The sequence below is a fragment of the Anoxybacillus sp. PDR2 genome (assembly GCF_009834045.1).
Classification (GTDB): domain Bacteria; phylum Bacillota; class Bacilli; order Bacillales; family Anoxybacillaceae; genus Anoxybacteroides; species Anoxybacteroides rupiense.
In genome coordinates this window covers 3,696,542-3,754,212 of record NZ_CP047158.1, presented here as the reverse complement: position 1 = coordinate 3,754,212, position 57,671 = coordinate 3,696,542, and the positions used below count along the sequence as shown (strand labels likewise).

Annotated in this window: 53 protein-coding genes (2 of these 53 running past the window's edge); 39 read left to right on the top strand and 14 right to left on the bottom strand. The window is 43.3% G+C overall.

Annotated features, from left to right (window positions below; translation table 11 throughout):
- The 6 genes from GRQ40_RS18065 to GRQ40_RS18040 form a co-directional block, all read left to right on the top strand.
- On the top strand, positions 1-241 hold the final stretch of the coding sequence (locus GRQ40_RS18065; protein WP_066150775.1) for an ATP-binding cassette domain-containing protein. Its footprint begins 782 nt before the window's first position; 241 of the gene's 1,023 nt are visible here — the last part of the coding sequence; the start codon falls outside the window, past its left edge; the stop codon is at positions 239-241.
- A complete protein-coding gene (locus tag GRQ40_RS18060; protein ID WP_066150771.1) occupies positions 238-1,053 on the top strand; it encodes an ABC transporter permease in 816 nt (271 codons plus the stop codon). Before GRQ40_RS18065 ends, GRQ40_RS18060 begins: the two co-directional genes overlap by 4 nt.
- Positions 1,054-1,426: 373 nt before the next feature.
- Positions 1,427-2,515, top strand: a complete 1,089-nt coding sequence (locus GRQ40_RS18055) for an N-acetyltransferase DgcN family protein (RefSeq protein ID WP_066150768.1) — start codon at positions 1,427-1,429, stop codon at positions 2,513-2,515.
- Positions 2,512-3,624: an alanine/ornithine racemase family PLP-dependent enzyme gene (locus tag GRQ40_RS18050; RefSeq protein ID WP_201295966.1), complete on the top strand. Its 1,113-nt coding sequence runs from the start codon at positions 2,512-2,514 to the stop codon at positions 3,622-3,624. The genes GRQ40_RS18055 and GRQ40_RS18050 overlap by 4 nt, the downstream gene beginning before the upstream one ends.
- A gap of 460 nt (positions 3,625-4,084) precedes the next feature.
- Positions 4,085-5,227: a glycerate kinase gene (locus GRQ40_RS18045; RefSeq protein ID WP_159720667.1), complete on the top strand. Its 1,143-nt coding sequence runs from the start codon at positions 4,085-4,087 to the stop codon at positions 5,225-5,227.
- A gap of 146 nt (positions 5,228-5,373) precedes the next feature.
- Positions 5,374-6,825, top strand: coding sequence for an alanine/glycine:cation symporter family protein (locus GRQ40_RS18040; protein ID WP_066150763.1), 1,452 nt, complete (start codon positions 5,374-5,376; stop codon positions 6,823-6,825).
- A 163-nt stretch (positions 6,826-6,988) separates the two neighbouring features.
- Here GRQ40_RS18040 and GRQ40_RS18035 read toward each other — a convergent pair whose 3' ends face one another.
- Positions 6,989-8,518 (bottom strand): FAD-dependent oxidoreductase, encoded by a 1,530-nt coding sequence (locus tag GRQ40_RS18035; RefSeq protein ID WP_066150760.1) that lies wholly within the window; start codon positions 8,516-8,518, stop codon positions 6,989-6,991.
- 177 nt (positions 8,519-8,695) lie between these two features.
- Here GRQ40_RS18035 and GRQ40_RS18030 point away from each other — a divergent pair, with 177 nt between their 5' ends.
- The 11 genes from GRQ40_RS18030 to qoxD all read left to right on the top strand — a co-directional run bounded on the left by GRQ40_RS18030 (position 8,696) and on the right by qoxD (position 20,965).
- Positions 8,696-10,081, top strand: coding sequence for an ATP-binding protein (locus tag GRQ40_RS18030; protein ID WP_159720665.1), 1,386 nt, complete (start codon positions 8,696-8,698; stop codon positions 10,079-10,081).
- Between the two features lie 612 nt (positions 10,082-10,693).
- On the top strand, positions 10,694-11,908 hold the full coding sequence (locus GRQ40_RS18025) for a branched-chain amino acid ABC transporter substrate-binding protein (RefSeq protein ID WP_066150753.1): 1,215 nt from the start codon (positions 10,694-10,696) through the stop codon (positions 11,906-11,908).
- 183 nt (positions 11,909-12,091) lie between these two features.
- Entirely contained in the window at positions 12,092-13,078 is a 987-nt protein-coding gene (locus GRQ40_RS18020) for a branched-chain amino acid ABC transporter permease (RefSeq protein WP_044745180.1), read from the top strand.
- 9 nt (positions 13,079-13,087) lie between these two features.
- Positions 13,088-14,386 (top strand): branched-chain amino acid ABC transporter permease, encoded by a 1,299-nt coding sequence (locus GRQ40_RS18015; RefSeq protein ID WP_066150750.1) that lies wholly within the window; start codon positions 13,088-13,090, stop codon positions 14,384-14,386.
- Positions 14,367-15,146, top strand: a complete 780-nt coding sequence (locus tag GRQ40_RS18010) for an ABC transporter ATP-binding protein (protein WP_066150748.1) — start codon at positions 14,367-14,369, stop codon at positions 15,144-15,146. The genes GRQ40_RS18015 and GRQ40_RS18010 overlap by 20 nt, the downstream gene beginning before the upstream one ends.
- A gap of 16 nt (positions 15,147-15,162) precedes the next feature.
- A complete protein-coding gene (locus GRQ40_RS18005) occupies positions 15,163-15,870 on the top strand; it encodes an ABC transporter ATP-binding protein (RefSeq protein WP_066150745.1) in 708 nt (235 codons plus the stop codon).
- Between the two features lie 108 nt (positions 15,871-15,978).
- Positions 15,979-16,686, top strand: coding sequence for a TrmH family RNA methyltransferase (locus tag GRQ40_RS18000; RefSeq protein WP_066150742.1), 708 nt, complete (start codon positions 15,979-15,981; stop codon positions 16,684-16,686).
- A 236-nt stretch (positions 16,687-16,922) separates the two neighbouring features.
- Positions 16,923-17,825 (top strand): cytochrome aa3 quinol oxidase subunit II, encoded by a 903-nt coding sequence (gene qoxA, locus GRQ40_RS17995; protein WP_080862688.1) that lies wholly within the window; start codon positions 16,923-16,925, stop codon positions 17,823-17,825.
- 274 nt (positions 17,826-18,099) lie between these two features.
- Positions 18,100-20,046, top strand: coding sequence for a cytochrome aa3 quinol oxidase subunit I (gene qoxB, locus GRQ40_RS17990; protein ID WP_066150736.1), 1,947 nt, complete (start codon positions 18,100-18,102; stop codon positions 20,044-20,046).
- Between the two features lie 3 nt (positions 20,047-20,049).
- Entirely contained in the window at positions 20,050-20,664 is a 615-nt protein-coding gene (qoxC, locus tag GRQ40_RS17985; protein WP_159720663.1) for a cytochrome aa3 quinol oxidase subunit III, read from the top strand.
- A gap of 1 nt (position 20,665) precedes the next feature.
- A complete protein-coding gene (gene qoxD, locus GRQ40_RS17980) occupies positions 20,666-20,965 on the top strand; it encodes a cytochrome aa3 quinol oxidase subunit IV (protein WP_044745187.1) in 300 nt (99 codons plus the stop codon).
- 184 nt (positions 20,966-21,149) lie between these two features.
- Here qoxD and GRQ40_RS17975 read toward each other — a convergent pair whose 3' ends face one another.
- The 3 genes from GRQ40_RS17975 to GRQ40_RS17965 form a co-directional block, all read right to left on the bottom strand.
- The gene (locus GRQ40_RS17975) at positions 21,150-21,872 is read right to left on the bottom strand and encodes an amino acid ABC transporter ATP-binding protein (protein ID WP_044745188.1); all 723 of its coding nucleotides are present in this window, start codon (positions 21,870-21,872) and stop codon (positions 21,150-21,152) included.
- Complete coding sequence (locus GRQ40_RS17970) at positions 21,869-22,525, bottom strand: amino acid ABC transporter permease (RefSeq protein WP_044745189.1); 657 nt, start codon at positions 22,523-22,525, stop codon at positions 21,869-21,871. Before GRQ40_RS17970 ends, GRQ40_RS17975 begins: the two co-directional genes overlap by 4 nt.
- A 64-nt stretch (positions 22,526-22,589) precedes the next feature.
- Positions 22,590-23,408, bottom strand: a complete 819-nt coding sequence (locus tag GRQ40_RS17965) for a basic amino acid ABC transporter substrate-binding protein (RefSeq protein WP_159720661.1) — start codon at positions 23,406-23,408, stop codon at positions 22,590-22,592.
- Positions 23,409-23,968: 560 nt separating this feature from the next.
- On the opposite strand from GRQ40_RS17965, the gene putP reads away from it, so the two are divergent.
- Positions 23,969-25,423: a sodium/proline symporter PutP gene (putP, locus tag GRQ40_RS17960; RefSeq protein WP_159720659.1), complete on the top strand. Its 1,455-nt coding sequence runs from the start codon at positions 23,969-23,971 to the stop codon at positions 25,421-25,423.
- 489 nt (positions 25,424-25,912) lie between these two features.
- Here putP and ald read toward each other — a convergent pair whose 3' ends face one another.
- Together ald and GRQ40_RS17950 are read right to left on the bottom strand one after the other, a co-directional pair.
- Entirely contained in the window at positions 25,913-27,049 is a 1,137-nt protein-coding gene (gene ald, locus GRQ40_RS17955) for an alanine dehydrogenase (RefSeq protein ID WP_066150725.1), read from the bottom strand.
- Between the two features lie 112 nt (positions 27,050-27,161).
- Positions 27,162-28,400 (bottom strand): PucR family transcriptional regulator, encoded by a 1,239-nt coding sequence (locus GRQ40_RS17950; RefSeq protein WP_159720657.1) that lies wholly within the window; start codon positions 28,398-28,400, stop codon positions 27,162-27,164.
- Positions 28,401-28,993: 593 nt separating this feature from the next.
- Here GRQ40_RS17950 and GRQ40_RS17945 point away from each other — a divergent pair.
- From GRQ40_RS17945 to GRQ40_RS17920, 6 genes are all read left to right on the top strand, one after another.
- Entirely contained in the window at positions 28,994-30,625 is a 1,632-nt protein-coding gene (locus GRQ40_RS17945) for a M20/M25/M40 family metallo-hydrolase (protein ID WP_159720655.1), read from the top strand.
- 89 nt (positions 30,626-30,714) lie between these two features.
- The gene (locus tag GRQ40_RS17940; RefSeq protein WP_080862186.1) at positions 30,715-31,911 is read left to right on the top strand and encodes an MFS transporter; all 1,197 of its coding nucleotides are present in this window, start codon (positions 30,715-30,717) and stop codon (positions 31,909-31,911) included.
- A 77-nt stretch (positions 31,912-31,988) separates the two neighbouring features.
- On the top strand, positions 31,989-32,906 hold the full coding sequence (locus GRQ40_RS17935; protein ID WP_159720653.1) for a DMT family transporter: 918 nt from the start codon (positions 31,989-31,991) through the stop codon (positions 32,904-32,906).
- Between the two features lie 16 nt (positions 32,907-32,922).
- Positions 32,923-33,738: a glycosyltransferase family 2 protein gene (locus GRQ40_RS17930; protein ID WP_080862188.1), complete on the top strand. Its 816-nt coding sequence runs from the start codon at positions 32,923-32,925 to the stop codon at positions 33,736-33,738.
- A gap of 296 nt (positions 33,739-34,034) precedes the next feature.
- Positions 34,035-35,417: a glycine--tRNA ligase gene (locus GRQ40_RS17925; protein ID WP_066150713.1), complete on the top strand. Its 1,383-nt coding sequence runs from the start codon at positions 34,035-34,037 to the stop codon at positions 35,415-35,417.
- Between the two features lie 254 nt (positions 35,418-35,671).
- Complete coding sequence (locus GRQ40_RS17920; protein ID WP_066150707.1) at positions 35,672-36,349, top strand: uracil-DNA glycosylase; 678 nt, start codon at positions 35,672-35,674, stop codon at positions 36,347-36,349.
- Positions 36,350-36,474: 125 nt separating this feature from the next.
- Here the strand turns inward: GRQ40_RS17920 and GRQ40_RS17915 are convergent, their stop codons facing one another.
- On the bottom strand, positions 36,475-38,091 hold the full coding sequence (locus GRQ40_RS17915) for a glycoside hydrolase family 13 protein (RefSeq protein WP_159720651.1): 1,617 nt from the start codon (positions 38,089-38,091) through the stop codon (positions 36,475-36,477).
- Between the two features lie 96 nt (positions 38,092-38,187).
- Here GRQ40_RS17915 and GRQ40_RS17910 point away from each other — a divergent pair, with 96 nt between their 5' ends.
- Positions 38,188-38,439 (top strand): YwdI family protein, encoded by a 252-nt coding sequence (locus GRQ40_RS17910; RefSeq protein ID WP_236546369.1) that lies wholly within the window; start codon positions 38,188-38,190, stop codon positions 38,437-38,439.
- Positions 38,440-38,555: 116 nt separating this feature from the next.
- Entirely contained in the window at positions 38,556-38,924 is a 369-nt protein-coding gene (locus tag GRQ40_RS17905) for a DUF423 domain-containing protein (protein WP_066150701.1), read from the top strand.
- Between the two features lie 135 nt (positions 38,925-39,059).
- On the opposite strand, the gene gerQ is transcribed toward GRQ40_RS17905, so the two are convergent.
- The 3 genes from gerQ to hemQ form a co-directional block, all read right to left on the bottom strand.
- Entirely contained in the window at positions 39,060-39,563 is a 504-nt protein-coding gene (gene gerQ, locus GRQ40_RS17900) for a spore coat protein GerQ (protein WP_066150698.1), read from the bottom strand.
- Between the two features lie 26 nt (positions 39,564-39,589).
- On the bottom strand, positions 39,590-40,012 hold the full coding sequence (locus GRQ40_RS17895; RefSeq protein ID WP_044741496.1) for a cell wall hydrolase: 423 nt from the start codon (positions 40,010-40,012) through the stop codon (positions 39,590-39,592).
- A gap of 237 nt (positions 40,013-40,249) precedes the next feature.
- Positions 40,250-40,996, bottom strand: a complete 747-nt coding sequence (hemQ, locus tag GRQ40_RS17890) for a hydrogen peroxide-dependent heme synthase (protein ID WP_044741497.1) — start codon at positions 40,994-40,996, stop codon at positions 40,250-40,252.
- A 209-nt stretch (positions 40,997-41,205) separates the two neighbouring features.
- Between hemQ and pta the strand changes: the two genes are divergently transcribed.
- Both pta and GRQ40_RS17880 read left to right on the top strand, forming a co-directional pair.
- Entirely contained in the window at positions 41,206-42,180 is a 975-nt protein-coding gene (gene pta / locus GRQ40_RS17885) for a phosphate acetyltransferase (protein WP_080862190.1), read from the top strand.
- An 82-nt stretch (positions 42,181-42,262) separates the two neighbouring features.
- Positions 42,263-43,096 carry an octanoyl-[GcvH]:protein N-octanoyltransferase gene (locus tag GRQ40_RS17880; protein WP_159720650.1) on the top strand — a complete coding sequence of 278 codons (834 nt, stop codon included), beginning with the start codon at positions 42,263-42,265 and terminating at the stop codon, positions 43,094-43,096.
- A 350-nt stretch (positions 43,097-43,446) separates the two neighbouring features.
- Here GRQ40_RS17880 and GRQ40_RS17875 read toward each other — a convergent pair whose 3' ends face one another.
- Entirely contained in the window at positions 43,447-44,094 is a 648-nt protein-coding gene (locus GRQ40_RS17875) for an RsfA family transcriptional regulator (protein ID WP_044741500.1), read from the bottom strand.
- 582 nt (positions 44,095-44,676) lie between these two features.
- Here GRQ40_RS17875 and GRQ40_RS17870 point away from each other — a divergent pair.
- The 4 genes from GRQ40_RS17870 (at position 44,677) to GRQ40_RS17855 (ending at position 47,032) form a co-directional block, all read left to right on the top strand.
- Complete coding sequence (locus GRQ40_RS17870; RefSeq protein ID WP_044741501.1) at positions 44,677-44,904, top strand: YuzB family protein; 228 nt, start codon at positions 44,677-44,679, stop codon at positions 44,902-44,904.
- Between the two features lie 137 nt (positions 44,905-45,041).
- Positions 45,042-46,343, top strand: a complete 1,302-nt coding sequence (locus tag GRQ40_RS17865; protein WP_159720648.1) for an HD domain-containing protein — start codon at positions 45,042-45,044, stop codon at positions 46,341-46,343.
- Between the two features lie 13 nt (positions 46,344-46,356).
- Positions 46,357-46,869, top strand: a complete 513-nt coding sequence (locus GRQ40_RS17860) for a YwgA family protein (protein ID WP_044741503.1) — start codon at positions 46,357-46,359, stop codon at positions 46,867-46,869.
- Between the two features lie 10 nt (positions 46,870-46,879).
- On the top strand, positions 46,880-47,032 hold the full coding sequence (locus tag GRQ40_RS17855) for a hypothetical protein (RefSeq protein ID WP_156487537.1): 153 nt from the start codon (positions 46,880-46,882) through the stop codon (positions 47,030-47,032).
- Positions 47,033-47,082: 50 nt separating this feature from the next.
- Here GRQ40_RS17855 and GRQ40_RS17850 read toward each other — a convergent pair whose 3' ends face one another.
- Positions 47,083-48,384: an NCS2 family permease gene (locus tag GRQ40_RS17850; RefSeq protein ID WP_159720646.1), complete on the bottom strand. Its 1,302-nt coding sequence runs from the start codon at positions 48,382-48,384 to the stop codon at positions 47,083-47,085.
- A 121-nt stretch (positions 48,385-48,505) separates the two neighbouring features.
- Positions 48,506-48,757: a 2-hydroxymuconate tautomerase gene (locus GRQ40_RS17845; RefSeq protein ID WP_255357518.1), complete on the bottom strand. Its 252-nt coding sequence runs from the start codon at positions 48,755-48,757 to the stop codon at positions 48,506-48,508.
- A gap of 110 nt (positions 48,758-48,867) precedes the next feature.
- Here GRQ40_RS17845 and GRQ40_RS17840 point away from each other — a divergent pair, with 110 nt between their 5' ends.
- Together GRQ40_RS17840 and GRQ40_RS17835 are read left to right on the top strand one after the other, a co-directional pair.
- Entirely contained in the window at positions 48,868-49,488 is a 621-nt protein-coding gene (locus tag GRQ40_RS17840) for a site-2 protease family protein (RefSeq protein ID WP_082741721.1), read from the top strand.
- Between the two features lie 12 nt (positions 49,489-49,500).
- Positions 49,501-50,010 carry a YwhD family protein gene (locus GRQ40_RS17835; protein ID WP_044741507.1) on the top strand — a complete coding sequence of 170 codons (510 nt, stop codon included), beginning with the start codon at positions 49,501-49,503 and terminating at the stop codon, positions 50,008-50,010.
- Between the two features lie 154 nt (positions 50,011-50,164).
- On the opposite strand, the gene GRQ40_RS17830 is transcribed toward GRQ40_RS17835, so the two are convergent.
- Positions 50,165-52,228 (bottom strand): transglycosylase domain-containing protein, encoded by a 2,064-nt coding sequence (locus tag GRQ40_RS17830; RefSeq protein ID WP_044741508.1) that lies wholly within the window; start codon positions 52,226-52,228, stop codon positions 50,165-50,167.
- 181 nt (positions 52,229-52,409) lie between these two features.
- On the opposite strand from GRQ40_RS17830, the gene speE reads away from it, so the two are divergent.
- The 5 genes from speE to argS form a co-directional block, all read left to right on the top strand.
- Positions 52,410-53,237: a polyamine aminopropyltransferase gene (speE, locus tag GRQ40_RS17825; RefSeq protein ID WP_044741509.1), complete on the top strand. Its 828-nt coding sequence runs from the start codon at positions 52,410-52,412 to the stop codon at positions 53,235-53,237.
- Positions 53,238-53,250: 13 nt separating this feature from the next.
- Complete coding sequence (speB, locus tag GRQ40_RS17820; protein ID WP_159720644.1) at positions 53,251-54,132, top strand: agmatinase; 882 nt, start codon at positions 53,251-53,253, stop codon at positions 54,130-54,132.
- 185 nt (positions 54,133-54,317) lie between these two features.
- Positions 54,318-56,162 (top strand): IS1182 family transposase, encoded by a 1,845-nt coding sequence (locus GRQ40_RS17815; protein ID WP_370514209.1) that lies wholly within the window; start codon positions 54,318-54,320, stop codon positions 56,160-56,162.
- A gap of 116 nt (positions 56,163-56,278) precedes the next feature.
- Positions 56,279-56,713, top strand: a complete 435-nt coding sequence (locus GRQ40_RS17810) for a YwiB family protein (RefSeq protein ID WP_066150680.1) — start codon at positions 56,279-56,281, stop codon at positions 56,711-56,713.
- On the top strand, positions 56,713-57,671 hold the 5' portion of the coding sequence (gene argS, locus GRQ40_RS17805) for an arginine--tRNA ligase (RefSeq protein ID WP_080862197.1). Its footprint extends 712 nt past the window's final position; the window shows 959 of its 1,671 coding nt (coding positions 1-959); its start codon is at positions 56,713-56,715; its stop codon lies off the right edge, out of view. Before GRQ40_RS17810 ends, argS begins: the two co-directional genes overlap by 1 nt.

Here is a 57,671-nt window from a genome sequence, read left to right as displayed (position 1 = left end):
GGTGCTGAAGGTCCGAGCCAATGTGTCATTGGAAACGGGAAAAATTACGGCGCCGATGGCAGACGCCGACCGAGTGACGGATTTGCTGATCGCTCTTCGCGAGGCCGGAATCCATTTAGCTGAGTTAAGTGTTCAGAAACCAACGCTTGATGAGGTCTTTCTCACCATTACTGGACATGGGGTGAAGGAAGACGGGGACATTTTTGCGACATCTAACGAAACAACGGAGGTGGGGATATGAGACATTCTGCTAGCGAGCTCATGGCTAAGCGTCAACTAAAAAGCAGATTAAGCTTTGGCCAGACGGTACGCAACTCGTTGACGATGGCCTATCGGGGTGTCTTGAAGATCCGGCGCACACCGGAGCAATTATTTGATGTCACGCTCCAGCCCATCATCTTTACGTTAATGTTTACCTACATTTTTGGCGGAGCGATTGCGGGAAATGTGCAAAGCTATTTGCCGATTATCATTCCAGGTATTCTTGTGCAGACCGTGATCGGGACATCGATTGTGACGGGGGTTCAATTGCGCGAAGATATGGACAAGGGCGTGTTTGACCGTTTTAAATCACTGCCTATTGCCCGTATTGCTCCACTTGCGGGCGCTCTTTTAGCCGACACCATCCGCTATACCATTGCGACCGTTCTTACCTTTGTGATGGGGTATATCATGGGCTATCGTCCAGAAGGGGGACTAGGTTCTGTCGTCATCGCCGCGGTTTTTGTCATTGTGTGTTCTTGGGCAATCAGCTGGATCTTCGCTTTTTTTGGCGTTATTGCCCGTACGGCTTCAAGCGTACAAGGAATCTCGATGCTTGTGCTGTTTCCTCTTACTTTTCTTTCTAATGCTTTTGTGCCAGTCAAGACAATGCCTGATTGGCTCCAATGGTTTGCGAAGATCAATCCGATCTCACATATTATTACCGCTGTTCGCAATTTAATTAACGCTGGAACCATTGGCTGGGATTTCGCCGTTTCCCTCATCGGCGCCGCAGTCATCGTAGCCATCTTTGCACCTATCACGGTCCGTGTATATATGCGTCAGGCATAAACAGGATATCGTGCGCCCATTCGTGCACGGTATCCTAATAAATCACACTCAACATCATGATCTTGTTTTCCGTGATCATAGAATTCGCTTGGTTATATCAAGCAATGAAATACCAAGCGAAACGGGTACATGCGAGTCAGCGACGAAACAGCTAGAAAAGAGCAAAATAGTTCACATTTTTCATTGAAATGATTTATAATCTTAATTAAGAAACTTCTTCCACGCGAAAATACCTCACCAGCCATAAGACCGTTTTGATGAAGGACATCTTTCTTCCTAAAGGAATGGATGATTACATGACTTCAGGAAGCTGGTAAGGTGTTCTTTTTTATGGAAAAAATTGATTTCACATGAGAAGATGGAGGGATTCTGTATGAAGAAGTACGCCATTGTTTATTGTGAAAATCAATTTGGCTCCATGGATGGAAAAACGGCCAATGGATTAATCCGCAGCTCAGGCTTGTATGACATTACAGCGGTGATTGACAGCACAAAAACAGGAAGGGATTCAGGAGAGTTTTTGGATGGCAAAAGGAATGGGATTCCGATTTGCAAAAACCTTCAAGAGGCCATCGCGGTGTCTAAGCAAAAGCCAAGCTACTTCATCCTCGGTATTGCCCCTGCTGATGCTTTCCTAAAAGAAGGAGAACGAAGAGTCATTATTCAAGCGATGGAAGCCGGAATGAATATCATCAACCCGCTTCAGGAGTTTCTTACAGAAGATGAAGAAATGATGCGTATCGCCAGCCGATGCGGCGTGGAAATCCGTGACATTCGCAAGCCGAAACCAAAAAAAGAGTGGACACTATTTACAGGACAAATATTGCAAATACCGACACCGATTATTGCCGTGTTGGGAACGGATGGGGCATGTGGAAAACGAACCACGGCCATGATCCTTGACAGGGCATTGCAGAAACGCGGCTACCGAACCGCTTTTATCGCAACCGGACAAACAGGGCTGATTCAAGGAGCTTCCTATGGGTTTGCTATGGATGCGTTTCCATTGCAATATATGATTGGCGAACTGGAGCGCGAGATTGTGAGAGCCTATGAAAATGAAAAACCCGATATAATGATTGTCGAAGGACAGGGAGCATTAAGCCATCCTGCCTATGTCAGTTCAGCGGGAGTTTTAAAGGGAGCAAGACCTAAAGCTGTGATTTTGCAGCATCCTCCCAAACGAAAAACGCTAGGGGATTTTCCGTTTATGAAAATGCCGACTGTCCAAAGTGAAATAGATTTAATCGAACATTTCGGCCAAACAAAGGTCATTGCCATCACTTTGAACCACGAAGGAATGTCGGATCAAGAATTGACAAGGACGATAAGAGAGTATGAGCAGAAGTTCCATCTGCCCGTGACAGATGTTTTAAAAATAGGTCCTGATAAAGTAGTCGATCGAATCATTGAATATTTCCCATCATTGCAAAATAAGGCTCAATCTGGGGTGGCGATATGATGAAGGAAATCGCCCCAAGAGTGGAAATCGATCTTAGAAAAATCAAACACAATGCTCAAGTTTTAAAAAAGCTATATGGAGAAAAAGGAATTCAAATTACCGGAGTGGTCAAAGGAGTCGGAGCCAGTCTGGAGATTGCCAAGACGCTTATTGAAAGCGGAATAACCAGCTTGGCGGATACGAAAATCGTCAATCTCAAAAGAATGAGAATGGCTCAATTGAACGCGACATTCATGCTGATCCGAACTCCTGCGTTGAGTGAGATCGAACAAGTGGTTCAATTTGCCGATATGAGCATGAATACCGAGATTGAGGTCATTCGGGCCCTTTCAGCAGAAGCGGTAAAGCAGCATAAGGTGCATTCTGTGATTCTAATGGTAGAAATGGGAGATTTACGTGAAGGAATTATGCCTGAGGATGTCCCAGACTTTATTCGTCAAGTTTTACCGCTTCCGGGAATCCGAATGGCTGGTCTTGGCACTAATTTTGCTTGTTTTGGCGGAATCATTCCAACGGAACAGAAAATGAAGGAATTTTCGGATTTGGTGAAAACCATCCAAAAACAATTTTCATTATTGCTTCCATATGTTTCGGGAGGAAATTCTGCTAACTACCAGTGGTTTAAGAATACGAAAGATGTCGGCATGATGAATCACATTCGGCTTGGAGAATCTATTTTTTTAGGACGAGAAACGGTTCATGGGTCGCCTATTCCAGGGTTATATCAAGATGCCTTTTGCTTAGTGGCAGAGGTCATTGAGTCGAAATGGAAACCGTCGGTACCGTTTGGAGACAGAGGAAGAAACGCGTTTGGAGAAACCGTATCATTTAAGGACAGGGGCATGATCCGCCGCGCGATTGTAGGAATCGGGCGGCAAGATGTACTAGTAAGCGGACTGACTCCTGTAACGCCTGTTGAGATACTCGGTTCCAGCAGCGATCATATCATTCTCGATGCCAAAAGCAGCTCTTTACGTCCAGGAGATGAGGTCAGATTTTCCTTGAATTATGGAGCGATGCTTTCTGTTATGATGTCTCCTTATGTTTATAAAAAGTATTTGCACGCTAGCGAAAAAGATGATAGCTCTGTTAACAGGACATCAGCTTAAGCGTAAGCAAATAAGAGAATCCTTTCTCCCCCCTGCACGCAGGAGATGGAACAGCGTACCATGAAAAAGAAGGCGCGCTTCCATTTTTGCGTGCAGGGGAAATTTTATGGCGAAAGTCTATCCATCTAATTGGATGTCTCAACATTTTCTCCTCAAAATAAGTAGGGATGGAGGTCGCGTGATTGGTTATTCGGTTCTCGGTCACGCTGAGGAGTGATCGAGACAAGTCTTTGTGCTTTTGAATGGGGATATATAGCGTCCAACTAGATATTGTTTCTCTTTTCTAAAGATCCGTTATAAGCTTATAGAGAGAGGTATATGAAACAACGGCAAACTGCAACAGCGGTGATGGATGCTGGGAAACTAAGTTGTATATACATAATAGACGTATCCAAAGTGGATGGGGCTGTCATAAGACACTTACATTTTACTCAATGAAAAAAGATGGGGGAGAAAATGGATGAAAATTGTCATTGCGCCTGATTCATTTAAGGAAAGTTTAGCCGCTATCGAGGTCGCTCGTGCGATTGAGAAAGGGTTTCGTGAGGTATTTCCCGAGGCGGAGTATGTATGCATGCCAATGGCTGATGGAGGAGAAGGAACGGTTCAAGCGTTGGTTGCGGCTACGAAAGGCCGGATTGTGGAACGAGAAGTCACAGGACCTTTAGGAGAACCTGTTCAGGCGTGTTTTGGGCTGCTTGGTGATGGAAAAACAGCGGTCATCGAAATGGCAGCCGCCTCAGGCTTGCATTTAGTCCCTAATAACAAACGAAATCCATTGATAACGACAACAAAAGGGACAGGAGAGTTGATCCGGGCCGCTCTTGATGAAGGAGCGAACCACTTGATCATCGGGATCGGCGGAAGCGCGACAAATGACGGAGGAGCAGGAATGGTGCAAGCATTGGGAGGCCGTTTGTTAGATAAACATGGAAAAGACATTGACCCTGGCGGAGGAAATCTTGCTAAGCTTGCATCGATTGACCTTTCCTCATTAGACCCGAGACTGAGCCGGGTTAAAATAGAAGCGGCTTGCGACGTAGTAAATCCGTTAATCGGCCGGCAAGGGGCGGCAGCCGTCTTTGGTCCGCAAAAAGGAGCGACACCGGAAATGGTGCTGCAACTTGAGCAAAATTTGCGTCATTATGCGGATATGATTGAACGAACCGTCGGAAAACGAGTACATGATGTTCCCGGAGCTGGTGCGGCGGGAGGATTAGGAGCGGGCTTACTTGCTTTTTTGAATGCGGAACTAAAACGAGGGATCGACATCGTGCTGAACGCTGTGCAATTCGAGCGACGCATCCGTGGAGCCTCGCTTATTATTACGGGAGAAGGACGCATCGATGGACAGACGATCTACGGAAAGGTGCCAATCGGTGTAGCAAAAGCCGCCAAGTCATATCACATTCCGGTTTTAGCTATAGCGGGTTCGCTGGGAGACGATTGCAGCGCTGTACTATGTCAAGGCATTGATGCCATTTATAGTATTGTTCCTGGCATTATTTCGCTGACGAAAGCAATCGAACAGGCAGAATATTATATAACACAAACAGCGAAAAATATCGCAGTAGCATGCAAAATAGGCATGAATATGAAGTAAAACATCCTGTTTTAAGGATGTTTTTTATTTTGGAGTAAAAATACAGTTAAAAAAATAGTAAATTTATTTTATAATATTTAATGATTCTGTTATTTAACAATATAATTGTTTTTTTTCTGTTATTAAACAAAAAGGGAGGAATTTTCTTGGAGCAGTTTATTGAACGGTTAAATCAGCTGATTTGGAGCCCTGCTCTTATTTATCTTTGCATCGCGGCAGGTTTATTCTACTCGGTGGCCACTCGTTTTTTGCAGTTGAGATACTTAAAGGATATGATAAAGCAAATGTTTGAAGGCCGCAGTTCAGAAGCCGGCATTTCTTCATTTCAGGCGCTGTCGCTTGCGTTATCTGGGCGCGTCGGTACCGGAAACATTGCAGGTGTCGCGACAGCCATTGCTTACGGCGGACCAGGTGCTGTTTTTTGGATGTGGCTAATTGCTTTTTTAGGTGCAGGTTCAGCCTTTGTGGAAGCTGCTTTGGCACAAGTATATAAAGTCAAGCAGGATGGGCAATTTCGCGGCGGGCCCGCCTATTACATTGAAAAAGGCTTAAAAATGAAATGGTATGCGGTCTTGTTTGCAGTTGTTACTGTTTTGGCTACAGGTGTGCTGTTGCCGGGAGTACAAGCGAATAGTATTGCCGCGGGAATGAAAAATGCGTTTGGAGTGAGTCCAATCATAACTGGTATTGGATTGGTGCTGATTTTAGCAACGATTATTTTTGGCGGAGTCAAACGCATTGCACGTGTTGCAGAGTTTGTCGTTCCATTTATGGCACTAGGCTATATTGTCGTTGCTTTGTTTATTGTTTTCTCGAATATGGCTCAGATTCCAAGTGTGCTTGCTTTAATTTTTCGAAGCGCTTTTGGCGCGGATGCCGTATTTGGCGGGATTTTCGGTTCTGCCGTTGCTTGGGGAGTGAAGCGAGGCATTTATTCCAATGAGGCAGGACAAGGTACAGCGCCGCATGCAGCAGCAGCGGCTGAAGTGTCGCATCCGGCCAAACAAGGATTGGTGCAAGCTTTTTCTGTATATATTGATACATGGTTTGTATGTTCTGCCACGGCATTTATGATTTTAATTACTGGGATGTATAATGTGACGCCAGAAGATGCGGCGCCGATTGTTCAAACGCTTGGCAATGTGGAGCCAGGTCCGATTTATACGCAAAAAGCGGTGGAAACCGTCTTCCCTAGCTTGGGTGCCCCATTTGTGGCGATTGCGCTTTTTTTCTTTGCCTTCACCACAATTATGGCTTACTATTATATGGCTGAGACGAATGTTACGTATATTATGAGGAAAATCAACATAAAGTGGCTGCCAATTGCATTAAAGGTGCTTATTTTGTTGATGGTTTTTTATGGAAGTGTTAAAACAGCGGAAATGGCGTGGGCGCTCGGCGATATCGGCGTTGGAAGTATGGCATGGCTCAATATTGTTGCGATTCTTCTTTTATCGAAGACAGCTTTACGAGTGTTTAAAGACTATGAGAATCAGAAAAAAGCTGGGAGGGACCCTGTATTTGATCCAGTCAAATTAGGAATTAAAGACGCGGAGTTTTGGGAAAAAGAGTATCAGTCCTCTGAAAAATCAGCATAAGAAAAGCTGTCCGATCGGACAGCTTTTCTTATGCAATCCAATAATAAGGCTTCTAGCATGGGCGATCCTTTACCTATAAGAGAGAAGTGAGCTCTTAGAAAAGCCGGGTAAAACAATGATGGAATGATATGAGAAAATCATCATGTTTATATACTAGAATCTTTTAATCCAGAGCCTCTTCGCTTATTTTCGTAAGCGGCTGTTGGGCAGGGCCTTCTACGACATCGCCGCAAACCGAAAATCGAGAGCCGTGGCAAGGACAGTCCCATGTGCGATCTCCGCTGTTCCATTCCAGTTCGCAACCCATATGTGTACATGTTGTATCAACGAGAAATAATGAACCGTTCTCATCTTTATACGCCCCTGCCCTCTTCCCGTTTACGAGCACGACAGATCCTTCTCCGTTAGCCAGATCTTGCGGCGTCCGAATGACAGGCTCTATTTTTCCCTCGATAAGGTGTTTTGCGACATCTAAATTTTGTGTAATAAAATGCTTGACGCTTGGATCAGCATAAAAGCGTGACGGTGTGTAAAGGTGATGATAGCGGTTTTCTCGCCCTGTAATGAGATCGGTCAGAAGCAAACCAGCGACCGTTCCATTGGTCATCCCCCATTTTCGGTATCCTGTCGCGACATAAATATTAGGGGTATGGGCTGTCATCGCGCCGATGTATGGAACTTTATCTAATGTCGTTAAGTCTTGGGCAGACCAGCGATAGGGAATCGACGTCACTGGAAACATATCTGAGGCGAAGGATTGAAGAGCCTCATAATGCTGAATGGTAGGGACTCCCTGCCCGGTTTTATGGTTTTCTCCACTCACTAAAAGCAATTTTTCTCCGTTGATTGTGGTGACATAGCGAATCGAACGTTTCGGCTCATCTGCGCTTAAATACATGCCGCCAGGGTAATCTCCCTCTATTTGTACACCGAGAACATAGGAGCGCTCCGCATACATTCGCGAAAAATAAAAGCCACCGTCATAAAAAGGAAAATGGGAACAAACAGCGAGATGCTGGCATGTAATTCGTTTGTTATTGCGTGTAATGACCGTTAATGTATTTCCTTTTTCGACATCTTTTGCAGGAGTCTGCTCATAAATGAGCCCGCCCGACTGTGTGATCTCTTCAATGAGATGCGTTAAATATTTTAAAGGGTGAAATTGTGCTTGCTGTTTCATGACAAGAGCAGCTTTGCTGGGAAGCGGCAGCGGAAGATCTTCCACCAATCCCCCTTTGATTCCAAGCTTTTCATATGCTTTACATTCGTTAATGAGCTTTTGAATAGAGGATGAGGAGTGAGTGTATATGTACGCATCCTCTTCTTTCCAGTCACAGTCAATGTTTTGCTCATGTATGATGGTTTGGATCCATCGCATAGCTTCTGTACAAGCTTCATAATAAAGCTGAGCTTTTTCGGTACCAAGGTGATGAATCAATTCATCGTAAATAAGATCGTGCTGGGCTGTAACTTTTGCGGTTGTATGTCCCGTTGTTCCATTTAGCAATTGGTCGGCCTCGATTAGAGCCACTTTGCTCCCTGCTTTTGTAAGCAAATAAGCAGTCGTAATGCCGGAAATACCGCCTCCGATAATGGCGACATCGACATGGATATCTTCATTTAACGAAGGGAATTCGGGAAGTTTGACAGATGAACGCCAATAAGGCTCAACAGATAATGGAAGAGACTGCACGATTTGTTACCTCCTTCAGTATTTTTGTCCATATACATAAATTTCCTTGAATTTTAAAAATTATCCCTGCCATTTTCTTTTTTTACCATTATCCGCAATACACAAGAAAGGTGATAAAATAAAAAGCATAGGATGCCGGTTTTATTTTTATAAAATAGCATAAGAGGGAGATTGGAAGTGAATAAATATACAAATAATCCGGATGGACATTCACTGGTTATGTCAGACAATTTAATTTTAGAACACTACGGATTGAATGAGTTGAACTTTGAATCAGTGAATCATTATCGCGAAAAATTTGCAGCTGTAAAGCCGCAGCACCCATGGAATGGACTTGAGACAAAAGAATTTTTATACAAAATTGGTGCATGGGGAAAGCTGAGAAACAGCAGTAAAGAAGGCGTCACGGTTGCCGGACTCATCATGTTCAGTGAAGAAAGAATTATTACAGAAGTATTGCCGCAATATTTTCTGGAATATCGCGAAAGCACGGGGGAAATGGAAGCGGCTAACTGGGAAAAACGATTTACTTCTCAAGACGGAACATGGTCTGGCAATGTATACGATTTTTATTTTAAAGTCATGAATCATATGGACAGTAGTCATTCATTTGTACAATCGGCGCTCCATGAAGCGGTTATCAATGCTTTAGTTCATGCTGATTACTCTGGAGAGGGAGGGATTGTCATTGAAAAAGAACGAAATATCGTTCGCCTCTCCAATCCCGGTTTGCTCCGTATTCCAGCTGACTCGGCGTTTTCAAGCGGCATGAGCAATTTACGCAACCCTAATTTATTTAAAATGTTTATTCTAATCGGCCTTTGTAAACGGGCAGGATCTGGATTAAAGCATATTCAATCGATATGGGATGCCCATCAATGGAAGCAGCCTGAATTTATTCAACAGAATCATCCAGAACGCACGGTTTTTACCATGATGTTTTTTCCAGTTGATATTGCGGCAACATATGAAACAGATCACCAAAAAACGATAGAACAGGAACAAGATGAAGGACTAGACGATTGGATCCATGCAGATATAGATAACTCCGTAAATAAAGTTGATAACTTAGTAAATAAGGACTTAAACTTACTAAATAACGACCATAACTCCATAAATAAATCTGGTTACTCTATAGATAAACGCGACTACTACGTAAATAAACCGGACAATTCTTTAAATAATGTGTCGAACTCCATAAATAAATCTTCGAACTCCGTAAATAAACGGTCAAACTCCGTAAATAAAATGGAGTATATGGATTCGGATATCCATCATGAGGAAATAGATGAACAGCTATGGAAAATAGCTGAACTGGCACGTAAGAAAAAAAGGCTTCATCCAAGCGTCATGGAGCAAATGATTTTACAGCTTTGTGCGCAACGGCCACTGATGTTAAAAGAATTAGCCTATTTATTAGAAAGAACATCTGATGGATTGCGTAATAATTACTTGGCTAAGCTGCTAGAGGAAGGGAAGATTCAATTAAAGTACCCAAATCAGCCAAACCATCCGAGACAAGCCTATATGACGAAACAGCACTCCCGTATAGATGAGATGTAACATCATCCGCCGAGAAATCTCCCACCTCTAACCGAAGTGGAGGTGGGAGAGGTTCATTCTTCTCATCTTTGGATCTTTATTGGAGGTTACTTTTCGTTTCATTACATGTGACCAAGAAGAAACTTTGTTACTTTTCTTTACAAACTCGCTTCGTTTGCTATTCAGCTGTATTATAATCGAAGAAGATCATCGAAATAGTAAAAAACGAGCCTTTCGCTTCCTTTCAGAAAGGTTCGTTTTTTATTTAGAGGTTAACGTGCTGGCACATTATAAATACAAGATGATTTTCACAGACATCGTTTGCTCAATCTTTCGCTGTGCTTATAAATAAAAAAGAAATCTAGTTGCTCCATGAGTGGAACCTCTCCATAATATTTCATTCTATGTTTATATTGTTGAAAATATTTAGTAAATTTTGTAAGAATAATATTTCGTGATTCGAAATATTGAGTAAAAAAGCCCTAGAAATGAGTATTAGATAGCATTATCCAAAGTATTTTGTGAAAAAAAGTTTTTTCTAGGAAAAAAATAAAGCTTGTTAATTTTGAAAATTCATATTATATTTTTCTTAAAATATAAAAAATTTTTAAAAGTCCAAAAAGGGGGATACGAATGGTCTTCAAGAAAACCTTCTCAATTTTAGCAACAGCGACACTAGCAGTCGGCTTGTTAGCGGGATGTTCTGGAGGGAACAAGGATCAAAACGCTAGCAATGGAGGAAGTGGAGGCAGCAGTGGAAGCAATGTCATTAAGATTGCGACGCAAACGCCGCTTTCCGGTGGAAGTGCGACATTGGGCGAGTCGATTAAATTGGGTGCCCAGCTGGCATTAGAAGAACAGCAAGCAAATTTTGAAAAGCTTGGATTTAAATTGGAGCTTGTTCCTTATGATGACCAAGGTGACCCGAAAAAAGGGGTAGCAAACGCTCAGCTTATTGGAGCCGATAAGCAAATTTTTGGTGTAGTAGGACATCTTAACTCAGGCGTAGCCATTCCTTCGTCAGAAATTTATGAAAAATACAGCATTCCGATGGTTTCCCCAGCAAACACAGCAACTGACGTGACAGACCGCGGCTTAAAAACAGTTAACCGCATTTGTGCCCGCGATGATTTCCAAGGACCTGCAGGAGCGAAATTCGCAATCGAAAAGCTTGGAGCGAAAAAAATCTTCATTATCCAAGACAAAACCGCATATGGTAGCGGCTTGGCAGAAGCATTTAAAAAGGGCGCTGAAGATCTAGGCGCTCAAGTGGTCGGCTTTGAAGGAATTACAGTCGGCGAAAAAGACTTTAACGGCGTGCTAAACCAAGTGCTAGCGAAAAAGCCGGACCTTGTATACTTTGGTGGCTTGTATACGGAAGGTGGCCAGTTGATTAAGCAAGCGCGCGATAAAGGGATTACGGTACCGATCATGGGCGGTGACGGTTTAGACTCATCGACGCTTGTGCAAATCGCTGGAGACGCAGTAAAAAATGTATATATGACATCTGCGGCTGGTCTTACGACAGCGACAGATGCTGGAAAGCAATTTGCCGAAAAGTATAAGCAAAAATTTGGAAAAGATATCGAATCTTATTCTGCTTATGGTTATGACTCCATGGGAGTATTGCTAAAAGGAATTGAAAATGCCATTAAAGAAAACGGAAACAAGCTTCCTTCTCGCCAGCAAGTGGCTGAGGGCGTTCGCAAAGTTCAAGAATATGAAGGAGTGGTTACAAAGGTAAGCTTTGATGAAAAAGGCGACAATAAATATGCGAAAATCTACATTTATAAATTTGACGAAGCAAAATATCCAGCTAAATTGGAGGATGAAGTAAGTAAGCAGTAATCATAGTTGGAAAAGGTGGGGAAGATCATTGCTCCTTTTCCTTCAATTTAAAGTTTAGAGTGTTACTGGGCGCCTAGCTTAGTTCATTGATGACAAACAAAGAACATTTGTTGTCTGTAGCCATAAAGCTAGGCGCCTTTCTGATGGAAAAGTAAAAGTAGCAAAAACAGGCAGGTGAACAGAATGATTGAACAAGTATTGCACACATTGCCTCAAGTGCTGATTGACGGTTTAGCACTGGGAGCTGTATATGCGATTGTTGCACTAGGATATACGATGGTTTATGGAATTTTAGAATTAATTAACTTTGCTCACGGCGAGATTTTTATGACAGGGGCGTTTGTAGGAACGGCGATTTTATTGACGTTTTCTGGATTGGGTTGGATTACCTCTATGCCAGCCATTATTACTTTAGTGTTGGTGTTAATCGTTACGTCGGTACTTACCGGTTTGCTTGGAATGGGTATTGAGAGGGTTGCTTATCGCCCGTTGCGTAATGCGCCGAAGCTTATTACATTAATCACGGCGATCGGCATTTCGTTTTTGCTTCAAGATCTTGTCCGTTTTATTACAGAATTGAAAAATGGCAACTATATTTTAACAGGACCAAATTTATTCAATAAGCAAATTGGAATTGAAGCCTCTTCAATCTTGTCCGTATTTAATGATGCATCGGTAAAATCCTCGTTTTTCATTGTATTAGGTGTCGCTATCGTGATGATGATCACATTGGACTTTTTCGTGAATAGAACCAAATGGGGAATGGCGATGCGCGCTGTTGCACAAGACCGGGAAACAGCGGCGTTGATGACGGTAAACGTGAATAAAGTCATCGCTCTTACATTTTTTATTGGCTCAGCATTAGGAGGAGCCACGGGAGTATTGTTTGCAGTTCAATACGGAACGATCGATCCGTACATTGGCTTTATTCTAGGGCTAAAGGCTTTTACGGCAGCGGTTTTAGGCGGTATTGGCAATATCCGCGGTGCGATGTTTGGCGGGATTCTCATCGGTTTGCTTGAGATGTTTGCCGCGGCGAATTTGCCGATCGTTTCCCACGGAGTTCTCGGCGCAGAATATAAGGATGTATTTGCTTTTGCTATTTTAATTATCGTATTAATTTTTAAGCCGGAAGGTTTATTCGGAAAAGTGACAGTAGAGAAAGTGTAGGTGATCGACATGAAAAATTGGCTGAGTACGATTCAAGCGAACAAGCGCCTTCAGGCAATCATGATCGGATTGTATATTGTTGTGACATTTCTGAGCTTATATTTGGCTCAAAAATCTGTTATCGCTTTTTTATTGCTCCTTGCTTCCTTATTATTATTGTATTTTACCACATTTTCCAATCGCATCAAATGGTTGGTGGCCGGCTTAGTGATGGTGGTACTGCTCCCCTTTGCCGCTAGCCAAGGGGAAGCGTATCAATCTTATATGGAAGTGGCAACGTTAGTCGGCATTTATATTGCGATGGCACTCGGATTGAATATTGTTGTAGGGATGGCAGGGCTTTTAGACTTAGGATTTGTCGCCTTTTTTGCCATCGGGGCCTACACATATGGCATTTTTGCCACATCTCAGGCAAATAATTTTATGCCGTTTGGACATTATCCTCTTTCTGGAGGGAGCTTTTGGGTATTTATTTTTATCGGATGTCTCGCTGCGGCGTTATTCGGAATATTGCTAGGGATTCCTGTTTTACGGGTTAAAGGAGACTATTTAGCGATTGTTACGTTAGGTTTTGGAGAGATTATCCGCATTATTTTCAATAACTTGGATAAGCCTGTGAATATTACGAATGGAGCCATGGGGCTCGCATCGGTTCAGCCGCCTAAATTATTCGGACTGGACTTTATGTATCCAAGCCAATTTTATTACATCGTATTAGTTATTTTACTGGTAGTTATTTTCGCCGTTCGCCGTTTGGAATACTCAAAAATCGGCCGTGCATGGAAAGCGGTGCGGGAAAATGAGATTGCCGCCCAATCGATGGGGATTCATCTTGTGCGGACGAAGCTGATGGCGTTTGCCGTCGGGGCATCGTTTTCCGGAATGATGGGGGTCGTATTTGCTGCCAAGCAAACGTTTGTTGACCCGACAAGTTTTACGCTGCTTGAATCCATTACGATTTTAGTCATGGTGATTTTAGGAGGAATGGGCAGTGTGCCAGGCGTCATCCTTGGTGCCGCTCTTGTGACGATTCTAAATCTCCAAGTGTTAACAGAGCTGACAAACTGGCTCAATCAGCTTAGCTTAAACGGTGTGATCAGTATTCCTGACGCTCTTTCGCCAGCGAAAATGCAACGGTTTATTTTCGGAGCTATTTTGATTTTATTTGCACTTTACCGCCCGCAGGGATTATTGCCGGCGAAAAATCCGGTATTTAAAAAAGAGGATTTAACAGACACATCAGGACATCCGCCAATGAATGCCGGCGTACAAAAGGAGGGGGCACAGCATGTCCATCTTGACAGTTAAAAATTTAACGAAGCAATTCGGCGGACTTGTCGCTAACAGCAACATCGACATGGACGTGGAAAAGGGTTCGATTACAGCTGTGATTGGTCCGAACGGTGCCGGAAAAACGACGTTTTTTAACATGGTGACAGGCGTTTACCAGCCGACAAGCGGTGATATCTTATTAAATGGCGAATCGATTGTAGGGTTAAAGCCGCACCAAGTCACGAGAAAAGGCATTGCTCGTACCTTTCAAAATATTCGGTTGTTTGGGGCGATCACTGTTTTAGAGAATGTGATGGTTGGTATGCATACGCATCTTCATGGCGGACTGTTCAGTACAATTTTTAATTTACCTCATGTAAGAAAAGAAGAGAAGGAAGCAAGAAAAGAGGCTTATCGCTTACTAGAATATGTCGGGCTCGAATCACTATTTAATGAAGAAGCGCAAAATCTGCCATACGGAGCGCAGCGTAAGCTAGAAATCGCCCGCGCATTGGCGACGCAACCGAAAGTGCTGCTGCTGGATGAGCCGGCGGCCGGGATGAACCCGAAGGAGACGAGTGAGCTAACAAAGCTTATTTATAATATGAGAGAAGAGCTTGATTTAACGATTATTTTGATTGAACACGACATGAAGCTTGTCATGGAAATTTCCGAGCATATTGTGGTGTTGGATCATGGGGAAAAAATTGCCGAAGGTACACCTGATGAAATACGTAACAATCAAAAAGTCATCGAAGCTTATTTAGGAAAAGGCGCGGCTGCAACAGCTTCATAAAGGGAGGACCTCGCAGATGAGTTTATTACGTTTAGAGAATATTAATACGTTTTATGGCGGTATTCACGCTTTAAAAGGAGTTACGCTTGAGGTGAATGAAGGGGAAATCGTTACGCTGATCGGCAGCAATGGTGCCGGAAAATCGACGACGCTGAAGACGATCAGCGGGCAAGTCAAACCGAAAAGCGGCACGATTTTGTACAATGGAAAGGATATTACGAATACGCCTCCGCATGTCACAGCTTTTGATGGAATTGCCCATGTGCCGGAAGGACGACGCATTTTCCCGCGTTTAACGGTAAAGGAAAATTTAGAAATGGGGGCATTTTCTGTAAAGGATCGAAAAGTCATTGAGGAGCGTATGGAACGCGTGTTTCACTACTTTCCTAAAATTAAAGAGCGGCTTCATCAAAAAGGCGGCACGATGAGTGGTGGAGAGCAGCAAATGCTAGCCATCGGCAGAGCGCTGATGATGCAGCCAAAGCTCTTAATGCTAGATGAGCCATCGATGGGACTTGCGCCGATTATCGTTGAACAAATTTTTGAAATTATCCATGAGCTCAACGAAGAAGGGATGACAATTTTGCTTGTCGAGCAAAACGCGTTCCAAGCGTTGCAAATTGCTCACCGTGGTTATGTGATTCAGACAGGGGAAATCGTCATGACCGGACCTGGACAAGAACTGCTTGTCAATGAGCAGGTGCGCGAGGCTTATTTAGCGTAGACGGAAAGGGCTCTATATAAAGAGCCCTTTTTCATTTGCTGGATACCTTGAAATTTTGTACAATGAAATTCGTTCTTAGAAATTTTGATAGGAACGAAGGTGAAGCCGATGAACGATCAAGAAGCAAAGGCGTTCATTGAACAATTAAAGCAAGAGGGTTTATTAACAGAAGAAAACCAACCTATTTGGGAAATGATTGTACCTGAGCGATTAAAGCGAATGTATGATGTGTTAAATAAGAGAACTCGCCATATTACGATATTAACGGAAGCGGTAGATGATCCGCATAATCAAGCGGCTGTGCTACGTTCGGCGGAGGCTTTTGGACTACAGGATATATATGTGGTCACAGGACAAGCGCCGTTTCAGCCGAATCCTTTTGTGACAAGAAATGCGGATAAATGGCTGACGGTTCACCAGAAATCGGATATCTCCACTGCTATTCGAGAGTTACAATCTGCCGGATATCAGGTACTCGCGAGCTATTTAAGGGAAGGAACCATTGCGCTTCATGAGATGGATGTGTCGCGTCCCACGGCGCTTCTGTTTGGCAACGAGCATCGCGGTGTATCAGAGGAAGCGCTTCATTTAGCTGATGGAACGTTTATGATTCCGATGCATGGCTTTGTACAAAGCTTTAACATATCAGTAGCAGCTGCTTTGACGCTCTATGACGTGACACAACGGGCGCGGAAGCAGGCGGGGGAAGCGTATTATTTAACGCTTTCTGAGAGAAAAGAACTATATGAAAAATGGATGTGGCAAACCCTTCATCCGCGTACAAGAAAAATGATGAAAATGCGCCTGGGAAAATAAAGCTGATCCTTCCAAAAGGATCAGCTTTATTTTGAATTTGGGGGTTTTTCATATTTTATCCACACAAATGAATATTTCATGAACAGTTTTTGAACACATTGTGACAAATATTTTTCTGATTTATGAACTTTTTTCATAATTAGTTTCAAACATTTTTACTTTTGATATGTTAGAAACGGATTAAAACAATTTCTACGTAACAGTGTTATCTTGTTTGTGAAGGGGGAAGCAAAGCGATGAAGCAGAAGATATGGAAATGGGCTTCGTTGCTTCCGTTATCTTTAGTGCTGTTATTAAGCGGTTGCAGCGAAAATATGCTAGTCATGCGGCCAAAAGGGCCAGTAGCCAAAACGCAATACGATTTAATCCTTTGGTCGATTGGATTTATGCTGCTCATTATTGTCGTCGTATTCGTATTATTTACCGTTGTACTGATTCGCTATCGGGAAAAACCGGGGATGGAAAATTATGAGCCAGAAGAAGAAGGAAACACATTGCTGGAAATCGTCTGGACAGCCATTCCTATTCTTATTGTTACAGCATTGGCCATTCCGACTGTAAAGGCTACCTTTGCTTTGGAAAAGCCAACGAAGGAAAAAGTAGAGCCTATAACGATCCATGTAACAGCAGCGAACTGGAAATGGATTTTTAGCTATCCGGATCAAAATATTGAAACGGTAAACTATGTCAATATTCCTGTAGACGTTCCCGTCAAGTTTAAATTAACGTCCGTTGGCCCGATGAACTCTTTTTGGGTTCCGCAATTAGGTGGACAAAAATATGCAATGGACGGTATGGAAACAGAATTGTTCCTAGAAGCAGATGAACCAGGCTCATACATGGGACGGAGTGCGAACTTCTCAGGAGAAGGCTTTACTCATATGGAGTTTGAAGTAGTGGCCCAAACGCAAAAAGAGTTTAATAAATGGGTCAAAGAGGCACAAAGCACAGCTCCTAAATTGAGTGAAACGAAATATGAAACCATTTTAAAACCAGGGCTCGTTGGCAGAATGACATTCTCCAACACACATCTTGAATGGATCGACCATTCCAAACAGAACAGCCATCATGCGGGAGAGGCCGACGAACAAGCAAGATTGTGCAATCCGCTTGAGGGCAACGGGATAGTAGTAGAGTAGGTTTCGAAGAACATGAAGATAGGGAGCTGTTGTTTGGCGTGCGAGAGATGGTTGGTCAATAGAATGAGGATGTGAGCGATCAACAGCTCCTAAACAATATGTGGCGAAGAGGCTCTTTGTTAGGTAAATGACGTTTTGAACACGTACCTTGCATGGATCGAGCATGCGAAACGATTCGTGAAGGGAGAGAGCGTGTCAGATCGATGAGAGACCGTATCGTCAAGGACAAAGGGACGAAGACGTGCATTCAATGTAAGGAAGGAGGAACAGGTGCATGAAGTGGAGCGAGTTTTTTGTCACAGGGGAACCGCTGATCTATGCAGCCGATGTAGCGATTGTATTAACGGTGATTGGTATTGTTTTCGTTCTTACGTATTTTAAAAAATGGAAATGGCTTTGGGATGAATGGTTGACAACTGTTGACCATAAAAAAATCGGAGTCATGTACATTATTTCAGCGGTGCTGATGTTGTTCCGCGGCGGTGTGGATGCGCTGCTTATGAGGGCGCAATTAACAGCACCAAACATGAAATTTCTCAATTCAGAACATTATAATGAAATTTTCACTACTCACGGTACGATCATGATTTTATTCATGGCGATGCCGTTTATTATCGGGTTGATGAACATTGTCGTACCTTTGCAAATCGGAGCGCGTGATGTCGCGTATCCTTATTTGAATGCGTTAAGCTTTTGGTTATTTTTCGTTGGTGCGATGTTGTTTAATATCTCCTTTGTCATTGGGGGATCGCCGAATGCCGGTTGGACTTCGTATTTCCCGCTTGCTGGCAACGAATTTAGTCCAGGTGTTGGGAATAACTATTATGCGGTTGCTTTGCAAATTTCCGGTATCGGTACGCTGATGACGGGGATTAACTTTCTCGTGACCATTTTAAAAATGCGTGCGCCAGGCATGACATTGATGCGCATGCCAATGTTTACATGGACGATTTTAATCACGTGCGTATTAATTATTTTCGCGTTCCCAGTGTTGACAGTCGCATTGGCGCTTATGACGTTTGACCGTCTATTTGATACACAATTCTTTACGATGGCGAATGGCGGGATGTCGATGCTTTGGGCGAACCTATTCTGGATTTGGGGACATCCGGAAGTATACATTGTCATTTTGCCGTCGTTTGGAATTTTCTCTGAGGTAGTGAGCACGTTTGCTCGCAAACGTCTTTTTGGTTATAAAGCGATGGTCTATTCGATTGTAGGAATTGCCTTTTTAAGCTTTATCGTTTGGGTGCATCACTTCTTTACAATGGGAGCTGGAGCAGCTGTTAACTCGGTTTTCTCGATTACAACGATGGCGATTGCCGTTCCGACGGGTGTGAAAATTTTCAACTGGCTCTTTACGCTTCGTAAAGGGAAAATTCGTTTTACAACAGCGATGCTTTGGTCATTGGCATTCATACCGAACTTTGTCATTGGTGGGGTCACCGGTGTCATGTTAGCCATGGCTGCGGCGGATTATCAATATCATAACAGCTATTTCTTAATTGCCCACTTCCATTACGTGCTAATTGCCGGTACCGTTTTTGCTTGCTTTGCAGGATTGCATTATTGGTATCCAAAAATGTTCGGGCATATTCTAAACGAGCGTTTAGGAAAATGGACATTCTGGCTGTTTATGATCGGATTTAATATTTGCTTCTTCCCAATGTATTTCTTAGGATTAATGGGTATGACGCGACGCATGTATACGTATTCTGAGGGGCTTGGCTGGACGCCGCTTAACGTTGTCGCATCCGTTGGTGCGGTTCTAATGGGAATCGGGTTTATCGTGCTTTGCTATAACATTTATTATAGCGCGCGCTACGGGGAACGCGATATGACGGGAGATCCATGGGATGGCCGTACACTTGAATGGGCGACGTCTTCCCCGGTGGCACATTACAATTTTGCGATCACCCCTGAGGTGAAGGATTTAGATGCATATTGGGAGATGAAGAAATCCGGAAAGGGCTTCGAAATTGATGAGGAAAAATTAAAACCGATTCATATGCCAAGCAATTCCGGTCGTCCGTTCCTTATTTCAATCGCCTTTTTCTTTGCGGGCTTCGGCCTTGTATTTAAATGGTTTTGGTTGGCGATTATCGCAACGATCTTTATTGCTCTTGGATTGATTCTCCGTTCATTTGACGATGATGACGGTTATTATATCAGCGTAGATGAAATTAAACGTACGGAACGTTTGTCGGGAAAGGGGGCATAAGAGATGGCAGAAGCAGCTCATCAGTACGATGAAACGATGCCATTGGAGTATCGAACAGAGGAAAGCCGCCTAAATATTCTAGGGTTTTGGATTTTTCTTGGTGCTGAGGTCGTGTTGTTTGCGACCTTATTCGCCACCTATCTTGTTTTATTCCAACGGACGGGCAGTGGTCCAACGACCAGCGACTTGTTTGAAATTAAAGATGTGATGATTGAGACATTGCTTCTTTTAACAAGTAGCTTTACGTGTGGGCTTGCGGTGTTTGAGATGCGCCGTCGCCGCTTGTCCGGTTTGTTAACATGGCTTTTAGTGACGCTTCTTTTAGGGGCAGGATTTATTACGTTTGAAATTCGTGAGTTTATTCATTATGTGCATGAGGGCGCGACGATCCAGACAAGCGCATTCCTTTCGAGCTTTTTTGTGCTCGTTGGGACGCACGGAGCGCACGTGAGCCTCGGGATTTGCTGGATGATTTTAATTATTGTTCAGCTGTTGCAGCGTGGTTTTACTCCAAGAACGGCGCGTAAAGTGTTTATCGTCAGCTTGTACTGGCACTTTCTTGATGTCGTCTGGATTTTCATCTTTACTTTAGTTTATTTGACAGGGATGGTGATGTAAGATGGGAGCAAACCATCACCATGAGACATTTCCTTGGAAACATATTGTCGGGTTTATTTTATCTCTTGTGCTCACATTTATCGCGTTATGGGTGGCTCTGTCGTCAGGCTGGACCATAAAAGCGATTCTTGGCGTGATTGTGGCGCTAGCTGTGTTGCAAGCGGCATTGCAGCTGTTTATGTTCATGCACATGACGGAAAGCGACAGCGGCAGAGTTCAAACCATTAATATGCTCTATAGCTTTTTCATCGCCGTTGTTGTTGTCGCTGGTTCGATTTGGGTTATGTGGTTCGTTTTATAATACAAAAGACCGGTCTCTGTTACAGAGATCGGTCTTTTTTGTGTATTCGTGTATGACTAAGCTGGATTCGATGGGCTGAGCGGATGCCTCGCATGTCGCGTCATAAAAAATGATCCACTTTGTCCGAAACTCGTCTCTTTTTGAGGTGAGACGTGTTTTCGTTAAAGTGGATGACAAAGGTTTTTTATAGCACTTTCGATAAAAATGATTTTGTCCGTTCGTGTTGCGGGTTGTCGAAGATGTCGCTTGGCGCTCCTTCTTCGACGATATAGCCGCCGTCCATAAACAGGACGCGGTCGCCAACCTCGCGAGCAAAGCCCATTTCATGTGTGACGACAACCATCGTCATTCCTTCGTTGGCTAACTGCTTCATAACGGATAATACTTCTCCGACCATTTCCGGATCTAATGCCGATGTTGGTTCATCAAACAGCATCACCTTCGGCCCCATGGCTAAGGCGCGGGCGATCGCGACGCGCTGAGCTTGACCGCCAGAGAGAGAGTCAGGATAGACGTTCGCTTTATCTTGAAGGCCGACTTTTTTCAAGAGCTCCAATGCCGTTTCTTTCGCTTTTTCTAGCGTCCATTTGCGGACTTTGACAGGAGCTAGCGTAATGTTATCCAGTACGGTCATATGCGGGAATAAGTTAAAGCGTTGAAACACCATGCCGACTTCTTCACGCACTTTGTTGATGTTCGTGTTTTTGTCTTTTAAATGGAATCCATCGATTATAATATCGCCCTCGTCAAAGTCTTCAAGCAAATTTAAACAACGTAAAAAGGTGGATTTTCCTGAACCGGATGGGCCGATGACGACCACAACCTCGCGTTCTTTAATGTGTGCATTAATTCCTTTTAATACTTCAAGATCGCCAAATGATTTTTTTAAATTTGTCACTTTAATCATTGGTTCGAATACTTCCTTTCCAAATAATTTAGTAATTTACTAAGGGAAAGGGTTAAAATCAAATAAATAAGCGCGACCGTTAAATATGGCTCCCATACGCGATAATATTGTCCCTGTGCGGCTCTCCCCCAATACATGAGCTCCGGGGCCGCAATGACAGCACCAAGAGAGGAGTCTTTTATTAAGACGATAAATTCATTCGCAAATGGTGGAATCATTCGTTTTAACGCCTGCGGTAAAATAATATAACGCATGGCTTGGGTATGGGTCATTCCTAATGAACGGGCGGCTTCCATTTGTCCCTTGTCGATGGATTGAATGCCGGCGCGGAAAATTTCCGCCACATAGGCTGCAGAGTTTAAGGATAAGGATACAGCCAGTGATACGGTAGCGCTTGGCTGTGCAAAGAAAATAGGCATTAACCCAAAATGGACTAACAGCATTTGGACTAATAGCGGTGTACCGCGGAAAAAGTTCACATACCATTCAAATGGGAAGCGAATAAGCCGATTAGTGGACATTTTGCCTAGACCGATGGCAAGTCCGAGGATTGAACCGACAACAATGGAAATAATAGATACAAAAATCGTGATCCCTAGGCCTTTTAGAAAAAAGGGGGCATATTCCTGAATAATATCAAAACGAAAATCCATTCTCCTCACCTTTCTTATAAAAATTGCGTAACTAGCGACGAATAGTTACGCAATTTTTTACCGATTATGATGATTGTTGCTTTAACAAATTATCGAGATTTGGTTCTTTCCCGAACCATTTTTGATAGATTTCAGTATATTTGCCGCTGTCGATGACTTTTTTCAGCGCTTCATCGATTTTTGGCTTCAAATCGCTTCCTTTAGGAAACATAAAGCCGTAAAATTCTGGTTGGAAGTTTGTTGGATCTTCAATCGTTTTTAGTTTTTTATCAGGATTGTTTTTCACGTATTCGTTGGCGACACCATTATCTGTCACAACGGCCTCCACGCCGCCGTTTAAAAGGTCCATAATCGCGACGACGGTATTTTCAAATTTTTTAATGTTTTTGTTTTCAGCCCCGAACAACTTTTCCACGGCTGCTTGTCCCGTCGTTCCATTTTGGACGCCAATCATTTTGCCTTTTAAATCAAGGGCGTTTTTGACTGGGCTATTTTCTTTTACAAGAATCATTTGAATGGATTCGAAATATGGGATAGAGAAATCATAAGTTTGTTTCCGTTTATCGTCAATTGTAATTCCGGAAACACCCATATCCACTTCTTTTCCATTTTGTAAAGCTGCGAATAAAGGATCCCAGCCGGTGTTTTTTAACTCATATTTGATGTCTGCTTCCTTCATGACAGCATCTAACAAATCAACATCAAATCCTACAATTTTCCCTTTATCCATATACTCAAATGGTGCGAATGCAGCATCTGTTCCGACAATGATTTTTTTGTTGTTATCTCCACTTTCTGAAGATTGATCGGATGATTTGCCGCCACACCCTGCTAAAGCCACAAAGAGAGCAAGTATCACAGCAAATACCGCCATTTTTTTCATTATTTCCTTCCCCCTTTATATTGTAAAAATATAAAAAATAACATTAATTTCTCATTTAGTTTCAGCTGATCGATTTCTTCAAGTGTTTCCTAGGACGATTATCATACTACCAGCATTCGTTTGTTTATGCAATACTTTTTATAAAAACAATTTTTGTAATATTTAGAAACAAAGAGAAGAAGATGAGTTCTTTATAGAATAATATGTAATTGAATTCATTGGTTCTTAAAGCATATCGCAAATGTAAATGTAAAATTATACATTTTTAAAAAATGTTTTATTTCAATAAATATATTATAAATTAAGACGATTAAGAAAACAAAATATATTTTTATAATAGAGGAAGAAATAATGCAATCTAAATGCAATTGAATTATTTATTATTTTTTATTTGTCTGAATATTTTTTAAATATATGTTGAAAATGCCTAAAAACATTGATTTTTAGCGGCTTTATTGTTGTTATACTACAGATGGAAAAATATGATTACTATTGCATAAATAATATTCTTTCGTTTATGATGTTATTGACTAGAGACAACAAAGGAAGGGGAGAACACCATGGTATTAATTTCGGTCACGATTTATATGATCGGGATGTTACTGATTGGATATTGGGCATATAAGAGAACATCAAATCTCTCTGATTATATGCTTGGCGGACGTACATTAGGTCCTGCGGTTACAGCGCTCAGTGCCGGGGCTTCCGATATGAGCGGATGGCTTTTAATGGGATTGCCTGGAGCGATGTATGTACAAGGCTTAAGCGCTTCTTGGATTGTCATTGGTTTAACGCTTGGAGCTTATGCCAACTGGTTGTACGTGGCACCGCGCTTGCGCGTTTATACAGAAGTCGCTAATGATTCGATTACCATTCCAGAATTTTTGGAAAACCGCTTTGGGGACACATCGAAGCTATTGCGTTTAATTTCCGGTCTTGTCATTATGATTTTTTTCACATTTTACGTATCTTCTGGATTAGTATCCGGAGCGGTCTTGTTCCAAAACTCTTTTGGCACAAGCTATCATACAGGACTATGGATTGTTGCGGGAGTAGTTGTGGCTTATACGCTGTTTGGCGGATTTTTAGCCGTTAGCTGGACAGACTTTGTTCAAGGCTTGATTATGTTTATTGCTTTAATTCTTGTGCCTGTTGTCACCCTTTTTCATACAGGGGGCGTAGGCGATACGATGAACACGATCCGTGACATTAATCCGGATTTGTTAAATTTATTCAAAGGGACCACTTTGCTTGGCGTGATTTCTTTGTTTGCTTGGGGACTTGGATATTTCGGACAACCACATATTATCGTTCGATTTATGGCGATTTCTTCTATTAAGGAAATGAAAAACGCTCGCCGCATTGGAATGGGCTGGATGATTTTTTCTGTCGTTGGGGCTATGTTGACAGGGTTATTTGGAATCGCTTACTATTTTAAGTCAGGAGCAAAGCTAGCGGATCCAGAAACGGTATTCCTTAAGCTTGGCGAAGTTTTATTCCATCCGTTAATTACGGGATTTTTGCTTGCTGCGATTTTAGCGGCGATTATGAGCACGATTTCATCGCAATTGCTTGTTACGTCCAGTTCATTAACGGAGGATTTATATAAAGTATGGTTCCGTCGCTCAGCCTCTGATAAAGAGCTTGTTCTTATTGGCCGATTGGCTGTTTTGCTCGTGTCATTGGTCGCTGCTGCGCTCGCTTTCAAGCAAAACGATACCATTTTACGCCTTGTCGGCTATGCGTGGGCTGGATTCGGTTCTTCTTTTGGACCTGTTATTTTGCTAAGCTTATGTTGGAAGCGGATGACCAAGTGGGGAGCATTAGCCGGAATGGTTGTGGGAGCTGCAACGGTCATCCTTTGGACGCAGTCGGATTATTTGAAAAACCTGCTATATGAAATGGTTCCTGGTTTTGCGGCAAGCTTGCTCGCGATTATTGTCGTCAGCTTGTTGACGAAACAGCCATCCGATAAAGTTCTTGATCAATTTGACCAATTTAAAAAAGCGTTATAAGGAAACAGCCTTTCCTGAATGGGAAAGGCTGTTTTGCTTTTTGGCTAAGGACCGACTCCGATAGAGTTTCGAGACTCAAGTCGCACTATGTCCTCATCGTTGAGCCACGGCCGCAGGTGATGCAAAAGATTTCTAATTCCGTTCCGTTGACATCGGTCGTTGATCTCATGCAAGGAGGATGGACAGGAAAGCTGTTTGTATCAGATTTGTTGTTCGATTTTATTTTTCTAGCGGTTCTCTATGTAGGCAGCATTCTTATTGGAACTAGATATTTTAGATGGCAAGAGCAGAAGAATCCATGATTCCTTAGAGGAGATCGAACGGGTTCCATGTTTCCAGATTTTTGGCCATCCGGCTATATGAAGACGGTTGGATGTTTTTTAAAGCGATAATGTAAAGAAGGGTTCGTTAGCCTCCAAACAGAGGCTTTTCTTTCATTAAAAATAAAAAAACCGGGTACCACCATGATCGATGGTACCCGGTTTTGCATTATGCTTGAACGGCAAATTGTTTTTCGAGCGCTTCTTCAACTGATACGTATTCGTAGCCAAGGTCACGGGCAACGGCTTCATATGTGATTTCGCCATTTGCGACATTGACGCCAAGTTTTAATGCGGCATTGTCGGCAATGGCTTGACGTACCCCTTTATTTGCGATTTGTAGCGCATATGGAATGGTTACGTTTGTCAAAGCAATGGTGGATGTTCTTGGTACAGCGCCAGGCATGTTGGCAACCGCATAGTGAACAACCCCGTGTTTTTCATATGTTGGGTTGTCGTGTGTTGTGACATGGTCGCTTGTTTCCACAATGCCGCCTTGGTCGATCGCAACATCGACAATGACAGAACCAGGCTTCATGTTTTTCACCATTTCTTCTGTTACAAGCTTAGGCGCTTTGGCACCTGGAATGAGGACGGCGCCAATCACAAGATCCGATTGTGCGACAGCTTGGGCAATGTTCATTGGATTTGACATAAGCGTTGTAATTTGGTTGCCAAAAATGTCGTCAAGTTCGCGAAGACGGTCAGCGCTCAAGTCGATGATCGTAACATCTGCACCTAGGCCGATCGCCACTTTCGCTGCGTTTGTTCCGACGACACCGCCGCCGATAATCGTGACTTTGCCGCGGCTAACGCCTGGGACACCGCCAAGAAGAATGCCTTTTCCGCCTTTTGGCTTTTCTAAAAATTGTGCGCCGATTTGTGCGGACATGCGTCCAGCGACTTCACTCATTGGTGTTAAAAGCGGAAGCGTGCGGCCAACTTGTACAGTCTCATAAGCGATGGCGATCACGCCTTTTTCTTTTAACGCCCGCGCTAATTCAGGCTCTGCCGCAAGGTGCAAGTATGTGAATAAAATTAATCCTGGGCGGAAATAGTCGTATTCACTTGCAAGCGGCTCTTTCACTTTCATAACCATATCAGCTTGCGCCCAAACGTCTTTCGCGCTATCAATGATTTGCGCACCAGCGCTTGCATAGTCTTCGTTTGTGAAACCGCTTCCAATCCCTGCGTCTTTTTCAATAATCACTGTATGACCAGCTTGAACGAATGACATAACTCCAGCCGGAGTGATTGCCACACGATTTTCGTTATTTTTTATTTCTTTTGGTACACCAATAATCATGGATGAGTTCCTCCCTCATATTGTCCTTACTTGCAGTATACACAGTTTCCATGATTTTTTCTTTGTTTAGAAAAGAAAAAGAAGCAGCATTATTTTGTGGATTTCCACAAAATTAATGCAATGCTTCATATTTGGCCAATTTAATATCGATATATAATTTGACTTTTTGGTTCATATTGTGCAAATCGATTTCACCAATTTCGGCGATGCGCTTGAGCCGATATGAAAGAGTGTTGGGATGGATATTTAACGCCTTTGCGGTTTCATTGACATTGCTGTCGTGATCGAAAAAGGCTTCATACGTTTCGATGAGGTTGGTATGATGCTTCTCATCGTAGGCCTGCAGTTTTGTCAGCGCTGAATTTGCAAATTCTCCTTGCTGTTTTTTTTCTAACAATAAATCAAAAAATTGATAAATACCTAATTGTTGATATCCATAAATGGAAAAAGTTTGCTCAGGAAACTTTTCTTTCATTGATAAAACGGTCAGGGCTTCCTTGTAGCTCTTTTCAATGTATTCGAACGTTTCATAAATGCCGCCAAAGCTGCTTTGAATGCTGTTAATATGGAAGCGTTCCTTCATTTTTGTCGCAAATGAGGAGATAAATTGATTCAATTCATACAATGGCTGATCGGCTGATTTTGGAGCCACCAATAAAATGAAATCGTTTCGTTCAACGGTATACAGTAGAACTTGAACTTGTTGAGTGGTTTGTAAAATGTAAGAAATTTGTTTTTCTAAATCGCTTGTAATGCCGTTGGCAAAGCGGAAGACAAGAACGGAAAAACGTGGGGCGGCCGGAATTTGCATCGCGCTAAAATTTTCATGAATTTCTTCATTTGTTTTAATATGGCCAGTAAGCAATTTCCAAAAAAATTCTTGCACCCGTTCTTCTCGTTTATTTTTGCGCATGTACAGCTGCAATACTTTATTTTTAGCCGCCTTCGCTGCTTTTTTCAGCAATTCCATATCATCCTTGGAAAGGGTTCTCCCTGTTTCTAGCGCCCAAATAAATCCAATCACCTCATTATTTTTCCAAATGGATACGGCCACTCGATTCCCGAGACCCACATCAGAGATCGTTTCGACGCGCAAAGGCTCTTCGCTACTTAACAACGCAGGAATGACTCCTGTTTTCCAGAGGCTATTAATGACTTTCTCTGGAACACGGCGGCTAATAATGGTGGCGGTCCGCGCCGGATCTGTATAGTCATCATGGGCGCTGTAGGCGATGAGCCGATGGTTCGCATCTTCAATCGTAATCGGGCATTGCAACAAATCACTGATGCGATCGGCAAACTCTTCAAGACTGTCGAAATTCGCTTTAAATGGATCTTCTTTATGTATCATGTCATCCCCGCTTCCAAACGAAATAATAGTTTCAGCTCATAAGACTGATCTGCCAGTAAAGCATGGTACGGATTATTTTTTGTCTATCGTTAAACATCGGTATGGTTGATCTAGAATCAAACAGAAAAGCAATGTTGATCGTACAAGTCATGGCTGGCAAATTAGGATGTATTTTTATTGTAGCAAAACAGAAAGGAAAATAAGCAATGATTTGTCGCTGTTTTGTAAACAAGCGATAAAGGGGATATTTTCCTAAGATTGGGCGATCGAACAGCGCTGTTTCACAGAACGATGAATAAGTCTGAAAACGGCGTTGTTTGGCTGTGGTCTATAGATAACATTTGTTTAACAATCCCCCAAAAAGTTTCCCGCTCTTAACGGAGTGGGGTGGGAGAGGTTCATGGTTTAAGTTGTATTTATATCGTTTGTTTATCCTCGATATTTGTTAAAATAGTAGCGATAAGGAAACGTGTGGATGGATGAATAAAGATCGAAGCATTCTATGCTTTCTTTATATCATAAGCACAAGCGTACTTTTTCAAAACCACTATCCATCAGCACGAAAGGATGACACAGAAAAGCGGGGGAAGAGGATGAAATGGCAGACAAAGCAACAGTTAAAGCAGCTGCTCTGTCAGTTAGTGCAGCATGCAAGTGTAAGTCATTCAAAAGCGGAGGTCGAGCTGGCGCATTATATTGCGCAACAGCTTTGTACACTTGAGTATTTTCAAGCGCACCCATCTCTTGTGCAACTGCATCCGACAGGAGACGGCCGCTATTTTGTCACAGCACTTGTTAAACAAGAGGAGCAGGTAGAAGATACGATTGTTCTTGTCAGCCACTTTGATGTGGTCGATGTACAAGATTATGGAATTTGGAAGGAGTGGGCATTTTCTCCGGAGACGCTGACCCAGTATTTTTATCATCATAAGGAGAAGCTGCCGGCAGCTGTTCAAGCAGACTTAGTACAAGGGGAGTGGCTGTTTGGCCGCGGGGTCATGGATATGAAATGCGGGCTGGCTTTACATATGTCGCTTATCGAGCAGGCATGCCACGGCTATTTCCGTGGAAATGTATTGCTTCTAACCGTGCCGGATGAAGAAGTGAATTCAGTGGGCATGCGGGCGGCTGTGCCAGCGCTGGTTGAGATGGCGAAAAAACATCGCCTGAATTATCGGCTTGTTCTTAATTCAGAACCGATGTTTACGCGTTATCCAGGCGATCAAACGAATTATATTTATACAGGTTCCATCGGCAAAGTGCTGCCAGGGTTTTATTGCTATGGGAAGGAAACGCATGTTGGTGAGCCATTAGCGGGATTAAATGCGAACGGGATGGTTTCGCAAATTGTGAATGAACTAGAGTTGAATGTTGATTTTTGTGAGCTGTTTGGTCAAGAAGTGAGCCCGCCGCCGACAAGTTTGTTCCAGACCGATTTAAAAGAGGATTATTCTGTACAAATTCCGCATCGTGCTGTAGCGCTATTTAATCTATTTTTGCAGCAAAAATCAATGGATGACATTACAGAATCGTTACGGCAATTAACAAAGCGGGCAGCGGAAAAGATTGAACAGCGATATCGTGAGCAAGCTCTCCGTTTTGCGCAAATGGAGCAATCTTCGCCGAGATGGCTATCCATTCATGTGTGGACGTTTGCTGAACTGCGACAAAGGGCGGTCGAGATGTTTGGAACGGAAAAAGTGGAGAAGCTTGAACAAAGCGTGTTGGCGGATGGAGACGGAAAAGATGAGCGGCAACGGACGATTGAGCTCGTTGATCAGCTAGCCATTCTTTGCAAAAATTTAGGACCGATGATCGTATTATTTTATGCGCCGCCTTACTATCCAGCTGTGAATTCCAGCGATGATCCGCTTGTTCTTTATCTCGTTGATCAGTTGCGGGCGTACGCCAAGGAAAAAGATGATATCTCCCTTGTACAGCAACATTATTTTGGCGGCATTTCCGATTTAAGCTATGTTGGATTGCATCAACCGCTCTCTGCTTTAAGAACGCTCACAGCCAATATGCCGCTATGGGGCCAAGGATATGATCTTCCTATTCAGGCGCTGGCGGAGTTTTCTGCGCCTGTGCTAAACGTTGGCCCTATTGGCCGTGATGCCCATCAGTGGACAGAGCGTTTGAATGTGCCATTTGCTTTTGAAACACTTAGGAATTGGTTAACATATGTGATCGAACAAGCTTTTTCATTCCGAACAAAGGAGTAAGCCTCCTTTGTTTTTTTGTTTGAATAACGGGGAATATATCAATATAATGAATGGTATAGATTGACACCTGTCAATAAAGGAGGCTTGTCATGAGTCAATATGCAATTTCACAGCGAAAACTTTTAGGAATTGCCGGCTTAGGCTGGATGTTCGATGCCATGGATGTGGGCATGCTGTCATTTATTATTGCGGCGCTGCAAAAAGAATGGGGGTTAACGGCTCAGCAAATGGGCTGGATTGGCAGCATGAACTCGATTGGCATGGCAGTAGGAGCGCTTGTGTTTGGACTTTTAGCAGACAAGATTGGAAGAAAGCAGGTCTTTATTTTGACGCTTTTATTATTTTCGTTAGGAAGTGGATTGTCTGCTTTAACGACGACTTTAGCAGCGTTTCTAGTGCTGCGCTTTATTGTGGGGATGGGTCTTGGCGGAGAGCTGCCAGTCGCCTCGACATTAGTGTCTGAAAGTGTTGCGGCAAGTGAGCGCGGGAAAGTGGTTGTCTTGCTGGAGAGCTTTTGGGCGTTGGGGTGGCTTTTATCAGCATTGATTTCCTATTTCATTATTCCGTCCTATGGGTGGAAGCTCGCCTTGCTTTTGTCAGCGATTCCTGCCCTTTATGCGCTTTATTTACGGTTGAATTTGCCTGATTCTCCGCGATTTACGAAGCCGAAAGCAGAAAGCAATGTTCTTGCGAATGTGATCAAGGTATGGTCTTCTGCTTACCGCCGTGAGACGATTATGTTATGGGTGCTTTGGTTTGCTGTTGTATTTTCCTATTACGGCATGTTTTTATGGCTCCCGAGCGTGATGGTCATCAAAGGATTCAGCTTGATTCAAAGCTTTCAATATGTCCTGATTATGACGCTGGCGCAATTGCCGGGATATTTTAGCGCTGCTTGGCTGATTGAGCGGCTCGGGCGAAAATTTGTGCTTATTGTTTATTTAATGGGGACAGCGGTCAGCGCCTACTTTTTTGGCAACGCGGAATCGCACGCCTTTTTAATGCTTTTTGGCATTTTACTTTCATTTTTTAACTTGGGGGCATGGGGTGCTTTGTATGCTTATACTCCAGAGCAGTATCCGACCTCGATTCGCGGAACGGGAGCAGGGATGGCTGCTTCATTCGGTCGGGTTGGCGGCATTTTAGGGCCGCTGTTAGTCGGCTATCTTGTCGCGCAAAAAGTGGGAGTGACCACAATTTTTACGATTTTTTGCATTTCTATTTTTATCGGTGTTTTGGCCGTATGGATATTAGGAAAGGAAACCAAACAGCAGGAGCTAGCATAAGAATTGACAAATAAGAAAAGGAGCGATACTTTTAGTATTATCGCTTCTTTTTATTTTGATAAAAGAGGTAAAATCAGATGACAAAATGGTCGCTATATATTGGGCTTGTATTCGTGATGATATGCTGGGGAGCCAATGTGGTTGCAATTAAAATATTAGTCAATGCTTTTTCCCCTATTACCATTACAGCTTTGCGCCTGTTGGTTGCCGCGTTGACCGTGCTCGCTATTTTGGCGGTAACGCGACAAAGCCAGTCGGTTACGGCGCGGCAGCTGGTGTGGATTGGTCTTGTGGGGCTGTTCAATGTGGTAGGCCATCATTATTTTTTATCAGCGGGTCTGGTGAAAACAACCGCTTCTAATGCAGGCATTATTTTAGGAATGTCGCCGCTAGTCACCGGATTGCTCGCCATCGTGATTTTGCGAGAGCGGCTGGGAGTAAGCAAATTTGTCGGGATCGTTCTTGGTTTTACAGGAGTAATCTTTATTGTGATACATAGCTCTGCAAAGCTCGGTTCCGTTTCCCTTGGCGATGTTTCTATTTTTTGTGCCGTACTCGCCCAAGCACTCAGCTTTATTTTTATTAAAAAGCTGGCGGAGACCATGGATGTAAGAGCATTAACGGCTTGGATGCTGTTGATAGGCTCTGTTATTTTGTTTATCATCGGCCTCGTTACTGAAAAAGACGGTCTGTCCAAATTGTTGGAGGGCCGAGGCTCTGCATGGCTTGTATTTTTGGCTTCTGCGATGGTGGCTAGCGGGTTGGGACAAATGATTTATAATCGGGCGATTCAGCAGCTTGGAGCCGCGGAAGCCGCTATTTTTATTAACCTGTCGCCATTTTTTTCGTTAGTCGCTTCGTCGCTTTTTTTAGGTGAGACGATCCAGATGGTGCAATGGCTCGGCTTTTTGTTGGTCGTTATCGGTGTTTTGTTTGCATCTGGAGCATTAGAGCAAGGGACGCGGCAGTCCCTGCGTAGAAAAATAATGGGGTGAAGGCAGTGACGCGACGATGAAACCATTTGTTTCGATTGTTGTTCCTACTTATAATCGACCGTATCCGCTCGCCGAGCTGTTGGAGTCGTTAAGCAGGCAAATATACCGCCATTTTGAAGTGATCATTGTCAATGATGGCGGTGAACGTGTTGATCATATTATCGCATTGTACCCAGAGATGCGCATTCGTTTGATTCATTGTCAGGCGAATGTCGGTCATGTGGAAGCGCGAAATATCGGAGTAAAAAAGGCGCGAGGCGAGTGGATCATGCTCTGCGACGATGATGATTTATTGCTGCCTTGCCATCTTGAGCGGATGGTGGAAGCGATGGTTGATGCGGATTTTGTATATTCCGATGTGGAAATCTTTCACTATCGAATGGATCGGGGACAGCGCATACCGCTCCGTCGTTTTTTGTTCGCTTATGAATATGATCAAGAAGCCATGCGGAAATTCTCCACCTATGTGCCATCCGGCAGCTTATATCGAAAGGAGATCCATGAGTCGATCGGCTACTTTGATCCTTTTGTACATAATTACTGGGATTGGGATTTCTTTTTGCGTGTGTCTGAGGTATTTCGCGTGAAGCGCGTTGCGGCGGCCAGCATCTTGTACGCTTTTTCAGACGAAGGGGATCATTTATCGCGACAGATGGACAACAAACGGCAAATGTATTTAGACCGGCTTAGCGCAAAGCATCGCCTTGGGAAGCTGCCAACGAAGAATTTTTGGCTTTTGCTTCAAGAGCCGGAGGTGGCAAAGCGAAAAGCAAACAGTGAGGTTATTTGGGATGGAGCGCCGATCGTGTCGCGCTTAAGAAGAAAAATATAAAAAATAACTCCTGGCATTGACGAACATTTTTTATTTTTGTTATGATAAATAGCAAAATATGATATTGTAACGATGATGGATCAATAGTAGTTGTCCCTCTCTTCCATAGCGAGCCGGGGGCGGTGGAAGCCCGGTGAAGATGGTCAATGAAGCGGCAATCCGGAGTTGCTTTGGTACAAAGTGGATGCGGCATACGCATCAACTAGGGTGGAACCGCGGGAGTCACGCTCTCGTCCCTAGGCGCAAGGCCTAGTGGCGAGGGCGTTTTTGTTTGAAAAAATAAAGGAGGAAAAAAGATGTCAGTGACAATGGATCAAATCGTTGCTCATGCGAAGCATCGCGGATTTGTCTTTCCAGGATCAGAAATTTATGGCGGACTAGCCAACACATGGGACTACGGTCCGCTTGGTACAGAGCTCAAAAATAATATTAAGCGGGCATGGTGGAAAAAGTTTGTTCAAGAATCCCCTTATAATGTCGGCTTAGATGCCGCTATTTTAATGAATCCAAAAACATGGGAAGCATCAGGCCATTTAGGCAACTTCAATGATCCAATGATCGACTGTAAACAATGTAAAGCGCGTCATCGGGCTGATAAGCTCATTGAAACAGCTTTAGAAGCAAAAGGAATCGAAATGATTGTTGACGGGCTGCCATTTTCCAAAATGGAAGAACTGATCAACGAGCATCATATCGTTTGTCCGGATTGCGGCAGTCAAGATTTTACCGGCATTCGTCAATTTAACTTAATGTTTAAAACGTTCCAAGGCGTGACCGAATCAAGCGCCAATGAAATTTATCTTCGCCCAGAAACCGCGCAAGGAATCTTTGTCAACTTTAAAAATGTGCAACGCACGATGCGCAAAAAGCTCCCATTTGGTATTGCGCAAATCGGGAAAAGCTTCCGCAATGAAATTACACCAGGGAACTTTACATTCCGCACGCGCGAATTTGAACAAATGGAGCTGGAGTTCTTCTGCAAACCGGGCGAGGAGTTAAAGTGGTTTGATTACTGGAAGCAGTTTTGCGAGCAATGGCTGTTATCATTGGGAATGAAAGCCGAGAATATCCGTCTTCGCGACCATTCGGAAGAAGAATTGTCGCACTACAGCAATGCGACTACGGATATCGAATATAAATTCCCGTTTGGCTGGGGAGAGCTCTGGGGGGTTGCTTCTCGTACGGATTATGACTTGAAGCAGCATATGGAGCATTCTGGCGAGGATTTTCATTACATTGATCAGGATGCGAATGAACGCTATATTCCATACTGCATTGAACCGTCGCTTGGGGCGGACCGCGTCACACTTGCTTTTCTGATTGACGCGTATGACGAAGAAGCACTTGAAGACGGAACGACGCGCACCGTCATGCGCCTACATCCAGCATTGGCGCCGTATAAGGCGGCGGTGTTTCCGCTATCGAAAAAGCTTTCTGAGGGGGCGCGCCAAGTTTTCGCTGATTTATCCAAATATTTTATGGTCGATTACGATGAGTCTGGATCAATCGGTAAACGTTATCGCCGCCAAGATGAGATTGGCACGCCATTCTGCATTACGTATGATTTTGATTCAGAGCAGGACGGCATGGTAACCGTGCGCGATCGCGATACGATGGAGCAAACGAGAGTGCCGATTACCGAGTTAAAAAGCTTTCTTGAAGAAAAAATTCAATTTTAACATAATCCACCGCACCGAGAAGTCTCCCACCTCTAAACGGAGTGGAGGTGGGGGAGGTTCATCGTCGGGACATTTGCGGTAAGATGCGGTTGAACATTCATGGGGCTGACCCAAAAGTCCGCCAAAAGCGGACTTTTGGGTCAGCCCCGATTCATTGTGAGGTTACTTTAATACCGCACAACGATAGAACAGTTTATACAAGAGGTCTGATTGTGATACATTAATGGTAAAAGAATGAAGAAAGGGTTGTGACGATGGCCATTTTAAAGAATGATTGGGCTCCTTTGTTAGAAGAAGAATTTCAAAAGCCGTATTATATCAAACTGCGGGAATTTTTGAAAGCGGAATATCAGACGAGAACGATTTATCCGGATATGTACGATATTTTCAATGCCCTTCATTATACGCCTTATAAGCAAGTCAAAGTCGTCATTTTGGGACAAGACCCGTATCATGGCCCCAATCAGGCGCATGGACTCAGTTTTTCAGTGAAGCCGGGCGTTCCGCTGCCGCCTTCTTTATTAAACATCTTTAAGGAATTGCAGGATGATCTTGGCTGCTATATTCCAAACAACGGTTATTTAGTCAAATGGGCTCAGCAAGGGGTTCTTTTATTGAATACGGTATTAACCGTTCGCCGTGGAGAAGCGAATTCTCATAAAGGTAAGGGATGGGAGATCTTTACAGACCGTGTCATTGAGCTCGTGAACAGCAAACAAGAACCGGTGGTTTTTATTTTGTGGGGACGTCATGCCCAAGCGAAAAAAGAGCTGATTACGAACCCTGCCCATTATATGATTGAAGCGCCGCACCCGAGTCCATTTTCTGCCGCACGCGGCTTTTTTGGCAGCCGTCCGTTTTCCAAAACCAATGCCTTTTTGAAAAAAACAGGGAGAGAACCAATTGATTGGCAAATTGAAAATATGGGATAGAGCTGTCCGTTATTTGCCAGACTCAGGATCATCCGTTTTCAAGCCAGTCTGATAGGGGAAAATCACCAGTTGTAGACAAAATCCAAATGGACTTTGTCTACAACTTGGGATGACGTGCTTTCGCTTTATTCTAATTCGTAAATCCGCGCCTCATGAGGACGCATGTGCAAGGTATTCCCCGTCTCTTGCACGTCCTGATAATTGGTGAGCAAGAGCTGGCGGTTTGTAGCGGTTAAAGCTTTCGGCAGCTCGTAATGGTTGGCGTGGTCACAATGGTTAAGCACGACGAGAAGACGCTGTCCTTCCCATTCGCGCGTGTAAGCATAAATATACGGCTCGTTTTCGGTGTAGTCGCAGAAGGTGCCGTATACCATTTCAAGGCGCTCTTTTCGCAGTTGAATGAGCTTTCGATAATAATGATAGACTGAATTTGGATCGGCAAGGGCTTGTTTGACGTTAATAGTTTTATAGTTAGGATTGATTTTGATCCATGGCGTCCCTGTCGTAAAGCCTGCCTGTTCGCTGTCCTCCCATTGCATAGGTGTCCGCGAATTGTCGCGGCTTAACGGCTGCAAGCTTTCAAGCACCTCCTGCGGGTCGCGTCCTTTCGCGACTTCTTCCGCATATTTATTTTTCATCGCAATGTCGTTATAGTCTTCAATCGATGGGAAGCGGACGCCCGTCATGCCGATTTCTTCTCCTTGATATATGTATGGAATTCCCGGCAGTGTATGGAGCATGGTGGCAAGCAATTTTGCCGATTCCATGCGATACTCCTGATCATTTCCATAGCGCGTCACCTGTCGCGTATGATCATGGTTGTTTAAAAATTGCGAGTTCCAGCCTTTTCCCCATAATGCTTCGTACCAGCGTTTTTGAATTTGTTTAAAGCGGAGCGGATCCCAGCTTGGCATTTCATCGCATACTTCAAAATGGAACAGCGTATGCAATTCTTGCCGATCTTCTGCTACATATTTTAACCCCTCTTCCGGAGTGACAAAGGCGACTTCGCCAACGGTAAAAATGTCGTAATGACGAAACACTTTTTCGTTCATTTCCTTTAGGTAATCGTGCAGCCCCGGATGATTGGTCAAATAACGAATATCATTTGGGTTGGCGGCATCAGGAAATCCATCCGGTTTAGCGAGAAGAGCAATGGCATCTAAGCGAAATCCATCAATGCCTTTATCAAGCCAAAATCGCATCATTTCATAGATGGCTTCACGCACTTCAGGGTTTTTCCAATTTAAATCTGGCTGTTCAATCGCAAAGGAATGAAAATAGTACTGTCCTGTTGTTTCATCAAATTCCCAAGCGGATGGAGTGAAATAAGACCGCCAGTTATTTGGCTTGTCGCGCCAAATGTACCAGTCGCGCTTTGGATTGTCTTTGGATGAACGGGATTCTAAAAACCAAGGATGTTGGTCGGATGTATGGTTAACGACAAGATCCATAATGAGCTTCATGTCGCGCTTATGTACTTCATGGAGCAAGGTTTCCCATGTCTTCATGTTTCCGGCTTTATCCATGATTTGATAATAGTCGGAAATATCGTAGCCGTTATCTTTATCTGGTGATTGGTAGCATGGGTTAAGCCAAATCACATTAACGCCGAGATGCTGAATATAGTCCAGCTTTTCCATTAAACCTTGCAGATCGCCGTAACCATCGCCGTCGGAATCGTAAAAGCTTCGCCAGTAAACTTGATATACGACCGCTTCTTTCCACCATGTTTTTTTCACAGCTTTCGCTCCTCTCAAACTATCTTAGCTTGAAATGTTTTTATATATAGAATACCATTGAATCAACATGAGAAGAAAGATGGGAGTGAAAACGTTTTGGATGTTTCAGTAACAACGATTTTAACGAAAATGTCGGAACAGCTTCAAAAAGCTCGGTCGATACAAAATGAACAGCAGCTTCGCGAACATGTTGCCGCCCTTCGAGTTCTTTGCGATCTGATTTTAGAAGGAGAGCTTCAAGCGGCGCATGTTGCGGCTTCTTCATTTGAACCGCTAGTATTAGAAACAAAAACAGAGCGGATGGACATCGGGGATGATGCGAATGGGCCATCTTTGCTCGATTTTTAACATCATTCATCCAGAAATCCCCGCCTCTTAACGGAATGTAGAGGGAGGGTTTTTCTTTTGATGGTGAATGCGATATGATAAGAGTGGAACTTATATCAACGAGGGGAAGAAAAAGGATGAAGCTATTTGTCTTGCTGGGAGCTATCAATGGATTTTTAGCTGTCGCTTTGGGAGCATTTGGTGCACATGGACTAGAAGGAAAAATTCCCGAACGTTATTTAGAAATCTGGAAAACGGCTGTGCATTATCAGATGTTCCATGCTGCTGGTCTTTTTGTTGTCGCGCTTTTATTGGCCAAATGGCCCAACGCAGGATCGCTTCAAGCAGCGGGCTGGCTTATGTTCACAGGTATTGTCTTGTTTTCGGGAAGTTTGTATGTGTTAAGTTTAACACAAATCAAACCGCTTGGGGCGATTACGCCATTTGGGGGAGTGGCCTTTTTAATTGCGTGGGCGCTGATCGCTTACGCGGCCGTAAAATATTGAAAAAAACAGGTTGTAGACAAAGTCCTTTTGGATTTTGTCTACAACCATTTTAGGGGCTCTCCACTTATGATGGTTTTAATGAAGGCGTTTGTCAACAATCTGAAAAGGGCTGCCAAACGCAGCCCTTTTGCCTTATCATCGAGGAGAGTAGGAGCTTAATCCAGCGGCACTGCCTGCGTATGGATATTCATAGGCAATCTCTTCATCAAAAGTCACATAATTAAGGTAAATCATCGGAAGCAAATAGCGCTTTCCATTTTGCGGATCACTTAAAATTAAATGATCTCGTCCAGCTGCTTCGATCGTGCCCCGAAAAACTTTGGCGTTCCATTCCCGATTGTTTTCAAAGGTCATATAAACGGTAGCCATTTTCCCTTTGTTTAAACGTAAAATATTTTCAATATAAGACTCTTCGAGCGGCAGCATCCCGGCTACCGGCTGGCTGGCAGTTGTGGGAGTTTGGGCTGCGAACGAAGGGGTCTGCATTCCAAATCCAGCCATTGGCGCGGCAGCCGGTTGATATGGTACAGCTTGTTGAGAGTATGGATAAGTGGTTGGATAATAGCCTTGCGGATAAGCATATCCATAAGGATATGATGCATAACCTTGGCTTTGTTGACGATCTTCTTCATACGTCATCTCAAGACCCTCCTATGAAAAGTAGATTAATATACTCGCGGACAATTGCTTCGCGTTGGTGCAAAGAAGCAATGTGATTTATAACGGCCGACGTTTTGCTGATTAAACCATTGCGGTGGGCAGTCGCCTTCCGGTTTGAAAAACCAAAGTGAATTCGTAGCTGGATGATAACGCCAGCCGCGAATCACTTGGCGGGCTAGCTGAATATCGAGATCTCTCGCTGCTTGGTAAAAGTATCCTTTTTGTGTGGCTTCAAAGCCGCCAGGTCTTTGAAAGACCATTTGCCGGATTGTGCGCAACCCTCGAAAATCAAGACAATCGGCGATTACCCGATTGACACCGACGTTGCCAACCATCAACATTCCGAGCCGTCCTTCTCCTTCCGCTTCTGCCCGCATCAGTCTTGCCAGCAGTTTAACATCCTCTGTATTGGTAGCTACAACAGCCAATATTGTCACCTCATTCTGTCTTTGTTCTCGACAATAATAGGCTATTGTAAAAGGAGAAAATGGTGACAATGAAAGGAGACATTTTTATTTTTATAGTTATGGGCAAGGAGGCGATGATATGACAAAAAAATTCGGGATGTCTGTTTATTTTGACATCCCGAATGCATCAAGCCGGAACTTGGCATGCCACGCCCTTTGGCGCGACAGAGGCAAGTCCATGATGGGCCTTAGTTTGTACTATACATGAAAAAAGGAAGAGATTTTATCTTGCGGAAGTTGATTTCCAACAAAGAAGGAGCCGAAATCTCCATAGCGAGCGCTGACCTCATCAAAGCGCATTTCATAGACTAGCTTTTTAAATTGCAATGCATCATCTGAGAACAAGGTAACGCCCCACTCGTAATCATCAAATCCGACAGAGCCTGTAATGATTTGCACGACCTTGCCGGCATACTTGCGCCCTGTCATTCCGTGTGCTCGCATCAGGTTGCGGCGCTCTTCCATCGGAAGCATATACCAGTTGTCGTTTCCTTGGCGGCGCTTGTCCATTGGATAGAAGCAAATATGTTTGGTCTTTGGCAAAATTGGGAACAAACGGCGGCGAACCTCTGGATTTTCGTAAGGATCCCCTCCATTAGAAGGCAAATAATTGCTTAGTTCAACGACGGATACATACGAATAAGCCGGTACAAGATATTCTGCTAGCTTTGTTTTGTTGAATGCTGTTTCAATTTCATTTAGCTCTTCCATTGTCGGACGCAAAATCATGAACATGATATCAGCTTTTTGGCCGACTACTGTATAAATGGCATGGCTGCCTTCGTTATTGTTTTCTGTTTGCTGCCATTTTTCTGCTAATGATAAAAATTCATGGATGGCTTCCTGCCGCTCATCATCTGTGAGCGTTTTCCAAGCGGACCAATCCACTGAACGGAAATCATGGAGACAATACCAGCCCTCAAGCGTTTGTGCTGCTTCACTCATCATTTTCCACTCCTTATGTATAAATGATCTTTTGTTACTACTATACCATAGTTTGTCCCGGAAACGCTCGAAAAACAAATGGTCTTGTCCATGCCTGAATTATTTTAATAAAAAGACTATTGTTTGTAAGGGGTTACCTTGGTTGCTTTTCCATACAATAAGAGTATGCTAATAGATAAGGAAGTTTATTGAATTGAGGAGGATTATGTGTGAGTGATTTATTTTCTATTTTAAAACAAAAAGTAACAGGAAAAAATATATCGATTGTATTTCCAGAAGGAACAGATGAGCGGATTTTGACCGCTGTCAGCCGCTTAGCACGTGAACAGGTGCTGCGTCCCATATTAATCGGTAACAAGGCGGCCATTCAAAATCAAGCAGCTGAAATCGGAGTTGAGCTTGCACATATAGAGATAATAGACCCGGAAACATATGAAAAAATGGATGAGCTTGTTCAAGCATTTGTTGAACGCCGAAAAGGCAAAGTGTCTGAAGAAGATGCTCGCCGTATTTTGTTAGATGAAAATTACTTTGGAACGATGCTTGTATATACTAATCAGGCGCACGGCTTAGTTAGTGGTGCGGCGCACTCGACGGCTGATACAGTGAGACCAGCCTTGCAAATTATTAAAACAAAACCAGGCATTCGTAAAACATCAGGCGTGTTTATTATGGTGCGCGATGAGGAAAAGTATGTATTTGCGGATTGTGCCATTAATATTGCTCCAGACAGCCAGGATCTAGCGGAAATTGCGGTTGAGAGCGCTCATACGGCGCGCATGTTTGATATTGAACCGCGTATTGCGATGCTAAGCTTTTCAACAAAAGGATCGGCTAAATCACCAGAAACAGAAAAAGTGGTGGAGGCTGTTCGTCTTGCTAAGGAAATGGCGCCGCAGCTGACTATTGATGGCGAGTTTCAATTTGATGCGGCGTTTGTGCCGTCTGTCGCGAAAAAGAAAGCGCCTGATTCCGTGATTCAAGGCGATGCTAATGTCTTTATTTTCCCAAGCTTAGAAGCAGGAAATATCGGTTATAAAATTGCTCAGCGCCTGGGCCATTTTGAAGCAGTTGGTCCCATTTTACAGGGCTTGAATAAGCCTGTGAATGATTTATCGCGCGGCTGCAACGCGGAAGATGTGTATAAGCTTGCTCTGATTACCGCTGCTCAAGCGCTTCAATAAGAGCAGAGAGGTTTGACGGCGTCGTCAAACCTCTTTTTTATGATATAATGAATGTAAACTATGGCAGCAAGGAGATTGATTCATGGCAAATGAGCTGTTACAGCAGCCGAGATGGCGAATTATTGACCAATCACATTTAGGTCCAATCTTTGATGCAAAGCAATCATTTGCGATTGATGATACGCTCTGTACAATGGTGGGACAAGGGGTATCAGAAGCGGTTGTCCGTACATGGGTGCATCATGATACGATTGTATTGGGCATTCAAGATACGAAACTCCCGTATTTGCGTGAAGGGATTTCTTTTTTGCAGGAGCAAGGCTACCGCGTAATGGTTCGCAATTCAGGAGGGCTTGCCGTTGTGCTAGACGAAGGTGTGCTGAATATTTCGCTGATTTTCTCAGAAACGAAAAAAGCGATTGATATTAATCAAGGCTATGAAGCGATGTGGGCGCTGATTCAGCAAATGTTTGCTTCCTATGGAGCGATCATCGAAGCGAAAGAAATCGAAGGCTCTTATTGCCCAGGCAGCTACGATTTAAGCATTAACGGCAAAAAATTTGCCGGTATTTCGCAGCGGCGCGTGCGCGGGGGAGTGGCTGTGCAAATATATATATGCGTTCATGGAAGCGGTTCAGCTCGCGCGGAGCTCATTCGCCAATTTTATGAGCGCAGTTTGCAGGGAGCGCCAACAAAATTTATGTATCCGCGCATTGTTCCGGAAACGATGGCATCATTGTCTGAACTGCTGCATGTGCCGCTGACGATTTCAGATGTGATGCTTCGTTTGCTGGAAACGTTGCGCTCGTTTGGAGCAGAGCTATATTCTTCTGTCTTAACGCAAGAGGAATGGCCGCTATATGAACATCATTTGCAGCGGATGATCGAACGGAATGAAAAAACGCTGTCGCAATAAAAGAGCGGTGCTCTGAGAACGGATTGGACAGCGTCACGATCATCAAAATAGTAGAAACATCAGAGGCATAAAGCCATGGTCATATAGAGATAACGAAAAGATTCCACTTATATCCGATTCAAATATGTATTGTTCTATTTTTTTGGCCGTACCACCATCGAAATTGGCTTATTTGCAAATGAAAAATATGAATGAATCGAGCGGTATCTATATAATTTAACCATTTTTCACTATTTTTTGTCCATTGAAGCCTTTTCACTTTTCATTGATGGCGATTTTCAATCTGAGTATAGTAAATAAAAGGTGACCCTCGAAGGAATGCTTTCTCCTTATTGGGGTCACCTTTGTCATTATTCGGCGATTTTTTCTAAATTGCCGTTTTTGTCCATTTTGAATTTTAGCATTTGCCGCTCCTCTTCTTCTTGCAAAGTAATTTTTCGAGCGCGGTTCATAATGCGTAGCATCGTTTCGTATTCTTCACGAATGGTAGAAGATTCTTCTTCTAGTTTCGCAATTTTCGTTTCTAATTCGTCATTTTTAGCTGCCAGCTCTTCTTTTTCTTGCCGCAGCCGTTCATTTTCACTTTTAAGCGCCTCGGCATTGACGCTAGTCGATTGGAATGATTGCAAAAAGGCAATGACATGATCAAGTGTCATCGTTGTTTGCTCAGGAGAATGGGTGATTTCTGTTATTTCTCCCAATTCTTCAAGAGCAGGAACGGGTGGTGTATACAACAATTTTTTGCGAACAGCTTGATTTTTGCCAAGTAGCCGCTGTCGCTCTTTTCTTTGTTTTTTCGCCAGCTGCAACGCTGTTTCGTAGCGGCTGCGAACGACTGCGTTCCAGCGGAATCCGCAAGCGGCAGATGTGCGGTTAAGTTTGTCTCCTACTTCCTCAAAAGCATTGAGCTGCGTGCTTCCTTCGCGCACATGGCGCAATACGGTTTCCGCAAGCAGCAAATCATCTTCTTCTGTCCATGCATCTTGTCGTTGTTTCATAATTTCTCAACTTCCTTTCTTAATTATGATCGCTTTATGAAAAAAGACAGCTTTGCTTTTAGTAGGAAAGCAAGCTATATGAAGCATCCATGATCCGTATCTGGACGGGCTGCCAGCTGCGGGCAGCTAAATGGATTGGCGTCATGTCAGGCTGGGCTGTTGGTTAGTAGTAGCATAGACAAAAATAAGAAAGTCTATACAATTTTTTGAGTTTTTGTGAATAAAAAATTGCAAGTTTTACAAGAAAGATACAAGCTCAATGCCGCCTGAAGGTGATCTCTATATCGACAGAAGCCCATCGCTCTCCTTATAGATAGAGGTGATAAGGAAGGTAGGACATATCACCGATTCAAAAGCAGCATTCTATTTTTTTGGAGGAAAGCTGGTTACTCTTTTATGGCGGTTTTTCGAGCCAAGTCGATATCGCCGGTGGAAATAGCTGAACAACAGGATTGTTGTTGTTCATTTTTGGTCGATGGAGTTGATTGGAAAATCAATTTACAGTTATATAGCTTGCATTGTGGACGAAGAAGAGGTAGAATACTCGTTAGCGCAAAAACGTTGGAAAGGATGACGTTCAAAATGGCCAACGAGTTTCGGGTGTGCGATGATTGTCAAGCCACTAATTTAAAAACGTTGCTGCCTCGGCTGAAAAAATTGGATCCAAATGCAACGATTCAAATCGGCTGCCAGTCGTATTGTGGGCCTGGCCGCAAAAAATCGTTCGCTTTTGTCAATAATCGTCCGATCTCTGCCGCAAATGAAGATGAATTAATCGAAAAAATTATGCAAAAGCTCAAAAAAGCTTAAAAAATCGCCTTCATTTTTATGAAAGGTGATTTTTTGTTTCTATTTTTAGGAAATATTAATCATAAAAAATCAAGTATTTTTTTGCATGAGAAAACACCTTATAATAGATTCATGCTATGAATGGAAGAGGGGATTATATGTCATATCCCGGCGGTCAATTAAGTGAAGAGAAAGTCTTCAAAGACCCTGTTCATCGTTACATACATGTTCGCGATAAGATTATATGGGATTTAATAGGAACAAAAGAATTTCAACGATTGCGTCGCATTAAGCAGCTAGGCACCACTTACTTAACGTTTCATGGTGCGGAGCACAGCCGTTTTAACCACTCGCTTGGCGTCTATGAAATTATCCGCCGCATTATTGATGATGTGTTTGTCGGCAGGGAGCATTGGGATCATAGTGAACGGCTGCTTTGTTTATGTGCGGCGTTATTGCATGATTTAGGTCACGGTCCGTTTTCACACTCATTTGAAAAAGTATTCCACCTCGATCACGAAGATTTCACACAGGCGATTATTTTAGGAGACACGGAAGTTCATGCGGTTTTAAAAAGAATGGGGGATGACTTTCCACAGAAAGTGGCAGAGGTCATTGCCAAAACGTATCAAAATAAGCTTGTCGTCAGCTTAATTTCGAGCCAAATTGACGCTGATCGCATGGACTATTTGCTTCGCGATGCCTATTATACAGGCGTCAGCTATGGAAACTTCGATATGGAACGCATTTTGCGCGTCATGCGCCCGCGTGAAGATCAGGTCGTCATTAAGCGAAGCGGCATGCATGCAGTTGAAGACTACATTATGAGCCGCTATCAAATGTATTGGCAGGTCTATTTTCATCCCGTAACACGCAGTGCTGAAGTGATACTGACGAAAATTTTGCATCGGGCGAAAACTTTGCATGAAGAGGGCTATATGTTCCGAACGCATCCGCATCACTTCTATTCTCTTTTTACGGGGCAGGTGATGCTGCGTGATTACCTTAAACTGGATGAAGCGGTGATTCTGTACTACTTTCAACAATGGCAGGATGAGAAAGATGAGATTTTGCGGGATTTATGCCGCCGCTTTGTTCATCGCCGTTTATTTAAATATGTGGAATTTAGTCCGACCAATGAGCAAATGAAGAAGCTGATGGAGCTGACCGCTTTATTTAAAAAGGCGGGGATTGATCCAGACTATTATTTGGTGGTTGATTCCTCATCTGATCTTCCATACGACTTTTACCGTCCCGGGGAAGAAGGGGAACGGTTGCCGATCTATTTGTTAATGCCAAACGGCGAACTTCGTGAGCTGTCAAGGGAATCGGTGCTTGTGGATGCGATTTCTGGCAAGCGCAGAACCGATCATAAATTGTATTTTCCGGACGATTTTCTGCAGGATTTTTCGACAAAACGTACGACAAAGAAAAAGATTCTTGAAATACTTGAGGGTTAGGAGATGACAAGGGGTGTTAACAGAACACGCAAAGATTGTAAAGGCATTTGCGGCGGCTGGGGAAATTGTAGGGCGAAAAAAGCTCCAAAAAATGATTTATATTGCCAAGAAATTAAATTTCCCTTTTTATGAGAAGTTTGACTTTCATTTTTATGGGCCATATTCAGAGGAATTGACATGGCGCATTGAAGAACTTTGCAATCTCGGTTTTTTAAACGAAGTAAAAGAGAAAAAAGGAGGCTATTTCCAATATCGCTATACGCTGACGGAAGCGGGAGCGGATTTTTTAAAGCATTATGATATTCATATGCCGCATTTAACAGAATGCCTCCAAGATATGAATGAACAAAATTCACGATTTCTTGAGCTTGTGTCTACCATCCTTTATTTTGACAATTTCAGCAAGGATGCAGTAAAAGAAAAAGTGTTTTTGGTAAAGAGCAAGCAGCGTTATACAGAAGAAGAGATTGAGCAGGCTTATCGATATATTGAGCAATTGCGTCATAAAACAGAAGCTCCTGTTTGAGGGTTTACAGATGGTGGACAAAGTCAACATGGACTTTGCCTACACCTTTTTACATCAGACTGGCTTGAAAACGCTTGGCAGACAAGGAACGCAGCCGAGTGAGGACGCGAATGGAACAAGAGATGGTCATGAGCGGACGACCGGGGTCCGTGACGCAGGATAAAAGCGTTTGTTAACGGTTTGAGAAGCCCCTCTGAGCTGAGGGGCTTCTTTTTAATGGGGCAAAAATGCGAGCTGGTAGAAAAACAGCACGGCGAAAATATAGACGAGCGGATGGACCTCCCGCCACTTCCCGCGTGTTACCTTTAGCAGCGGATACGAGATAAAGCCTAGCGCGATCCCTGTGGCAATGCTCGATGTGAGCGGCATACTCAGGATAATGAGAAACGCCGGGAACGCCTCATCTAATTCATCCCACTGAATGCGAGCAATGCTTCCCATCATTAAACTGCCCACGATAATAAGGGAAGGAGCCGTAATGGCTGAAATTCCAGAGACAGCGCTGACTAGGGGTGCAAAAAAGGCGGATAGGACAAATAAAATGGCAACCGTCAAAGCTGTCAATCCCGTGCGTCCGCCTGCTGCTACTCCGGCAGATGATTCAATATAAGCGGATGTTGGGCTGGTACCAAAGATGGCGCCGACAGTTGTCGCGACAGAATCAGCCAACAGGGCTTGACGAGCGCGCGGCATGGTTTTTCCTTTCATTAAACCAGCTTGCTGCGCTACGCCGATCATTGTGCCAGTTGTATCAAAAATCGTCACAAGCAAAAAGGAAAAAACAACCGCATATAAACCATATTGCACAACATCGCCAATGGCAGTGAAAGGGTTAGCGATGATGAGTCCTTTAGCAAGCGAAGGCATCGCAGCAATCCCCTGATCAAATTTGAGCTGTCCCGTAAAATAAGCGACAGCACCCGTGATGATCATGCCAATGAAAAGCGCCCCGTTGACGCGAAGCGACATTAAAATAAGGGTAACAGCTAAACCAATAAGCGTCAGCCAAGCAGAAGGGGCGTGTAAATCACCCAGCGCCACTAAATTTTGTGGGTGCGCCTTAATGATTCCTGTTAAGCGCAAGCCAATAAAAGCAATAAATAGGCCGATTCCAGCCGTAATGCCATGCTTTAAGCTTTCAGGAATCGCTTCAATGAGCTTGTGGCGTAACGGCGTTAGCGATAAGATAACAAACAAGATTCCTGCTACAAAGACAGAGGAAAACGCGACTTCGTAGGAGATGTTCCCATGCGATCCGACAACGGAATATGTAAAATAGGCGTTCAGGCCCATGCCTGGCGCGATCGCGATAGGATAATTAGCGAAAAGCGACATCCATAGCGTTCCGACCACAGTGGCAATGATCGTTGCCATAAATACTTGTTGAAATGGTACGCCGGCATCTGATAAAATGACCGGATTGACAACAACGATATAGACCATCGTTAAAAATGTCGTGAGCCCAGCGATGATTTCTGTTTTTATATTTGTGCGATATTCCGATAGCTTAAACATAGGCACCTCCAAAAATACGAACGTTTTATCAAACATATATTATATTATTCGTTTTTTATGGGATGTGCAATAAAAAAATAAGGAAGCCGGTCATAGGGCCTCCTCCAATCGCTATGTACGTTTATTCGTCGCTAAGACGCTTGCCGCCGATAGCGTAATGGTTTTTTGACATTTCTTCAATAAACACAACGATTTTTTCTTTTGGCGCTCCTGTCGTTTCGGCGACCGCTTCTGTCACCTTTTCGACAAGCGCTTTTTTCTGTGCTTCGGTGCGGCCTTCAAGCATTTTTACCGTTACATAAGGCATGATTGCCCGCCTCCTTTTTAAGAAAATCACTTTTATTATAGCATCAGCTAGGGAGTGCATGTGCACTTTTTGTGAGGAATCATGTATACTTAATTTTAGTAAATATTATAGAAAAAAGGAGAAAAGTCAACGTGGACATTTTGCCATACTCGCTCGGTGAAATCCCTTATGTGCTGATGGCGCTGGCCATTGCTTTTTCAGTTCATGAATTTGCCCATGCTTATGTCGCCTATAAATTTGGCGACCCGACGGCAAAAAATCAAGGAAGGATGACGCTGTCGCCGTTAGCTCATTTAGATTTGCTGGGGACGCTACTTATTTTTCTTGCCGGTTTCGGTTGGGCGCGCCCTGTGCCTGTTAATCGGCATCATTTTAAAAATCCGCGTTTAGCCGGCATCCTTGTCTCCATTGCGGGACCGATCAGCAACTTATTGCTGACGGCAATAGGATTTCTTGTTTGGTACAGCATGATTCGCTTTGGAGTCATGACGATGATTCCTGACTGGTTTGCCGCGGGATTCGATTTATTTTTCCAAATCTTCATCAGTTTAAATGCGTTGTTATTCGTGTTTAATTTGTTGCCGTTTCCTCCATTGGATGGATACCGGATTATTGAGGATCTTGCGCCTCGCCATGTGCGGGCGAAAATGACGCAATGGGAAAACTACGGCGCGCTTATCTTTCTGATCCTCGTGTTGACGCCGCTTGATCGATATACGATCCATCCGATTTTTAATATAGCGGTTCCTTTTGTGTTGCAGCAGATGCAATCATGGTTTTCATCCATTATTTTTTAAAGGGGTGTTTACATGGAGCAAAAAAAGAAAAACATCGGTTTTAATATTATTAAAAGTGATCCGACAGCTGGGCATGGCGGATTTGGAGCAGGAGCGCTAAGCTTGGACAACGTATCGCCTGTCATTATCGATGTGGAAGCTGGCGAAGCGTTTGTTGATATTGGGGCGATGCATGCTCGAAGCGTAGTGGAAAAAGGAATTAAATTTACGCCTAACCGCGATGAAGTACCGAATGGAAAACCTTATTGGCTTGTGTGGGTGACGATTGATCGAGCAGCCGAGGGGCCTTATTATGCAGGGGTCACTGCGTGTGAAATGACAGTGGATCGCCAAGCGCGTCGCGGATACAAGGTGCTTCCGGATCATGTCAATAAGCTTGATAAATCGCTGAAGCGACTCATTCTTATCGACCATATGGACGAACGATCGAAGCGAGTGCTGGCTGACTTTTTAAAGCAGCATGATCGCGGGATGTGGGATCGCTCTAGCGATGAATTGAAGAATGGATTGGAATTTAAGTAATATTTATCCATATATATGGCTTTTTTGTGAACGTATGTAGGCGAGTACTTGAGCTTTTTTTGGAAAAAGAGTAAACTAAATCTACATGCATAACACAATAAAACTAGGACAGGAAAACCCTCAAGCAAATGTCGCTTGAGGGTTTTCTTTTTGCTTAAAACCATTTGAATAGCTTATCAAACCAGTTCGGTTCATTTTCTTCTTTGTGATGAGGTGCCTTTTTCTTTTTCTTATCAAGGTGTTCCGTGCAATATTCAGTCGGTTCTGTTCCAGCCACATAATACGTGAGCCGTTTTATAGGGCATGCTTTTGTGGCTAATTTTCCGTTATCGGGATTGATATATACTCCGACGACTCCTTTTGTTGGTTTAAATGATTGAACCGGTTCATTTTTTAAGCTGTTTTCCATAAATTTGACCCAAATCTTTTTAGCGTATTGTTTTTCTGCCAGCTTCGTAATTTTTTCTCCGCGATCGTATCCTGTCCATACACCAGCTACCAGCTGCGGCGCATAGCCGATCATCCAGCTGTCTGTTTCGGTTGTTCCGGATTTTCCTGCGTATGGACGAGTAATATCATGAAGAACGGCTTGCCCAGTGACGGTCGTGTAATCGTTAAGCTTTGGATCGAACATGCCTGTCATCAGCTGAGTCGTTACATAAGCCGCATCGCGGTTAAGAATTTGCTTTGATTCTGCGTTGTATTCGTAGATCGTTTCTCCTTTATGGTTGACAACTTTCGTTATAAATACAGGCTCGACCTTCTTTCCATTATTATCTAATATACTGTAGGCATTGACCATTTCAATCACTCTTACTGGCGATGTTCCCAGCGCCAGTGACGGCACTTGCTTTAATGAACTGGTAATACCCAGCTTTTTGGCGGTTTGCACAAGCTTGTCTTCGCCAATAAATAGATGGGTTTTTACAGCAAAGACATTATCAGAAAGAGCGATGGCTTGCGCTAGTGTGATGGTATCATTAGCGTAATAATTATTATAATTATGCGGCGTATAAGTGGCCTTGCCATCGTCAAATGTAAAGGTGGTTAATTCGCTGCGCATTTCTGTTGATGGCGTAAAGCCTTGGCGGATCGCTGCATAATAAAGGAACGGCTTAAATGTTGAACCTGGCTGCCGTTCGGCTTGAACCGCTCGGTTATAAGGACTTTTATTGTAATCTCTTCCGCCGACAAGTGCTTTGACCTCGCCAGTATGAGGATCCATCGCTACAAATGCCACTTGAATCGCTGATGCTGGATCGATCGTGTCGCGAATTTGCTGTTCAGCAATGGTCTGCATCTTCGGATCTAAAGAAGTATAGACGCGCAAACCACCCATTTCAATGGTTTGTTCATCAATTCCTAATTTGTTACGCAATACATCCTTTACTACATCTTGAAAATAAGGAGCGATTTGCTTTTTTGTGACTTCGTGATTTCGCGAATAGACAAGCGGCGCTTTATATGCTGCTGCCGCCTCTTTTTTCGTAATATATCCGCTTTCAACCATGGATTGCAGCACAATTTTCTGTCTCGACTTGGCTCGTTGCTCGTTATTGAACGGCGAGTAGTAGGAGGGGCCTTTCGGAATGCCGGCTAACATGCTGGCCTCGCTTAGTGTGAGTTGTTTAGCTGATTTTCCAAAATAATAATTAGCGGCCGCTTCAATTCCATAAACGCCGTGTCCGTAATAGATTGTATTTAAATATCCTTCTAAAATTTCCTGTTTACTATAGTTTACTTCTAAGCGAATGGTATATAATGCCTCTTGCAATTTTCTCATCCATGTTTTATCTAAGGTTAAAAATAAGTTCCGGGCATATTGCTGTGTGATCGTGCTGGCTCCTTGCACTTTACTCATGGCTTTTATATCAGCAATGACGGCAGCGGCGATCCGCTTGGTATCAAAGCCGTGATGCTCAAAAAAACTTCGATCCTCCACGGCGACGGTGGCTTGAATAACAGACGGAGAGATATCGCGCAGGTTCACCCAGTAACGCGTTTGTCCGTTATCGCTTTCCCCGATTTTTGTGCCGTCATCAGCATAAAAAATCGTCGTTTGCGGTACAGCCAAGGGAGGCGCTCCTTCAATTTTCGCCAGCGCAATGACCCCTGCTAGGCAGAGGGTGAATAAGATTGCTAGGATAAGGGTTATAAATATAAATGCACGAATGTATTTGACTGTTCCGCGGAACCGGCTGCTTGGGATGATTTCCAATGTTCATCACCTCATCGATGTTATTGATATTAGTATGAAAAAATTTTTCCCATTTTAAACATTTTTCTAGCAATTTTCACTTGAAATTTTGCTAGATTGCTCTATACTTTTTCATGTTTGGTTTTTTTGTGTGAGGAAATAATCATTGTATATGAATGCTAATCAAGAAAGGGTGTTCAGTATGGAACTATGGTTTACGGAAAAACAGACAGAAAATTTTGGAATTACTGCGAAAATTAAACGCACTTTACATACAGAACAAACGCAATTCCAAAAGCTTGATATGGTGGAAACAGAAGAGTTTGGAAACATGCTGATTCTTGATGGAATGGTCATGACGACGCAAAAGGATGAGTTTGTGTACCATGAAATGGTCGCACACGTTCCTCTGTTCACACATCCAAATCCGGAGAATGTGCTTGTGGTTGGCGGCGGCGATGGTGGAGTCATTCGCGAAGTTCTTAAGCATCCAAGTGTCAAAAAGGCAACACTTGTCGAAATCGATGGCAAAGTCATTGAGTATTCGAAGCAATATCTTCCTGAAATCGCTGGGAAATTAGAGGATTCGCGCGTCGAAGTGAAGGTAGACGATGGGTTTATGCATATTGCGCAAAGTGAAAACGAATACGATGTCATCATGGTAGACTCAACGGAACCGGTTGGTCCTGCAGTCAATTTATTTACAAAAGGCTTCTATGCAGGCATTGCGAAAGCGTTAAAGGAAGATGGCATTTTTGTAGCGCAAACAGACAATCCGTGGTTTAAAGCAGATTTAATTCGCAATGTTCAACGCGATGTACGCGAAATTTTTCCGATTACGCGCCTCTACATTGCCAATATTCCTACGTACCCTAGCGGCATGTGGACATTCACGCTAGGCTCGAAAAAATATGATCCGCTTGCAGTAAGTGATGAACGTTTCCATGAAATCGAAACGAAATATTACACGAAAGAGCTGCATAAAGCATGCTTCGTGTTGCCAAAATTTGTGGCGGATTTAACGAAGTAAAGGAGGGGTGCTTATGCGATTCGATGAAGCGTATTCTGGCAATGTCTTTATTAAAAGCCATCCGAACTTTGAAGAAAGTGAAGCCGTGATTTATGGCATGCCGATGGATTGGACGGTCAGTTACCGTCCCGGCTCCCGTTTTGGCCCGGCACGCATTCGTGAAGTATCAATCGGGCTTGAAGAATACAGCCCATACCTAGATCGTGAGCTGGAAGAGGTCAAATTTTTCGATGCTGGGGACATTCCGCTTCCGTTCGGCAATGCCCAACGGAGCTTGGATATGATTGAAGAGTTTGTAGACCGCATTTTGGCAGCCGATAAATTCCCGCTTGGCATGGGCGGTGAACATTTAGTTTCTTGGCCGGTGATGAAAGCTGTATATAAAAAATATCCCGAGTTGGCGATTATTCATATGGATGCCCATACAGACCTGCGCGAGCAGTATGAAGGCGAACCGCTTTCTCATTCAACGCCAATCCGTAAAATTGCTGAGCTCATTGGACCGCAAAATGTATACTCGTTCGGTATTCGCTCAGGGATGAAAGAGGAATTTCAATGGGCGAAAGAAAACGGCATGTATATTGCTAAATTCGAGGTGTTAGAGCCGCTTAAGCAAGTGCTTCCGACGCTTGCGGGACGTCCTGTATATGTGACGATTGATATTGATGTGCTAGATCCAGCGCACGCACCAGGAACAGGCACCGTAGATTGCGGAGGCATCACGTCAAAAGAGCTGCTGGCTGCCATTCACGAAATCGCACGGTCAGATGTGCATGTAGTCGGTGCTGATTTAGTGGAAGTAGCACCGGTTTATGATCATTCTGAACAAACAGCTAACACAGCAAGCAAACTAATCCGCGAAATGATTCTCGGATGGGTGCAAAAACGAAAATAAACAAGGGGCTGTCCAAAAAGTCAGGGTAACTGACTTTTTGAAGCCCCTCTCATTTTTTTCATTTTTTAAAAAAGTACACAAAAAAATCGTCCTATCCTGTAAAATGAAGGTACCAGCACAACATTCCAGAAAGGACGATTTTTATGAGCAATCAAATGATTACTACTGAAAATTATAACACGCAAATGACACTTTTTCCAGAGACAGAGGAAAAAAAGCCCTCTAAAAGACCATTAGCCCCTACTTTTAAACCCTATGACAATCGTCAAACTCAAGTGATTTTTGATATTGAAGCCCTTATACCAGAACATCACGTCGCACGAGTAGTGGACGAAATGGTGGAATCTGTACCAGATGAGCTATTGTTTTCTCATTATAAAGGTGGTGGCAGAAGTTCCTATCATCCCAAAATGATGCTGAAAATCATTCTGTATAGTTATTCCCAAAAGGTTTATTCCTGCCGTGGAATCGAAAAACTAATAAAAGAAAATCTTCCTGCCATATGGTTAGCTGCGATGCAACAACCCGATTTCCGCACGATCAATGAGTTCCGCGGAGAACGGATGAAAGCCTTGATGGATGAGTTATTTGAAGCCATGATTCTAAAATTGATTGAAGAAAAGTACATCACAATGGAAAACTACTTTTTGGATGGCACCAAGATGGAAGCCAACGCCAATAAGTATTCTTTCGTGTGGAAAAAATCAACAGAGAAATGGGAAGCAACATTAAAAGAAAAAATTCAAGAAACACTTCAGTACATTCAAGAATTAACCCAATTAGAAGCAGGAACAGCACAAAAAGAGGCGAACGAAGATCCAGAAATCACGGAACAGAACTTGGAAGCCATCGCTCAAAAATTAGAAGAAAAAGTCGAAATCCTAACAGAGGAAATCGAACAGGAATCCGATACAAAAGTTCGGAAGGAAAAACGAGCAGAACGCAAGAAATGGAAAAAACCTTTAAAACTGATTCGAGAAAATTTTTTACCTCGACTAGCCAAATACAAGGAGCAGAACGAAATCTTTGGCGATCGTAACAGCTATTCAAAAACGGATAAAGACGCAACTTTTATGCGAATGAAAGAAGATCATATGAAAAATGGTCAACTGAAGCCAGGGTATAATGTGCAAATCGGGACAGAGAATCAGTTTATCTTGTTTTATACCATTCATCAACGACCAACCGATACACGTTGCTTTATCCCACATTTGGAGAAACTGGCGGCTACTTCTTTACCGATGCCCAAAACCATCATCGCGGATGCAGGATATGGCAGTGAAGAAAACTATGTATATGCGATTGGTGATGAGAAAGAGCCTCGATTGGATTTTCTCATTCCTTATGGATCCTATGTACGAGAACAGACACGCAAAGACAAAAAGGATATCAAAAACGCGAAAAACTGGACCTATTGTGAAGAGGATGATTGTTTTATTTGCCCGAATGGAAGGAAAGTAACATTTAAAAAATATCAAAACCAAAAGAATCCATCTGGTTATGAACAAAGCTTCAAAATATACGAATGTGAAGATTGTACAGATTGCCCATTAAAAGCGAAATGCACGAAGGCGAAGGGCAATCGTCAAGTTCACTGGAATACCGTCTTCGAAGAAATGAAAGCGAAGGCAAAAACAGCCCTTGAATGTGAAGAGAAAGCCGCCATCTACGCTCGGCGCAAAGTCGAAGTAGAAAGTGTGTTCGGTCACATCAAGGGCAATCGGTCGTTCCGCAGATTTTCTTTGCGGGGCCTCGACAAAGTACATGTCGAGTTTGGGATTGTGGCGTTAGCCCACAACATACTGAAAGTAGCAGGCATCCGCCAGCTACTTTCGAAGAAAAATCGAAAAAATACAAAAGCAAGTGGAGAAAAACGGCTCGTTTTTCTCCACTTGTTTCATTTTAGGGACTTATCAGACAGCCCCTTTACTTCATACTCACGCCTGCGTCCATTAGAATATATCAATAGTGGACAGTTCAACTGGTCCATTTTTGATAAAATTTTGCTTGAAGTGGCCTTGGAGGCTTGAAAGCATCCGGTTTCAAGCGAGCCGCTTTGTTTTCTTGTCTTCGCACTCTTGAATATCATCACACCATTTCTTATACTTATTAAAGTTATAACATGTTTATAAGGGTGTGTCCAACGATGGAAAAGGCCAACGGAACACCGATCCGTCTGAAGCATGTAACGGATATTCGGGACGGAAGCCGAAAAGAGACAATTGTATTGGAAGCGCATGGTCTATATTACATAAAAGAAAATGCTTCGTATTTAACATTTGAAGAAAGCCAAGACATCGGCAACGTGAAAACCGTTGTAAAAATAACGAAAGATGAGGTCGTCGTGATTCGTTCTGGAGCGGTTCAAATGCGCCATGTGTTTCGAAAAAAGCAAGAAACATCAGGAAACTACCGAACGCCGTTTGGAGTATGGACCATGAAAACGAAAACGGATCATATCGAATATTGGTATGAAGAAAAAACGAAAAAAGGGAAGCTATTTCTATCTTATACATTAGAAATGCAGCATGAGCGAGTGGGTCGCCACGCCGTAACGATCACATTTAGGGAGGAATTATGATGAATATTGTGGAACAGGTGAAGGAGCAGTTAAAGAAAGAAATCAAGCAAGCGGTAATCAAAGCGGGCCTTGCGACAGAACAGGAAGTGCCCAATGTTATTTTAGAGGTGCCAAGAGAAAAGGCTCACGGCGATTACTCGACCAACATGGCGATGCAGCTTGCCAGAGTGGCTAAAAAAGCACCGCGTATGATTGCAGAAGAACTGGTCCGCCATTTTGACAAAACGAAGGCATCGATTGAAAAAATTGAAATTGCCGGTCCTGGGTTCATCAACTTCTACATGGATAATAGCTATTTAACCAACTTAATTCCGCTCATTATTGAAGCAGGCGCATCCTACGGGCAAACGAATGTCGGACAAGGACAGCGCGTGCAGGTCGAGTTTGTATCAGCCAATCCGACTGGGAGCTTGCATTTAGGACACGCGCGTGGAGCCGCTGTTGGTGATTCCTTGTGCAATGTTTTAGAAAAAGCGGGATTTGAAGTGACACGCGAATACTATATTAATGATGCAGGCAATCAAATTTTCAATTTGGCGAAGTCGGTGGAAGCTCGTTATTTCCAAGCGCTTGGCCTTGATAAAGACATGCCGGAGGACGGCTACTATGGCGAAGATATCGTTGAGCTAGGAAAACAGCTGGCTAAAGAGCATGGAGACAAGCTTGTAGCTTTGGACGAAGAGGAACGTTTAAAGCTGTTTCGCGAATACGGCCTAAACTACGAAATGAATAAAATAAAAAAAGATTTGGAGGATTTCCGCGTCCACTTTGATGTATGGTATTCGGAAACATCGTTATATCACAACGGTAAAATCGAAAAAGCGCTGCAAGCGTTGCGAGAGAAAGGGCATATTTATGAGCAGGATGGCGCTACATGGTTCCGTTCGACAGCCTTCGGCGATGATAAAGATCGTGTGCTCATCAAACAAGATGGTTCTTATACGTATTTGCTTCCAGA

What these genes read in the sequence shown, in the direction of transcription:
- GRQ40_RS18060 (WP_066150771.1), top strand. Translation starts at nt 238, where the DNA reads ATGAGACATTCTGCTAGCGAGCTCATGGCTAAGCGTCAACTAAAAAGC.
- GRQ40_RS18055 (WP_066150768.1), top strand. Translation starts at nt 1,427, where the DNA reads ATGAAGAAGTACGCCATTGTTTATTGTGAAAATCAATTTGGCTCCATG.
- GRQ40_RS18050 (WP_201295966.1), top strand. Translation starts at nt 2,512, where the DNA reads ATGATGAAGGAAATCGCCCCAAGAGTGGAAATCGATCTTAGAAAAATC.
- GRQ40_RS18045 (WP_159720667.1), top strand. Translation starts at nt 4,085, where the DNA reads ATGAAAATTGTCATTGCGCCTGATTCATTTAAGGAAAGTTTAGCCGCT.
- GRQ40_RS18025 (WP_066150753.1), top strand. Translation starts at nt 10,694, where the DNA reads ATGGTCTTCAAGAAAACCTTCTCAATTTTAGCAACAGCGACACTAGCA.
- GRQ40_RS18020 (WP_044745180.1), top strand. Translation starts at nt 12,092, where the DNA reads ATGATTGAACAAGTATTGCACACATTGCCTCAAGTGCTGATTGACGGT.
- GRQ40_RS18015 (WP_066150750.1), top strand. Translation starts at nt 13,088, where the DNA reads ATGAAAAATTGGCTGAGTACGATTCAAGCGAACAAGCGCCTTCAGGCA.
- GRQ40_RS18010 (WP_066150748.1), top strand. Translation starts at nt 14,367, where the DNA reads ATGTCCATCTTGACAGTTAAAAATTTAACGAAGCAATTCGGCGGACTT.
- GRQ40_RS18005 (WP_066150745.1), top strand. Translation starts at nt 15,163, where the DNA reads ATGAGTTTATTACGTTTAGAGAATATTAATACGTTTTATGGCGGTATT.
- GRQ40_RS18000 (WP_066150742.1), top strand. Translation starts at nt 15,979, where the DNA reads ATGAACGATCAAGAAGCAAAGGCGTTCATTGAACAATTAAAGCAAGAG.
- qoxA (WP_080862688.1), top strand. Translation starts at nt 16,923, where the DNA reads ATGAAGCAGAAGATATGGAAATGGGCTTCGTTGCTTCCGTTATCTTTA.
- qoxB (WP_066150736.1), top strand. Translation starts at nt 18,100, where the DNA reads ATGAAGTGGAGCGAGTTTTTTGTCACAGGGGAACCGCTGATCTATGCA.
- qoxC (WP_159720663.1), top strand. Translation starts at nt 20,050, where the DNA reads ATGGCAGAAGCAGCTCATCAGTACGATGAAACGATGCCATTGGAGTAT.
- qoxD (WP_044745187.1), top strand. Translation starts at nt 20,666, where the DNA reads ATGGGAGCAAACCATCACCATGAGACATTTCCTTGGAAACATATTGTC.
- GRQ40_RS17975 (WP_044745188.1), bottom strand. Translation starts at nt 21,872, where the DNA reads ATGATTAAAGTGACAAATTTAAAAAAATCATTTGGCGATCTTGAAGTA.
- GRQ40_RS17970 (WP_044745189.1), bottom strand. Translation starts at nt 22,525, where the DNA reads ATGGATTTTCGTTTTGATATTATTCAGGAATATGCCCCCTTTTTTCTA.
- GRQ40_RS17965 (WP_159720661.1), bottom strand. Translation starts at nt 23,408, where the DNA reads ATGAAAAAAATGGCGGTATTTGCTGTGATACTTGCTCTCTTTGTGGCT.
- putP (WP_159720659.1), top strand. Translation starts at nt 23,969, where the DNA reads ATGGTATTAATTTCGGTCACGATTTATATGATCGGGATGTTACTGATT.
- ald (WP_066150725.1), bottom strand. Translation starts at nt 27,049, where the DNA reads ATGATTATTGGTGTACCAAAAGAAATAAAAAATAACGAAAATCGTGTG.
- GRQ40_RS17950 (WP_159720657.1), bottom strand. Translation starts at nt 28,400, where the DNA reads ATGATACATAAAGAAGATCCATTTAAAGCGAATTTCGACAGTCTTGAA.
- GRQ40_RS17945 (WP_159720655.1), top strand. Translation starts at nt 28,994, where the DNA reads ATGAAATGGCAGACAAAGCAACAGTTAAAGCAGCTGCTCTGTCAGTTA.
- GRQ40_RS17940 (WP_080862186.1), top strand. Translation starts at nt 30,715, where the DNA reads ATGAGTCAATATGCAATTTCACAGCGAAAACTTTTAGGAATTGCCGGC.
- GRQ40_RS17935 (WP_159720653.1), top strand. Translation starts at nt 31,989, where the DNA reads ATGACAAAATGGTCGCTATATATTGGGCTTGTATTCGTGATGATATGC.
- GRQ40_RS17930 (WP_080862188.1), top strand. Translation starts at nt 32,923, where the DNA reads ATGAAACCATTTGTTTCGATTGTTGTTCCTACTTATAATCGACCGTAT.
- GRQ40_RS17925 (WP_066150713.1), top strand. Translation starts at nt 34,035, where the DNA reads ATGTCAGTGACAATGGATCAAATCGTTGCTCATGCGAAGCATCGCGGA.
- GRQ40_RS17920 (WP_066150707.1), top strand. Translation starts at nt 35,672, where the DNA reads ATGGCCATTTTAAAGAATGATTGGGCTCCTTTGTTAGAAGAAGAATTT.
- GRQ40_RS17905 (WP_066150701.1), top strand. Translation starts at nt 38,556, where the DNA reads ATGAAGCTATTTGTCTTGCTGGGAGCTATCAATGGATTTTTAGCTGTC.
- gerQ (WP_066150698.1), bottom strand. Translation starts at nt 39,563, where the DNA reads ATGACGTATGAAGAAGATCGTCAACAAAGCCAAGGTTATGCATCATAT.
- hemQ (WP_044741497.1), bottom strand. Translation starts at nt 40,996, where the DNA reads ATGAGTGAAGCAGCACAAACGCTTGAGGGCTGGTATTGTCTCCATGAT.
- GRQ40_RS17880 (WP_159720650.1), top strand. Translation starts at nt 42,263, where the DNA reads ATGGCAAATGAGCTGTTACAGCAGCCGAGATGGCGAATTATTGACCAA.
- GRQ40_RS17875 (WP_044741500.1), bottom strand. Translation starts at nt 44,094, where the DNA reads ATGAAACAACGACAAGATGCATGGACAGAAGAAGATGATTTGCTGCTT.
- GRQ40_RS17870 (WP_044741501.1), top strand. Translation starts at nt 44,677, where the DNA reads ATGGCCAACGAGTTTCGGGTGTGCGATGATTGTCAAGCCACTAATTTA.
- GRQ40_RS17865 (WP_159720648.1), top strand. Translation starts at nt 45,042, where the DNA reads ATGTCATATCCCGGCGGTCAATTAAGTGAAGAGAAAGTCTTCAAAGAC.
- GRQ40_RS17855 (WP_156487537.1), top strand. Translation starts at nt 46,880, where the DNA reads ATGGTGGACAAAGTCAACATGGACTTTGCCTACACCTTTTTACATCAG.
- GRQ40_RS17850 (WP_159720646.1), bottom strand. Translation starts at nt 48,384, where the DNA reads ATGTTTAAGCTATCGGAATATCGCACAAATATAAAAACAGAAATCATC.
- GRQ40_RS17840 (WP_082741721.1), top strand. Translation starts at nt 48,868, where the DNA reads ATGGCGCTGGCCATTGCTTTTTCAGTTCATGAATTTGCCCATGCTTAT.
- GRQ40_RS17835 (WP_044741507.1), top strand. Translation starts at nt 49,501, where the DNA reads ATGGAGCAAAAAAAGAAAAACATCGGTTTTAATATTATTAAAAGTGAT.
- speE (WP_044741509.1), top strand. Translation starts at nt 52,410, where the DNA reads ATGGAACTATGGTTTACGGAAAAACAGACAGAAAATTTTGGAATTACT.
- speB (WP_159720644.1), top strand. Translation starts at nt 53,251, where the DNA reads ATGCGATTCGATGAAGCGTATTCTGGCAATGTCTTTATTAAAAGCCAT.
- GRQ40_RS17815 (WP_370514209.1), top strand. Translation starts at nt 54,318, where the DNA reads ATGACACTTTTTCCAGAGACAGAGGAAAAAAAGCCCTCTAAAAGACCA.
- GRQ40_RS17810 (WP_066150680.1), top strand. Translation starts at nt 56,279, where the DNA reads ATGGAAAAGGCCAACGGAACACCGATCCGTCTGAAGCATGTAACGGAT.